This is a genomic window from Kaistella chaponensis (genome assembly GCF_900156725.1).
GTDB classification, from domain to species: domain Bacteria; phylum Bacteroidota; class Bacteroidia; order Flavobacteriales; family Weeksellaceae; genus Kaistella; species Kaistella chaponensis.
The window spans coordinates 403,701-446,432 of the sequence record NZ_FTOI01000001.1 but is presented as its reverse complement, the minus strand read 5'-3'; the positions used below and the strand labels follow the sequence as shown (position 1 = coordinate 446,432).

At 31.1% G+C, this 42,732-nt stretch carries 32 protein-coding genes, 1 tRNA gene and 1 pseudogene (1 of these 34 cut by a window edge); 6 read left to right on the top strand and 28 right to left on the bottom strand.

Annotated features, from left to right (window positions below):
* The first annotated feature begins 267 nt into the window (after positions 1–267).
* From BW932_RS02035 to BW932_RS02025, 3 genes are all read left to right on the top strand, one after another.
* Positions 268–1,284, top strand: a complete 1,017-nt coding sequence (locus tag BW932_RS02035; protein ID WP_076384880.1) for an asparaginase — start codon at positions 268–270, stop codon at positions 1,282–1,284.
* A 162-nt stretch (positions 1,285–1,446) separates the two neighbouring features.
* Positions 1,447–1,533, top strand: a tRNA-Ser gene (locus tag BW932_RS02030).
* 224 nt (positions 1,534–1,757) lie between these two features.
* A complete protein-coding gene (locus BW932_RS02025) occupies positions 1,758–6,158 on the top strand; it encodes an ATP-binding protein (RefSeq protein ID WP_143745483.1) in 4,401 nt (1,466 codons plus the stop codon).
* Positions 6,159–6,729: 571 nt separating this feature from the next.
* Here the strand turns inward: BW932_RS02025 and BW932_RS02020 are convergent.
* From BW932_RS02020 to BW932_RS01970, 11 genes are all read right to left on the bottom strand, one after another.
* Entirely contained in the window at positions 6,730–7,602 is an 873-nt protein-coding gene (locus BW932_RS02020) for an HNH endonuclease (protein WP_076384837.1), read from the bottom strand.
* Positions 7,603–7,654: 52 nt separating this feature from the next.
* Complete coding sequence (locus BW932_RS02015) at positions 7,655–8,206, bottom strand: hypothetical protein (RefSeq protein ID WP_076384835.1); 552 nt, start codon at positions 8,204–8,206, stop codon at positions 7,655–7,657.
* A 33-nt stretch (positions 8,207–8,239) separates the two neighbouring features.
* A complete protein-coding gene (locus BW932_RS02010) occupies positions 8,240–9,925 on the bottom strand; it encodes a hypothetical protein (protein WP_076384833.1) in 1,686 nt (561 codons plus the stop codon).
* An 863-nt stretch (positions 9,926–10,788) separates the two neighbouring features.
* Entirely contained in the window at positions 10,789–11,988 is a 1,200-nt protein-coding gene (locus BW932_RS02005; protein ID WP_076384831.1) for a GIY-YIG nuclease family protein, read from the bottom strand.
* A complete protein-coding gene (locus BW932_RS02000; RefSeq protein WP_084566415.1) occupies positions 11,981–14,416 on the bottom strand; it encodes a DEAD/DEAH box helicase in 2,436 nt (811 codons plus the stop codon). Before BW932_RS02000 ends, BW932_RS02005 begins: the two co-directional genes overlap by 8 nt.
* Before the next feature lie 29 nt (positions 14,417–14,445).
* On the bottom strand, positions 14,446–15,546 hold the full coding sequence (locus BW932_RS01995) for a HigA family addiction module antitoxin (protein ID WP_076384829.1): 1,101 nt from the start codon (positions 15,544–15,546) through the stop codon (positions 14,446–14,448).
* 20 nt (positions 15,547–15,566) lie between these two features.
* Entirely contained in the window at positions 15,567–15,884 is a 318-nt protein-coding gene (locus tag BW932_RS01990; RefSeq protein ID WP_076384827.1) for a type II toxin-antitoxin system RelE/ParE family toxin, read from the bottom strand.
* A 71-nt stretch (positions 15,885–15,955) separates the two neighbouring features.
* Positions 15,956–19,216 carry a sacsin N-terminal ATP-binding-like domain-containing protein gene (locus BW932_RS01985; protein ID WP_143745482.1) on the bottom strand — a complete coding sequence of 1,087 codons (3,261 nt, stop codon included), beginning with the start codon at positions 19,214–19,216 and terminating at the stop codon, positions 15,956–15,958.
* Positions 19,217–19,219: 3 nt separating this feature from the next.
* The gene (locus BW932_RS01980; RefSeq protein WP_076384823.1) at positions 19,220–21,955 is read right to left on the bottom strand and encodes a class I SAM-dependent DNA methyltransferase; all 2,736 of its coding nucleotides are present in this window, start codon (positions 21,953–21,955) and stop codon (positions 19,220–19,222) included.
* A gap of 239 nt (positions 21,956–22,194) precedes the next feature.
* The gene (locus BW932_RS01975) at positions 22,195–22,416 is read right to left on the bottom strand and encodes a hypothetical protein (protein ID WP_076384821.1); all 222 of its coding nucleotides are present in this window, start codon (positions 22,414–22,416) and stop codon (positions 22,195–22,197) included.
* 7 nt (positions 22,417–22,423) lie between these two features.
* Entirely contained in the window at positions 22,424–22,873 is a 450-nt protein-coding gene (locus BW932_RS01970) for a PH domain-containing protein (RefSeq protein ID WP_076384819.1), read from the bottom strand.
* A gap of 153 nt (positions 22,874–23,026) precedes the next feature.
* Between BW932_RS01970 and BW932_RS01965 the strand changes: the two genes are divergently transcribed.
* Positions 23,027–23,290, top strand: coding sequence for a helix-turn-helix domain-containing protein (locus BW932_RS01965; protein ID WP_076384817.1), 264 nt, complete (start codon positions 23,027–23,029; stop codon positions 23,288–23,290).
* A gap of 4 nt (positions 23,291–23,294) precedes the next feature.
* On the opposite strand, the gene BW932_RS01960 is transcribed toward BW932_RS01965, so the two are convergent.
* The 17 genes and pseudogenes from BW932_RS01960 to BW932_RS01885 form a co-directional block, all read right to left on the bottom strand.
* The gene (locus BW932_RS01960; protein WP_076384815.1) at positions 23,295–24,050 is read right to left on the bottom strand and encodes a hypothetical protein; all 756 of its coding nucleotides are present in this window, start codon (positions 24,048–24,050) and stop codon (positions 23,295–23,297) included.
* 12 nt (positions 24,051–24,062) lie between these two features.
* A complete protein-coding gene (locus tag BW932_RS01955) occupies positions 24,063–25,184 on the bottom strand; it encodes a relaxase/mobilization nuclease domain-containing protein (RefSeq protein WP_076384813.1) in 1,122 nt (373 codons plus the stop codon).
* Positions 25,181–25,600, bottom strand: coding sequence for a hypothetical protein (locus BW932_RS01950; protein WP_076384811.1), 420 nt, complete (start codon positions 25,598–25,600; stop codon positions 25,181–25,183). The genes BW932_RS01955 and BW932_RS01950 overlap by 4 nt, the downstream gene beginning before the upstream one ends.
* Positions 25,601–25,741: 141 nt before the next feature.
* Complete coding sequence (locus BW932_RS14345) at positions 25,742–26,239, bottom strand: toprim domain-containing protein (protein WP_245820622.1); 498 nt, start codon at positions 26,237–26,239, stop codon at positions 25,742–25,744.
* A gap of 105 nt (positions 26,240–26,344) precedes the next feature.
* A pseudogene (locus BW932_RS14490) lies at positions 26,345–26,620 on the bottom strand (CHC2 zinc finger domain-containing protein); the annotation flags it as partial.
* A gap of 367 nt (positions 26,621–26,987) precedes the next feature.
* Complete coding sequence (locus BW932_RS01940) at positions 26,988–27,977, bottom strand: hypothetical protein (RefSeq protein WP_159436413.1); 990 nt, start codon at positions 27,975–27,977, stop codon at positions 26,988–26,990.
* Between the two features lie 4 nt (positions 27,978–27,981).
* Positions 27,982–28,347 (bottom strand): DUF3853 family protein, encoded by a 366-nt coding sequence (locus tag BW932_RS01935; RefSeq protein ID WP_245820620.1) that lies wholly within the window; start codon positions 28,345–28,347, stop codon positions 27,982–27,984.
* Between the two features lie 143 nt (positions 28,348–28,490).
* Positions 28,491–29,387 carry a hypothetical protein gene (locus BW932_RS01930; protein ID WP_076384805.1) on the bottom strand — a complete coding sequence of 299 codons (897 nt, stop codon included), beginning with the start codon at positions 29,385–29,387 and terminating at the stop codon, positions 28,491–28,493.
* Entirely contained in the window at positions 29,384–30,658 is a 1,275-nt protein-coding gene (locus BW932_RS01925; protein ID WP_076384803.1) for a site-specific integrase, read from the bottom strand. Before BW932_RS01925 ends, BW932_RS01930 begins: the two co-directional genes overlap by 4 nt.
* A 385-nt stretch (positions 30,659–31,043) precedes the next feature.
* On the bottom strand, positions 31,044–32,078 hold the full coding sequence (locus BW932_RS01920; protein WP_076384801.1) for an NAD(P)/FAD-dependent oxidoreductase: 1,035 nt from the start codon (positions 32,076–32,078) through the stop codon (positions 31,044–31,046).
* A gap of 67 nt (positions 32,079–32,145) precedes the next feature.
* Complete coding sequence (gene porN, locus BW932_RS01915; RefSeq protein ID WP_076384874.1) at positions 32,146–33,027, bottom strand: type IX secretion system ring subunit PorN/GldN; 882 nt, start codon at positions 33,025–33,027, stop codon at positions 32,146–32,148.
* Between the two features lie 252 nt (positions 33,028–33,279).
* Positions 33,280–34,845 carry a type IX secretion system motor protein PorM/GldM gene (porM, locus tag BW932_RS01910; RefSeq protein WP_076384799.1) on the bottom strand — a complete coding sequence of 522 codons (1,566 nt, stop codon included), beginning with the start codon at positions 34,843–34,845 and terminating at the stop codon, positions 33,280–33,282.
* Between the two features lie 51 nt (positions 34,846–34,896).
* Positions 34,897–35,583 carry a type IX secretion system motor protein PorL/GldL gene (gene porL / locus BW932_RS01905; RefSeq protein WP_076384797.1) on the bottom strand — a complete coding sequence of 229 codons (687 nt, stop codon included), beginning with the start codon at positions 35,581–35,583 and terminating at the stop codon, positions 34,897–34,899.
* A 47-nt stretch (positions 35,584–35,630) separates the two neighbouring features.
* Positions 35,631–37,046 (bottom strand): T9SS ring complex lipoprotein PorK/GldK, encoded by a 1,416-nt coding sequence (porK, locus tag BW932_RS01900; RefSeq protein ID WP_076384795.1) that lies wholly within the window; start codon positions 37,044–37,046, stop codon positions 35,631–35,633.
* 111 nt (positions 37,047–37,157) lie between these two features.
* Positions 37,158–39,008, bottom strand: coding sequence for a glutamine--fructose-6-phosphate transaminase (isomerizing) (gene glmS, locus BW932_RS01895; RefSeq protein WP_076384793.1), 1,851 nt, complete (start codon positions 39,006–39,008; stop codon positions 37,158–37,160).
* 25 nt (positions 39,009–39,033) lie between these two features.
* On the bottom strand, positions 39,034–40,629 hold the full coding sequence (locus BW932_RS01890; protein ID WP_076384792.1) for a DUF4270 family protein: 1,596 nt from the start codon (positions 40,627–40,629) through the stop codon (positions 39,034–39,036).
* Positions 40,630–40,643: 14 nt separating this feature from the next.
* Positions 40,644–41,414 (bottom strand): glycogen/starch synthase, encoded by a 771-nt coding sequence (locus BW932_RS01885; RefSeq protein ID WP_076384790.1) that lies wholly within the window; start codon positions 41,412–41,414, stop codon positions 40,644–40,646.
* A 192-nt stretch (positions 41,415–41,606) separates the two neighbouring features.
* Between BW932_RS01885 and panC the strand changes: the two genes are divergently transcribed.
* On the top strand, positions 41,607–42,455 hold the full coding sequence (panC, locus tag BW932_RS01880) for a pantoate--beta-alanine ligase (RefSeq protein WP_076384788.1): 849 nt from the start codon (positions 41,607–41,609) through the stop codon (positions 42,453–42,455).
* A gap of 138 nt (positions 42,456–42,593) precedes the next feature.
* A protein-coding gene (locus BW932_RS01875) for an MBOAT family O-acyltransferase (protein ID WP_076384786.1) crosses the window boundary here: on the top strand, positions 42,594–42,732 show its start. The gene runs 1,316 nt beyond the window's last position; the window shows 139 of its 1,455 coding nt (coding positions 1–139); it begins with the start codon at positions 42,594–42,596; its stop codon lies beyond the right edge, outside the window.

The following is a 42,732-nucleotide window of genomic DNA, read 5'->3' as shown; positions in this document are numbered from 1 at the left end:
TTTTAATGAAAGGAAGAGCATTTAATTCTGAATCAAGCCTTGAGTTTTACTCTGAGCGGAACATAGTTTAATTAAATGCTTTTCTCTTTCTAAATCTAATAATTTTATCGATTACAAATCTAAAGGAACGGAGCTCTTTTTGCCTAAAGACGAGATTTTCTTTTTATGAAAAATTTTTCGAAGGCAAAAAAGCGGGAGTGGAAGGCGGTCCCGATAACTATCGGGATTGGCGCCCAAAATCATCTAAAATTATGTATTTTTGGATTTATGAAAAGAAAAGTGCTTCTGATTTATACCGGCGGAACGATCGGAATGGAAAAAGATTATGAAACGGGGAGTTTGCGGGCTTTCGATTTTGGAAATATCTTTCAGAAAATTCCGGAAATGAAGTTGATCGAGTGTGAAATCTCGGTTTATCCGTTTAAAAAACCGCTTGACTCTTCGGATATGGGTCCGACAGAATGGAAAATGATTGCGAAACATATCGGTAAAAATTACGATCATTATGATGGCTTTTTGATCCTTCACGGTACTGATACCATGTCTTATTCGGCTTCAGCATTGAGTTTTATGTTGAAAAATCTAAAAAAACCTGTAATTTTAACAGGTTCACAGTTGCCGATTGGCGATTTGCGAACCGATGCGAAAGAAAATTTATTGACGAGTCTTTACTACGCAAGTTTGTACGAAAATAACGAAGCGGTTATTCAGGAAGTGGCGGTTTATTTTGAATATAAACTGCTTCGTGGCAACCGAACTTTGAAATATTCGGCGGAGTTTTTTGATGCGTACCAAACGCCAAACTACCCTATTCTGGGACAGTCTGGAGTTCATTTGAATGTAATGAAAGATAATTTATGGCGCAGTAAAACGAATGGAAAATTTGAAGTTGATACGCATGTTTCGCAGGATGTTTTGTTTTGGCGGATTTTCCCGGGAATGCATTTGAATCATTTTACAGAGATTCCGAAGGTGAAAGTTTTGGTGCTACAAGTTTTTGGGTCGGGTACTATTTTTAACACCGAAAAAACGCTGCAAACTTTGCAGGCGCTTCGTGATCAGGGAACAGAAATCGTGGTGATTTCGCAATGTGTTTCTGGCGGAATAAGTTTTGGAAAATACAGCAATTCGAATATTTTCACAAAAATAGGAGCGATCAGTGGCAATGACATCACTGCAGAAAGTGCGATTACCAAAGCGATGCATCTTTTAAACAACCCGAAATACGAAGGTGGTTTTGCGGAAAACTTTGTAAAAAATATATGCGGTGAAGTTTCCGAATAATTTTTATTTGAGATCAAAAATGATCGATAAAAACAAGTCGAATCGACGTGCAAAATAAATTATTTGCATCCTATTTTTTCCACCATTGCCTTTATTTTCGAAATTATGTGATTTCCACTTTTAGAATTCAATTAAATACGCTATTTTTGCACTCTTCAATTCAGAGAGGTGTCCGAGTGGTTGAAGGAGCTAGCCTGGAAAGCTAGTGTACGGGCAACTGTACCGAGGGTTCGAATCCCTTCCTCTCTACTTTTAGTGTTGAAAATCAGTTAGTTACAATATCAACACCCATTTATACACCCAATTTTATTGGGTGTTTTTTATTATTACGACTTTCTATTTCTAGTATAACAATTTAATAATTGTGAAAATAGTTTTCTATAAATATCAAATTTGCAAACATCCAAAACTAATACTTATTAAAATTTCATAACTAAATCGGATAGTGAAACAATTTCATAAATTTGACTCAAATGATTTATAACGGCATGAATAAAGATTGGTTAATACTAGTTCAAAAATTTGACGAAGCAAGCGCAAGAACTAAATTTGAAAAAATTTGTGAGCGGTTATTTAAAACGCTATATCCAAAAAAATCTGTTAGAAGTGTAGCGATTAATTCTGGTGATGGAGGAATTGATATCTTTATAGGAGAAATAGGTGCTGAACCTATTGATGTCATTCAATGTAAATTTTTCGTTTCAGGTATAACTGAATCTCAAAAAAGTCAGATTAGAGAATCTTTTAAAAGTGTCATTAATTCTGCTGAGTATGAAACGAAAAGTTGGACTTTATGCATAATAAATGATTTAGATTTAAAGCAGAATATATGGTGGACTTCTTGGAAAAAAAATATTGAAAAAACTCATGGACTACCTAATGATTTTATTAATTTAAAAGATGGAAATACATTATTAGATCTAATAAAACAACAAAATCTATACAATATTTCTTTTGAATTAGAGGATAGCATTAAAATAGATGAGATTCATGATAAAATTGTAAAAGGAAATATAGTTCCAGAGATACAAATTGATTTTAGGAATATTCTGCAAAACACCTCCTATGCATTACTGCAAGTTAAAAACTATATAGAAGATAGAACTAATGCACATATTACTAGAAATGAAGTGCAAAATATATACGATTGGTTGAGTGCTGATGTTCCCCTTAACCAAAAAAATGTACTTGTTCTTAAAGGAGAAAAAGGTCTTGGTAAATCTGCTATACTCAAAGATTTATATGATAAACTCATTAAAGAAAAACATAATGTACTTGGATTAAAAGCAGATAAATTCTACTGCAAATCCATAACTGAACTTGAGAACAAAATATTTGACAATCAACTGACTTTTGATTCCTTAATAAAAAATACATTAGAAAAGGGAGAAGGGCTAATTGTACTAATCGATCAGATAGACGCGTTATCTCTTACGCTATCTTCCAGCAGAGAGTATATTGAGACTTACAATAAACTTATTTTTAAATTACAAGTCTACCAAAACATTAGAATAATTATATCTTCCAGATCTTACGATCTAAAATATGATGCGGAATTAAGCATTTATAATTCCGATCAATACAAAAAAATAGAAGTTAATCTTTTTTCTATCGAAGATGTAAAAAGTATTCTTAATTCATTTAAAATTAATTGTCCTTCACAAAAAGTGCTGGAATTAATTAGAACGCCAAATCACCTAGATATTTATTGTAGAATCTTTGATAAAAATTCTAAAAGTGAAGTAGATTCCATTTCGACTTTAAAAGATTTGTATGATAATTTATGGAAAAAATATGTTTCACCTCACAAGGATTTAAAACTCAAAGAACTTATATATAAAATTGCTCAACGTATGTACCAAGAGCAACGAATTTCTGTAGGTAATATTTACGAAGACGATTATTACAAAGAAAGTAGATATTTAAAGTCTAATAGCTTATTAGTCGAATATAATAAAGAGATACAATTTTTTCATCAAACATTTTATGAATACTCATTTGCAAAACAATTTGTAGACAATAAAGGAAGTCTCGAAGATTTTATCACAGAAAATGAACAAAGTTTATATGTTAGGTCGGTTATAAAAATGGTTATAGAATATTTAAGAGAATCTGATATCAAAAAATATATAGAAACTATAAGTAATATAATGACATCCTCAAGTTACCGGTTTCATTTAAAATCATTACTCATTAATACTTTGGCATCTGTCAGGAACCCTTGCGAGTTGGAGAAAAAACTTGTTATTGAGATCATTTTTAAAAATGTTGATTATGAAGATGTTTTTATAACGTCGATACATTCCATAAGTTGGGTCGAATTTCTAATTTCAGAAGGATTACCAATAGTTTATTTTTCAATTAAAAGATGTGATTTTCAAACCGAAGTGGACTACATATTTACAAAGAGAAAGTTTTCCAATTATAATTGGTCATTGTTTATAAACACCATCAATGATCATCCAGTAATGATCTTAGATTATCTGGAATCAATAGAATTTGAGAATAAAGAATCTTTTATCTCAAATATGATTTTTTATATTAACGATTGGAGTGATATGGGTCTATTGCCTTTTTTTGAAAAATATATTCCTTTTAAAAAAGATGAAGAGGAAAAAGCAGACAATCATTATTATTACGAAATTGTACAGAAAATATTTCTTCACAATAGGAAATACGCTTATGAAAAGTTAGAAATTACTATAATTAATTTCTATGAAAAATTTTCGTTTGATTATAGATTCGGATATGAACTAAGTGAAATCATTGAAAAGTATTTTAAAACAGCATCTTTAGAAACTTTTACTTGTTTGTTTTCCATATATCAAAATATTGTTGAAAAAACCAAAATTCCGTATTTTTTATATGAAAATACGGAATCTTCTTTATACAAAAGTTCAAAAATTAATGATTCAAATAAAAACATTATACATTCTGGGGAATATGGATTAGAATATTTTTTACAAGAATTTATTTCTAAAAGTGATTCTACTTTTTATGTCGCTTTTCATTTAAATTACAAAAATTCTGATGATGTCTTTCTTTTTAAAATAATTGTGAATAAATTAAATTCCAATATCTTATTTTACAAAAATGAAATTTTTGAGTTAATTGAAATTCTAATTCGTAAAAATATTTTCAAAGGAAGTGATGATGACCTGCAGCTGCAAATCAGAAATATGATTGGTAATGTGTACAATTTTTTCGATAATATCCAAAGAGATTATATTGACAGCATACTTATAAATCTTACAACTACATATAATTACTGGATTAGCACTGATGAAAATGGAATAAAAAAATTATATCAAAAAGGCTTTAACAAAAAGAAGTATTTGTTTATCAAAGCCATTCCATTTGATACGCTAAAGAGTAGAGGAAAACTTTATAAAACATATCAAGAACTCGAAAGAAAATTTGGTGATTTAAATCCGAAAATAGCTTTAGATATTTCTGGGTCAACTTGGAGTTCAGGCTGTCCTCCTTTAGCAGAATCAGCATATAAAAATATGACTCTGAAACAATGGGAAAAAAGCATGATCAAATATAATGAAAATCAGAAATCAGAAATATGGGGATCTGGCAATATCGAAGAACATTCTATGGCTTTTAAAAAATGCGTTTTAGAGAATTGCTCAAAATTCTACGATTTCATCGAAAGTCTATTTTGTAACGAAAAAATTTCTGAGCGATATATTTTAAAAGGAATTGGGGGCTTAATTGATGGCAGTTATAATCCTGCAAAAGTTAAAAAGCTTTACATCAAATTTCTTAGTCTTCCTATTACTGATAATAGATATAAAAGCACTTTAAATCATTATGCTGGTTATTTTATTAAAAATAGAAATATTGATGACGAAATAGTTCAATATTTAAGTAATATAGCTTTAAACTTTCCACAAAAGGAAAAAGAATATAATCCAACACTCCCAATGCATGATGCTGTAAATTCTATTAGAGGATCAGCTATCCATGAATTGATGCATTGTTATTACGATAAAAATTTTGTAGAGATAATCTTCTCTACAATTGAAAAAGTGATCGAAAACCCTCTATGTAACGAATCTGTAAAAATAATGATTTTGAGTAATTTGGCATATCTTAACTCGGTAGATATTGAAAGATCATTTAAAATTTTTAAAAAACTCACAATTCTAACTAGTGTAGAAATACTTAAATCGTCTATTAATACCTCTCAATATTTCAATAATAAATTTCATGATGAAATGGAATACTATTTTCAAAAAGTAATTGAAACACCTGAGATGCATAAGCAAAGTTATGTTATGATAGCCAGTTGGTTATTAGGATTAGACAAGCAAAAAGATTTATATAATAGATTTATTAATACAGGAAAAGAAGCTAAATTATGTGCTATTGATGTTGCTGAGGAGTTTTTAATTACTAAAGATAAAAGTGGTATAAATTTTAAGGCACTAAGCATACTTTCAGAGTTTCTATCCGAAACAGATAAAGAATTTGCAGGGGAATACTCATATGTGATTTTGAGAAAATTTAGTCTTGAAAATTTTACAGACTTACTTCCATTTCTAAATAAGTATTCAAAAACAATATTGTGTAGAAAAGATCCTAGATACTTTATACAATATCTATCAAAATGTTCTAAAATTTATCCTGAAGAATGTTTAAAATTACTACAGAATATAGATTTCAGAGATAGTCCTGATGTTCAGGATAGTGGCTATTACGACAAAGAACCTATTCAGTTGATTCTTGGAATATATAGCAAATTAGTTTCAGAAATTAATAAAAATGAAAAACTCATCAATAAATCTCTAAATATTTTTGATGATATGTTAAAGCATAGACATTTAAGAAGTAATGCAAATCAAGCAATTGAAAGTTTAACATAATTGTGTCTTTTTATTAATATTACTGATTAGTAAAACATCTCGCATTTCGATTTATTTAAATATACTAAAACTTTTAACTGCCAGTTTTCACAGAATTGTTTCTCAAATTATTTATTATAATCTGTATTATTAATTTTCATGTAACCTATTATCGCGGGTAGATTAGATTCTGGCAAAATCGCGATGCAACAATATTTTCTTCTGATCTCTAAAATCTTTATTTTCTGACCCAGTTTTATTAAGCTTATAGTTTTAGAATTCACATTCGGTTTTAAAAATAAATTTGACGATACATTACAATGTAATTTTCCCTTTTTTAGGCACAGTCAAAAGTAGAGTTTTTTGTTAGAATTTTATTGTTATCGTTGTTGAAATATGGGAAACTCATTTGCGTTATTTTGATTGAGTTTTCCATATTTCAGCAAAAATCCCGTGGTGTGAGGTATTGCAAAACGCTGTGAGGCAATTCATTATTATACATCCAGATTTCCGAATAATTTCTCATTTGTCTAATGTTCTCAAAGAGGTAAACATTTAGAAAACTGTTCGGAACGTTCTGATAAACCTCTAACTATTTTAAATTTTTAGACTTTTTAAATTGAAGATATTTAGGGATTGATGTATTGACGGGAATAATATTTTTTGACTTTTCTAAATTACATCTCTCACACAATAATTGAAAATTGGAAAGATCGTTTGTTCCCCCTTGGAATAATGGAAGTATGTGATCAAAATGGTAACTAGCAACAAGTTCCATTACTAAGTTTCGATTACACTCAGTACACTCTCCTCGATCTCTTGCGATAATTGCTTTTTTTGCCCAACTTTGAAGATATTTTCTCTTAATCCATTGTTTTGGCTCTTCATTCTCTTCTTCTGCACCATCAAAACCTATAACTATTAAAAGCTTAGAAATAAATTCACAAAGTACTCTATCATGAAATACGCGTTCAGCAAAGTCTTGAGCATATATTAGTTTTTTAGCTTGAATGCTATCTTCATATTCCTCAGAAAGACTTAATATTAATTTTTTAAGTACTAAATCTCTTTCCTGCAGTTGTTCATAGTATATATTTTCATCATCATCATTATATAATATATTAAAACTATTAATTTGTTCAATAGTTCTTAATATTAAGGGTTCGTTTTGACCAACTCCCGAATCGATTAAAAGATCTATGTAATCTTCTAAGTACCATAAAATGTACTCGCCCTCTAGTTCAATAAGTCCTTCTTCATAATGTATTAGATATTCCTCATAAATCCACATCCCTAAATGCAATAATAATCCGTTCTGTAAGGTTTCAAAAAGCATATTTTTGGGTTCAACTCTTTGTCGAACATGTTGTTTTAGTTTATCAAATAACTCCAAACCAGTCCAGTTAGGATCATGGAATTTTTGAATACCAAAGGAGAATAGTTTTAAGGAAATTGCAGAATTCATTTGAGATTAATTATTTATAATTTTCATACTTCATAAATTTTCAACACAAGATTTAATTATTTCTCCAATATTTTAAATCCAGATTCACTTTTGCTGTTTTTTCTTTCTTAGCTATTTTATGTGCTGCTCCTTGATAGAGATCACTAATATCTTGAGTCAAAGTTTTTATGGATTTCCATTTAGGTAAAATCATATCAGTTTCATTATAAATACCTAATGCGACATCTCTGTCCAGAGGTACCTCCAAAAAGTTGAATTTTTTATTAAATTCTAATAAATCTTTAGGAAAGTTATATTGATCGGAAAAGAACTTATTGTATACAATCTCCCGAAAAAATAAATTTAATCCTTTTCTTGCAGCTCCCCAAGATTTTCCATTTTCTGGAAAATTAGAAATTAATCTTTTAGTATGCACATTAAGAAAGAGTTTATAAGAGCTTTCGGTTTCCAATGCGTTTACAAACTCATTAATATCTATTTGGTATAAATAATCTCTTGCGATTTTTATAATACCAGATGCACCCTGATTTCTAAGCGCTGAAGCACCTACCGAAATAATGGAAATCCTTTTGTGAATTTGAAGAAGAAATTCAGATTGTTTCATAAAGTAAAAACTATTTATTAAAAATGAGTAAATCTAATCTACTATTACTTCTTTAAACTTTTGCACAAAATCTTCTGTTGAAACTCTAAAAGGTATTTGTCTAGTGGAAATTGAACTGAGTTGCTCAATCAAATTTTTATTTGATCGATAAAGTGCCTCTTGTTCTGTAGAAGCATAGATCTTTTTATGAGTTTCCATTCTTTTTAAATGATCAATCAAAATTTCTTTAAAATGCCTATCTTTTTGTTTTAAATAAGGTGCCCAAAAAATTAAAGTATCGATATCAATGACAGTTAATCCTTTGATATAATTTTTATCGTAATTGGTGCCCAGCTTTTCTTTCGCCATTGATCTATACCAATCATTTAGTCTATAATTGACTCCGGGACTCTGAAATATTCTATCCTGAATTAGTAGTATAGGATATATTGTGAATTTTTTATCTGAATTAACAGCTTCATCAAACCGGAATTTTTTATCCTGTATTTCCTGAATTGAGTTAATAATCTGACCAATTCCAACACTTTTTTTACCGTCTTTAACAAATTTAGATTCTAGTAAACTGTTAATATCATCTATGTTTCCAGATGATTTTAATGATTTAGAGACTAAAACATCTTTGTTCTCAAAAAGAAATATATTTTTTTCATAACGAAGATAGTAATCAGGTTCTCCGTCTAACTCTTTTTCAGTATCTGGTTTTTTAACAAAATACTTTTTGTGAAAAATATCGTCTAACAAATTCTTCATTAGAAAATCTTCTGAAAAATTCTTATTAAAAAAACCGAAAAAATTTCCATACTTCCTTTTTAGTGGCTCTTTACTTTCATAAATCTCCTTCAGTTTAAATTTGGTGCTTCTATAAAATTTATCTACAGCGAAGAAATAGTTCACCGTCGAAAATAGCTTTTCATCTAAGAAATATATCGGATTATTTTTAAGAACTGTGAAGTCTTCATCAATTTTAATATTTTCAGAGGTCATAGACTTTAAGAATTTCAATGCAGTATCATCATCCACTTCAAAGGTATAATTCTCAGTAGTTTTTGATTCTAATAGTTTACCAAATAAGAATTTCATTTGCTTAGTGAATTCCTCTTCGCTTTCAGTGTTGAAGCTTTTTAAGAATTCTATTTTAAGCTCCACAAAATCATCTTTGCTATTTAGAAATTTAAAAAGTTCATCTACCTTATAGATTGTTGCATAAATCAATTTTAAAAATTCTACACCATCATTGCTAAACAACGCCAAATCGGACTCAGGAAATTTGAACGTTAAAGTCAAATCAACAAGATTTTCAAAATTATCAGAATTTAAATTGTCAAATTTTTGGTTATTATTGAGCTCTGTATTTATTACTAAAAATGCTTTAAAAAGATTCAGTTCATCTTCATCTATAGAAATTGGCTCTTCTAAGAAATCTTTTTGATTTGATAAAATATGTTCTGCCAATTTTAAACTTGCGTACTTAGAAATAAGAATAGGTTTTTCCTTAACGTTATTCTTTTTAGAATATCTTATAACTTTTTCAAAAATATCATCCTGCAAGACAGGATTAGTAAAAAAATTATCAAAATTAGTGGTTGGATTTGTGTTACAAAATCCAATGGTTCTTAATAAAGTTTCTTTTGAAACTTTGTTAATGTAATAAACTACATCTTCTTTTTTTTCATTAGGAAAAACATCCTCAAATTGAAGTCGTTGAGCTACGGTTATCATTAAGTTTTATATTTGGTTATTTAAGAATCTAAAATACTAATTTATTAACTTCGTTTTATGTTCATTTAGATTAATTTTCGAATTTCGGCTACATTTAATTATTTTAGATAAAAATAAAATATTTAGTTGTAAAAAATTTCTTACAAAGAACAATTTTCCATTATTAAAGTATTAAGAAGACCAATTAACCAAAAAATTTAAACATGGGTTCCTATTCACATATGAGCATAGCAGATTACCCCCATATTCTCTACTAAAAAAGATTCCTATGAGATCATTAATTTACTTTTTCTTCCAGAAAACTTTATCATTGAGCCGAGAAGGTACTCCATAAGAAATGACTTGGTTTAGGCAGACAACTATTTAAATGGCGATAATTTTATATTCTATGGTCGTATTTTTAGAGACGCTTTAATTGATGGATAATTGGGTATATTGGGGCAATCGTTGAAAAGCCAGATTTATTCCATTTTAAGTGTCGCTCCTGAAAATGCAACAGGTATAAATGATTTGTCTGAGGTAATAAATAATGGTTGAGCCAGTGGAAATGAAGCCCGGGAAGCAAATTTTGAAAGAATTCTTGTCTTAACAGAAAGTAGTAAAGATGGGGATTTTATCAGTGTCTCCATTAAGAAACTGGATCGGCATTTATTTACATTTTTAAATTTTATTAATTTCGATGAGTATAAAGTCGAGAATAGTGATTCAACTTTAGTTTAATCAGTAACGTCCTTTGAAACTGTAAATATTAAACATCTTTTGATAGTACTTTTCGATAATGAACCATAGGTCTTATGGAAATGAAAAAATTAATTTAACCTCAAATAAACTAAAATAAAAAAATATTTCTTTTCTTCCTTTTCTTATTTCAAAATCAATTTTTCCCTCTCGTCATCATAATTATAATTCAGAATACCACCAGAAATAATAAGATCAATTACTTCATTTATAATCGGTAAAGGAACTACAAACCATTCTCTTGGATTACTGCGTTGATTTTTATCATTAAATACATCAATATTCAAGCAAGATTTTCCAAAAAACCTATGTATTAAACTTTCAAAGTTCTGCGTATTGAGATTGTAGCATTTATAACTCGCAACTATTTCTACATCTGCAAAAAGATATGTGGCTTCTTTTTTTGCATTCACTATTCTTTTTTGAACACTGGATGTTGAAAATCCTATCTTATACAAATCTCTCAATGCAGCAATTTCTGGATTTTTAGATTTAGATTTTAGAATGTAAATCCATCCGCTTTTTACATCTTCTTCCGAAACTAAGCCTGCATTTTTGAACAATTCATCTTCGCTATATTCATTCGTGTCAGTAATTAACTTACCATTCTTTAAAATCGCTTTTCCTAAAGAACGAAAGAGCATATTTGATTTTGTTCCATTTTCGAAAATAGTTAGAGTTCTACCTTCCAATCTCACACGATCTCCGGACTTATTTTCTTTCAGTAATTTCTCCGCGTTTGAAACTTCCAGATAAGCAATAATTCCATCTATTAGGTAAAATTTTCCTTCAATAAGGTTTGTTTCAGCATTATTGAACTCTGCTAATTTTCTTTTTCCTTCTTTCAATTCTTTATGAACTTTTCGGAACATGATTTCGTATTTCTCAAACTCCTTTTCAGACATTGGCTTTCTTTGCGCCATAAAATCTGTGGGTGCGCGATCCTCTGCTTTCGGGGTATGATTAAAATTAAATATTGAATTGTCTGATTCAGTATCCAAAAGTCCCAAGGTATCATCGTTTAAAATATCATCAATAGAAATATCTTCGATTTGTACCTCGCCCAGAAGATTAAATTTATCAAAACCTTTTACTATCTTTTTATACTTTTCTTCAGCACGTAAATTTTTCAGTCTTGCATACAAGCCGTATTCTGACATAGAAGTATCGGAAGGTTCCCTACCTGTTTTTTCGAAAAAATCATTAATTTCCAAAAATGAATCTATTAGTCGGTCGTCATCAGACTTTACAATGGTTTTATTTTCTTTAAAATCAAGCAGACCAAAAGCATCATCATTAAATATGTCTTCTAAACTTTTAGGCATCTTGCTCTTTTTTTCTTTTCAATTCTCGTAAATAAATAATTGCCTCTGCCATTCTCACTTCTTTTGGATCATAAGATTGCAGACTTGGTTGCTCTCCGGTTTTCTTATAAAATTCATTTATTTTTGGCCAAAGACAGATGGCTTCCTGTTCAGTCATTTCTAATTTAATTGAAGTAATGGTATCTTGAATGGCTTTCAGTACTCTAGTCGTAACATTTTTAGACAGAATTTCAAATGCACGTTGGAAAGGATTTATGGTATCAATTAAATCGATATGAATATCATCAATATTCACAAAACTGCCTGCCATTTTTATAAATTTTTTGCCACCTTGCTCTTCCACTGTTCCTGCTTTAATTACAGAATCTACCACCACATATTGCCGAACTGATTCCACTTCTTCATCATTCAAATCTGGATAAATTTCACGGATAATCTTCGGTATTAGAACGGTATTAATAACTTCCGGATCTACATTCCCTGGCATTGCTTTCAACATGGTGTCGTTTTGCAATATCCGGGCTTTTAAATCATTGATGTCGCTTTCAATAATATCTTTTGCACGTTGCGAAGTAGGTAATTTAAAACCGTCAATTTTTATTGTTCCAATTGTTCCATCTTCTTCCTCGTCATCTTCATCTAAATCGTCCGCTTGTTTTGGTTTAAATTTGAAATTTGGTGCCAATACCTGTTCCATAAGTAATGAGGCCGTAATTGCCTTTAGCATATTATTAACAGCCACTTTCACATCATCGTGTTCTGCTTCTGGCGATGCAATGAGGTTAGTAAATTGCGCATGAGTTTTATTGGAACTGTCTCGTGTCGCTCTACCAATAATCTGAATGATTTCCGTTAATGAACCTCTGTAACCTATCGTTAATGCATGCTCGCAGAAAGGCCAGTCAAACCCTTCTTTTGCCATTCCTAACGCTATGATGATATCGATGTCTTCTGGTCGCGAAACGGCTCTTAAATAAGAAATTACTTTATCGCGTGAGCTTGGATCATCATTAACTAAATCTGCTATTTTTAATATTTTTCCGGAACGTTTACTTTTAATGTAAATGATTTTAGTTTCTTCATCTTGAAATTCAATTTCACCAAGGCTGTCAATAATATGATTTACTTCTTCATACTTTTGTTTAGAACTTTCCGCAGAGTTAACTGAAGGGATATGAATAATCGTTTTTTTACTTTCATCCAAAATTTCTTCCAACGCAGAAAGTCCGGTTTCGGGATTGGTTTTATAATATCTACCCATGTAGAAATGGTAACCTATTCCCAAAGATTTTAAATAATCATAACCGTTCAACTGCTGATAATAATTGTATGTTACTTTAGTAAATTTCGCTTCGTCCTCCGGCAATAAAACAGGAATACTGTCCCCACGAAAGTAGGAACCAGTCATTGCAACCAAATGAGTATTTGCTTTTTCTAATATCTTGCGGATTACTTCTCCCAGTTTATTATCTCCATCTGCCGAAACGTGGTGGAATTCATCAATTGCAAGTAAAGTATCATTTAGATCTGTGGGTTCTATCCTTTCAAATGCAAAACGCAAAGTGGCATGAGTACAAATTAAAATTCGCTCCTCGCTTTCCAAAAATTGAATAAAAGATTTTACTTTACTGGTATCACTTCCTGGTGTGCAAAGATTATATTTTAGGTTTGGTTCCCAATTAGCGTAAAAACCATACGACATTAAATCTGTCGGACTAAAAGAACTTCCAATTGATCTCTCCGGCACAGCGACTATCACTTTTTTAATGCCTTGTTTCACCAACTTATCTAAAGCAATAAACATTAATGCCCGTGATTTTCCGGAAGCAGGTGGTGCTTTTAAAAGAAGGTATTGAGCAGTTCTGCCTTCAAATGCTTTCTGTTGCATTTCACGCATTCCCATTTCATTTATCTTTTTACTTTGCCCAGTTCTTGCGTATTCTACTTCTACAAGATTGATGGGCTTTACGTATTCGGGATGTTTTATCACTTGCTTTTCAATCACTTTCTTTTCCCTTTTCTTGGTCGGAATTAAAATGGAAAAACCTACAGAATCATATTCTATCTTTCCTAAAATCAAATTAACGCAATCTTCGTATCTCGCATAAATTGAAAAATCTGCGGAAGAAGGATAATTTTTACCTTCGATTACCCAACCTTTACATTCAATCAGCATTCTTGGACTGTCTGCATTGTAACCGCCCTGAAATAAAATGTGCGTGATTGGTTTCATTGCAGCATAATTCTTCGCTTTATCTTTTAAAAATAATTTTGCAAGATAAAAATCGGTAACATCACGATATTCCACGTCTTTTTCGCCAGATCTCATCTCGTGCAAATATTCATTCTTGATGGTCAGATATAGAATATTCTCTTTTTTAAGAGCCAATTCATCTATTTTATTTTGAAGTTCGGTGCTGTAATTCATATTTGGAAGTAAGTCGTTAGAATTAAAATTTAATTGATTGCCTTTTCGATTCTTGTAAAGATTTTATAATTGTCTTTTTCGAAACACATCCTTCCGAAAATAATAGAAGGATGTATTTTAAATTCGTTTGCGATTTCATGCAAAAAATTGTCTTCGATGGGAAACTTGTTACTTCCAATTTTTTTCCATTGCTCTTTATTTATTAATTTATTTCTGGCAAAAGAATCTGCTTCGCTTTCAAAAACCGTTTTTTCTTTTTCATCAATATCTAAAAATTTGAGATCTTTATTTCCATTAAGATGTAAGAAAATATGACCTAACTCGTGAAACAAAGTAAATGCAAAATTATCTACACGATTGTACCTGCAAGACATTACAATTGCAGGATTATTAATACTCCAGAAAGAATAACCGTCAACCGGTGTTTTCGTAAATTTCTCTAAAACAGAAAATTTAATCCCATTTTTATTCAGAATTTTTGCAACATTTTCTATTAAATTTTTATTATCGTAGAAACATTTATTTAATTCTGCTATTAAAGATTGCTCATCAATATTTTCAAAATCTTTAACTTCCACTTGTGATGCTTTATACTCTGCCAATGCACTCCATGAAAATAGATTCTTTTCATCTACCGTTAATTTCTGCGATTTTCTATACAGTGAAAATTTTCTTTCAGCGAACTGATTGATTAATTCATCAACTGTATCAATTTTAAAAATTTCAAATATTTTAGAGATATTTTTTTCAATATCGTCTGTTAAATATCCTAATTTTTTAAAGAAAAGTACCGGAACAAAATCTTTTATAATGCTCCAAATTTCAATATTTTGAACTTTAAGAATATTCTTTTGTTTAATTCTCGCCGTGTCCAAATCATATTGCATTTGAAATTTCATCCAGAAATCTGCGGGAATCTCCAAAGCTTTCTCTAATAACAACGCGGTATCAGCAGTCACAGGTCGTTTACCTTTAATAATCTCATTTAAAAAAGAAACCTTTACATCAAGCAAATGGGCTAATTCTTTTTGATTAAGATCTTCTCGGCTATCTAATTCATCTGCAATTAGAATCCCGGGGTGGGTTGCTAGATGTGGTATTGGTTCGATTGGTGTTTGTATAGTTTTCATTTCCTTGCTTGTGTTAGTGATTATTTGTAATGATTGCTTAAATCTTCAATAGAACAAATAGTGACAACATCAGGTTCTTCACCTTCTGTTCTTGTATAGAATTCTATTCTGTATGTTTTATCAACTCTTACAGATTGCCTACCATCAGTATTAGTTAGAACTTCATAGTTCATACTATTCATTACAAACAAATCTTCAACTCGAGATACAACTCGAAGAATGTCGATTTTTTGTTGATACTTCCTAATGACTTGCGGTTGAAATCGATGTTTTTTGTTTTTAGTTTTACCCTCTGTATATAAATCCTGAAGATAACTTTCTGAAAATTCAATTTTCATTCTTAAAATTTGTGCGGTGAAATGTAGTGCAAAGATATGAAATAAAATTCACTTATTTAGTGAATTAATTTTTAAGCGTCTGTTTTGATTTTCAGTTTATTTCTTATCTCATTAAAAAGCGTTTCAATATTTTCAGCATCTCTTAATAAAGGCATACCTGCAATGAATTTAAATTTATTGTCTTTAAATTCTACTTTTAATCCATTTAATTCGTCGTCTAATAATTGACTTTTAAAACTATTAGCCAAAGCAAAACCATCCTTAATTCTCTCTCCTAAATCAAGAATTACTTTCGTGTCTCTAATCATGATTTGATATCCAACCTCATTTTCAAAATCTACTTGCCAATTCAGTGGTCGCTTCAAGTAACATAACGCATAAAAACCATTGTGTATAATTGAACCCTCTACTTGATTGTAGGAAAGTTTAACTTCGTTCGTGATTGCTTTTGGAGAAATTGATTTTAATTCTATATAAAATTTTACTCCATTTTTTGATAAAACAAAATCCGCAGGATTTTCTTTGCGTTCTATATTAAAACCAAAATTATTTTCATTGGCATATTTTTCAAAAACCTTTTCATAGGCATTTCCAATACTTTTCATAAAAGCAAATTCGCTTTTCTCCTCTTTTTTCTCTTCAGCAAATTTCTCTATTATTTTTAACTCTTTTTCTTCTAAATTTTCAATAATATTATGAATTCTCTCAAATGTATCAGGATTAACATCCATTATTTTTTTAATCTGCTCTGCCGATTTATTTTTCATCATTTCTCCAACAGCCAAGATAGTTTCTTTGTCAGATTTCATAATGGAATACATTGCATCTTTAACTTCTGGGCTATCAAATTGCTCCATAAAAATTAATGCTCTATTTTGTTGTAACCAATGAAAATGATGTCTAAATATTATTTGGTTTTCATCATTAAGCGATGCCCATTCTAATAAATCAAAAACTTTAGATTTTTCTTCATCCTTTAAATCCGACCATTGAGAATAATAAAGTCTTACTTTTTCGTCCAATCCTCCACAAATTTCACCTACACTTTTCACATTTATTACATTTATGCTAATTTGTGGATGAATCAAAACCATTTTTAATTCATTCTTAGGTAATAACTCTTCGTAGAAATTAATAATATCTGTAGAAATGCTTTCTGATACACCTTCAACTTTGTATAATTTTTCGAGAAACATAAAATCTCCGTGAAAATTGGGAAATACTTTATATTCGTTTAAAATTTCTCTATTGGTGTTGTTGTCATTCACTAAAACTAAAAAAGAATTTAGCCACAATATGGTATTTTCTACATCCAATTTTAAATTTGAACTCAAATCTGTAATTCTACCGAAACCGGATATTTTATTCAAGATTACCCGTAGTGCTACCTTTACAATAGGTTTAAAGTCAAAACTTTCTTCCTCTCTTGGTATGATGATTATCTCTTTTTCAAGATTGAAAAAATCACAATAAATTGAAAATACTTTGGATTGAAAATTATCATTTTCGCTATGCTGCAATTGTAATAATTTATGAATTAACTTTACTTGATAAATTTCTTCAGTGCCGTAATCCTTAATATTTATAATCTCTATAATTTCTTTTAAAATGTCTTTTGATGTTAACTTTTTATGAGTTAGACGAACATTTACATGCTTATGAATTAAATTTAGTGCTCTATAATTGGGATACTCAATTTCTCTTATATCTAAAAATACTTCTTGTATATTATCATTGATCGATAGATCATTTAAAAATCGAAATTGACCGGCATCATCAGGAATTATTTGTTTAGTTTGTATTACATCTGCATTTCCCGTATCATTCAAAAATTTAAAGTATAAATTAAAACTTTTTACTAATTCAACGATATTATAATTTTGAAATGATCGAAAATTTTTCTTTTTACAAATTTCATTTGTGAGATCTCCAACATTAATTAGTAATGAAGTTTCCCACTTTTCATAATTTTCATCTATTTTACCAAGCCAATTTCTAAAACTTTCCTTTGTTGGTATTCGCTCAACATTATAAAAACCTTGTACAACATCATAAAAATTAATTTTCTGTTCGACGGTACCTGTTTCAAAATTAGGAATAAGTATATGATTTAGAACAACTTCACTTTTTTTAATATTATTAAATTTCAAATTATTTAACAAAAAATCTCTGTAAGGCTTCTGTATATTATTCTCAAACCATATCCTTGTTTCCTCTTCACCTTCACCCTTCAAAATTTTCGGTATTCCACTTTCCGCAAGCAAATAATTATTATCTGTAGTCTTAACTTCAGAAACAAAATCTTTAATTAATTCTTGACATGCTATCAACAATTCTCTGTTCTGTCCAACTTTTGCATTTTTTATATCAGTTAATAGCAAACCGCTTCGCATTTCATCAGGATTAAAATTGCTGCTATGTATTACAAATGCGGAATTAAAATCCTCTGAACCAATTAATGGAAAATCTCTATATAATTTCGGAGTGTTTTTATCCCACGGTATTGGTGTTTTAAGATTGTCTATTCTCAATGCAATGCTGATCTCACCTTTATATTTAAGCCAAAAATAATCAGTAAGATCATTATTTTTAATTGCTTTTACAGAATTATCCTTCATTAGGATTCTGGAGAAAGAGTTTTTTTTGTCTGTAATTCTATTATGAATTTCAACAGACTTAATTTTATCAGAAAATATTAAAGTAAGCGGAAGCGTATTTACCAGATCTTCTATGCCTTTTTTTGCATGCACTAAACTTTCTTCATCAAGCGGAAATTCAAATACAGTTTCGTAAATATTTTCATGGGCAGCATAATTTTCAAGTTTCTCAAAATTATCTTTTAGATTTCTATTATGTTCCAAGAGAACTTCTATTTTCTTTTGTAACTCTAGACTAGATTCTGCTGAACGATCTATTTCAATTTGAAATCGATATAAATCTTCATTATCTAATTTTAATATTCCCTTAAGATTTAAAGCTTTAGATAATAAATGAGTCACTAAAAATCCGGTCCCAAACTTACCTACAGAATCATCTTCATTACCTTCAGATTTTGAAGATACTTGCATGATCAAATGGTTTAAATTTGTAAGAGAAAATGGTTGACCATTATGACATATTTGTATACTATTACTATTTAAAATTACCTTGATAGAAACTCCATTCCAATCATTTGGAACGTCACGTGCATTTTGCATTAATTCCCAAAGCCATCTTCTCGCAGAAAGTCCAGGTTTTTCGCGAACTTTGGTAATACCTTGTAAAATATCATCAGCAATGCGTTTCATTGCTGTATCTCTTATTGATTGATCAAATTCATCTGTAAAACTCATACTTTATTTCTTCTTTGTTTTGGCTTTAGTTTTCTTCTCCTTTGCCCAAAGCGTATCCTTCTTCGTCATTTCATCATACATTTTAAAGAGATATTCTAACCGTTCTGCATCACTCGTAAAAGGTTGGATTCTATAAATCCTTTCTATTGCCTGATCTAATTCCTGATGCGCTTTTAACAAATCTTTGGGCATTGTTTCTGGGTTGTAAAGCCACGCCATTGTTTTTTGGGGAAATTTTGCGCGCTCATCTAAAACTGCAAAAACATATTGGTTGATAATCTCTTTTTGTTTAATTGAAATTGGTGGAAACGGAAAAGTGTTGTAACTTAAAGATACAGAGTATTGAACATCATCTTTCATTCTTCCTGAAACTGCCTTTATCCAAACTATATGCATTTTTGAGGATAAAATTCCAAATAAATATGGCTCAAATTCTGTCAAAGTTCTAGCGGCATTTGAAATAACATAGTCTTTGTCAAAAAGACCTATTGGAAGATATTCTCTACGATCTGAACCGGTCTGCGGAATTAATATACTATCTTTTCCTTTGTGTCGATTTTCTCCGAATGCGAAAGATTTATTAGCCAAAATATTTGTAGCAGACCTTTTACTTTTCATTCTAAAATCCTTCACAGCATTAATTCTATCCGATATTATTGAATTTTTTACAGCTTCGTTAAATTGATCTTCATTAATCCAGAGGCAATATTTATCAATTCCTCGCATAAATTCTGCTGCTCCAATAAACTTCTTTATATAGCAAGATGAGTTAGAATTCATTGCGATAATTTCATCTTTTTCCTGTTGGTTTAAAAGCAGAGAGCCACCATCATTTGGCATACTGCCGTAAGTCATTTCTGGAAATTTAGAAAGAGGCGTTTTTCTCGGCTCAATTATTAAATTGCTATTTTCTGTGAGATAAGGACTAATTAAATTAACGCGTTTTTTAATATTGTGCGAAAAAATATATTTTAATGAAGAAGAAAGATTTCTTAATCCTATAATTACGACGGAAACTCCAGCATTTCCTTTCGCATTATTTGACCATTTGAAAGACGTATAAGCAAAATCAATTTCAACATTCTTATTTAAAATTATAGGCCAAAATAAAGACACTTGTTCACCCTGACAAATTGAATTAGTGGAAACAAAAGCAGATTTTATATTGTAATTTTCTAAATATTTGCATGCCTTAAATAACCAAATTGAAATATAATCTAAATTATTAAATGAAGCGATTCCTTTAAAATTAAATTCCATTTCACTCTTCTGTTTTTCATCCTGCAATCTTGCACCTAAATACGGGGGATTTCCAATAATGTAAATCTCATCATTCGCGTTTTTTGGACAGGCTTTTTCCCAATTCATTGTTGCCGCATTTCCTAAAGAGATTTGTCCGCTTTCTTTTAAAGGTAAAATAGGTTTCGTTTGTCCAAAACCTTCCAACTGTTCCTCAAAAACTTTGTTCATCTGGTGTTCTGCCAACCAAAGCGAAAGAATAGCCATTTCGTGCGCAAAATCTTTAATCTCAATTCCATAAAACTGAGAAAGTACAATTCTTGGGAAATGTATTTTTGCCTGTTTTCCGATCTTTCTTTTCCGTTCACCTTCCTCAATATCTAAATCTATGAGTTGTTGAATGATTTTAATTTCCAGTAAGCGCAATTCCTTGTAAGTAATAATCAGAAAATTTCCGCTACCGCAGGCAGGGTCAAAAAATTTAATAGCTGATAGACGTGCTAATAGTTTTTCCAGTTTTTTAGGTTGATCTCTGTTGTTTTCAAATTCTTCATACAATTCATCTAAAAATAGCGGTTTTATTAATTTCAAAATATTCGGAACTGAAGTATAGTGCATTCCTAAACTAGTACGTTCATCTGGATCTGCAACTGCCTGAATCATGGATCCAAAAATATCCGGATTTATTTCGTCCCAGTTTAGATTTCCACAATCAATTAAAATATCCCGGGATTTCTTTGAAAATTTTGGAATTTTAATTTGATCTTTAAAAAGTCCACCATTTACGTAAGGAAAAGATTTCACACTATTCGGAAAATCGGTCTTTCTGCTGTTCAGTTTTGCAAACAGATCTTTAAAGAAAACATCCAGATCTTTACCGTTTTCATCGGTGTTATTTCCAATCGCATCCGTAAATAATCCTTCTTTCTCAAAAATCCCGGTATCTTCCGCAAAAAAGCAAAATAGTAATCTTGATAATAAAATATTTAAACTGTGACTATCGCCTTTATACAGATCCGGATTATCCTGAATAATGATATCATAGAAACGCGCCAAAGCATAAGATGCTTCACGATCGACCTTATTATCATTGGTAGATTTGTAAATTTCTGCACCCGTAAGCGGAATGAAAAAGTCTTTAAAATTAGGTAGTTCAGCAATGGGGAAATCTTTACTAGCTTTGGTTTTTAAATCCTTCGCCACAATACTTTTGAAATCTGTAAGTAGAATAAAACGCGGCTTTTGCTTTAAAATTCTTTCATCTTTTGCCAAGATCTCACTTTCAATAAGCATTTGGTCGGTCTTACCGACTTTAAAAAAGATTTTTCCTTTATACAAAAATTCTCCCTTAATTTTAGATTGGTTATAATCGCCGCTTTTAAATCTGGATACTGACGCTTTGGGAAAACCAAAAGCCAATAAAAAATCGAAGATGAAATCTTCGGGATTTATATTTTGGGAAAGTTGCAGCAGATTTTGTTCTATTTCTTTTGTTGTCATTTAAAGCAGAATAAAGGTAAAAAGTAAAAATACAAAAAGGATTGATGAAATCAATCTAAAATGCAACGTTGAGATTAAATTTATTTTATTTAAACTGTAATAAATTTTGATAATAAAGAGATGTTACAGATAGAACTAGTTTATTGTCGTTAAAATAAAGTGGTAGATAAAACAAACCATCACACTTTTTGTGCGATGGTTGTCTTTTAAGGTTTACTTTTAATAAAGTATTTGTTTCATTATCGGATTATTATTAGGCAACTCTCTTCTAGAATTTTTCCATTATAAAAAACAGGATCAGATATTAATACATTTGCATCATCCTCAATAATAGAATATTGTTTCACTTTTTCTTCAGCATTTCTGCCGATTTTTTCATCAGTCCAAATTGCACCAGATTGTCCTTTCAGATCCATTTCAAGCATCAACTCTTCCCACTTTTTTTTGGTTTGATTTTCCATAGCAATTTTATTTTTTTAAAATTTTAGATCTTAAAGTAAAAGGATCTTTTATTTGATAGTTTTGGGAAAGTTCGCCTGTGGAAACGTACAATGTTCCATAGTTGAGATATTTCCCGATAAGACTTTGATTTAGCTGTATTCCTTCCAGTTTTTCTAACGCGATATCATTTAGCGTAATGCTTAAAATTCCTTGTTGTATGCAAAGATGAGTCGATGATAAAAAAATTTTCGTTTTTTGAATTTCTAAAACTCTTTTACAACCTTTAAATAGCAAAAACAGAAGACCATAGCCTACTAAACGTAATGCGCCAATCCCAAAAATAGCTGGTAAAATTCCCACTATTCCTACAACAACATAAAATATTGGCAACACATAAATTACCCAATGTTGCTCCGCTCTATACTCAATATTTGCAGAAGGTAGATCTGCTTTTCCATTATGTAATAAATTTCTCATATTAGGTAAATTAGAAATTAATTCTAAATCTTAATCACTACCCAAATATACAAAAAACCCACAGAAAAGACACTAATAAGATACATCATATTAAGGGTAACGAATAAGAGTGTTTTTTATGTCTTTTGTAATCTAACCAATAGAGATTACAAAATGCAAGATATTTTTGACAAAGAAGCAGTTCTAAAAAAGTTGGGAGCACGCATAAAATCTTTACGAATAGAAAAAGGATATAGCAGTTATGAGTATTTCGCTTACGAACACAATATTTCCAGAGCACAATTTGGAAGATATGAGCGTGGCGAAGATCTAAGATTTAGCACCCTTGTAAAGATAGTTGCAGCATTTGATATGACGTTTGAAAAGTTTTTTTCTGAAGGATTTGAAAGTTCTACGGAGGAGAATTCTGCTACGTAGAGAATTATTTTTTATTCGCATTGTAACCTTCTTTAAACTGAATGAATTTTTCTACCTCGTTAGATTGTTCATTCCTCTTCAACCAAGACTGTATGACGGTCGTATTTTCCTGTAATTCAGAGACATAATCAATAGAATAAATCTTTTGTTTAGAATTTACTATTTCCGCTAAAATATCACTTCTAACTTCCTCTTTTGTTCTTACTGAAGTTTTGTACCAGTTGTAAGACATATTAGTTACGAATGCAACGAGAAGTACTAGAAATAAAAAAGTCCCTGCAATCCAATATTGAATTTTTTCAACGAATTTCATCATCTTGGGAACTTTGAGTTCGTGGGTTTCCACAATACTTTTTGTAAATTCTCCAATTTGATCTAATTTCTCAATAGTACAATCAGATAATTCTATCCTTTGCGCTTTTAAATTATTAAAAAAACCGACACTATGATTTGCTAAAGATTCGATATGTAGTTTATTAAAATCATTAATACTATTTATAGTTTCCTTGTTTTCTATATTCAATTCCTTAGCATCTTTTAAAAAAGAATTAACTGCCTTATTCTGCTCGGAAATATACTGAGATAGAAAAAAAATCTCTGTGGCTTTATGATTTAATTGCAGCAATATCTGCATCGCATCTAAATCTTCAAATTCTTTCGGAACTTCTAAATTAGTAGAATTAAGTGGTAAAAAATTAAATCCTAATTTGGAGTTTAAATAATTTACAAATTGACTGTATTCATTATTTTCTGTGTGCATAATTATTTTATTTTATCGTGAGTAAATGCTTTTTTGATGTTTTTTTCTCTTCCATAACTCGTCATCAGATGTTGCAGAAGAATAATTATTTTTAAGAAGAATGTCAACCATATCGCCTACAAAACCATTTTCATTGAGGTTAAAATTTGGTTTCACTGGTTCTGTTTCATTTACAATATTTTGGTTTAGTGAGATTTTAGAATTATTTTCTAATTGTAAAACTATATCTCCGATAGTAATTCGGTCATTCTTATTTTTTGCTAATTCCGTAAGTGTAAAGCCAGGTTTTGTTCTTATTTGCGCTTTAGTTAAAACCAATTCCTGAATATCATCTGGTAGAAATGGTTTTCCTAATTCTTTAGCCATCTCCAATTCTGCTGGTGATAATTTTGGTTTCGATTTTATCGAATTGGGTAAAAGATCTTTTCCTTTATCTACGGCAAATTGCGTTGCTTTTTCCCTAATTTCTCTTTTTTCCGCATCTCTTTTGGTCATTATTCTCATACCATTCAAATTTTTATTTCCGTCAGGTTTATTGCTGAAACTCAATTGAAATGTGTATCCTTGTCGTTCAAAATGATTTCGCAAGTCTTGAAAGTTTTTTGATGTTTTTAATGCATCTTGTAAAATACTTTTGAATTGTATTTTTTTTTCAGCAGTCAATTCATCTAGTGTTTTCCAACCTTTACTTTTTGAATATTGTTCTGCCCATTCTCCAGACCGCATACCGATTCTTCCTTCAACCACTTTATTCTTACCTGAAAAGTCAATTCTTGAAGCATAAATATGCAAATGTTTTTCATCCGTATTTCCGTGGACATCCCACCGAAACTGGTTATTTAGAAATCCGAATTCTTTTGCATAGTTTTCAGCCATATCGTTCCAATCAGTAAATTTTAAATCTTTAGACTGTTCTGCAGTTGGCGACAAAACCACAACTAAAAATTTATTCTTTATCGAACTTAATTTTGAAATCATTTTCATTTCTTCCCAGTTTTCAATTGCAACATTTGAAGAAAGATTAAAGGTTTTCGAACATACTTTTCCATCATCATCAATGAATAATTTTGAGTCATCGTTTGGATATTGTACCCCTTTAAAACTTCCCTTTATCGCATTAGCAATTGCTATCATTTTTTTATTGATTTTAAAATTTCTTCACACGTATCTTTCAGTAAATTTTTAAATTCTTGTCGTTCGTTTTCTTCCCAAATTCTGGAATCAAAAAAATTACTGATTCTATTGAAATTTGAAATTGATTGAACTAAAAACTTATTTCTTTCTGGATTTGGAAGCGGTTCATTTTCTATTTTTCGCCTTAAAAATTCTTGCAGTGAAATTTGATTTTTTTCACAAATATCTTTTGCAAAATCATTTTGTTTATCATTCAAACTAATAGAATATTTATGTGCTTTTTTATTTAATTTCCTCGGTCTTCCACCAAGCTTCCCCATCGTAGAAAATTTATTTTTCCGCTCCTTTTTTCTGATTGATTCTTCAATTACTTTCAAGTAATCGTTTTGGTTTTTTGTTCTATTTTCTTGATCCATAACCTTATTATTTTTTGAAAAAAATCTAAAAAATTTTTTACTTTTTGACGATAGGAAAAAAGCAAGAACACTTTCAAATTCGCAAAAACACCGTTTTTGGGTATTTGGAAGTCCTTCTTGGTCTGTTTTTAAGCACAATTTTCATTTTATGCTTTTAGATGTCTTTTTGTACATTAGAAATTCATTGAGGTCTTTGAAGTCAGTGTATAAAAATCTGTAATCTTTTGCTCTTGGTTCTGCGTGTAAGATGATTTCAGAACAACGATTTCCAGCGTGGTCATTGTCAAAATACAATTCAATTTTATCGTAATTTTTTAGTCCACTCAATACATTACGAACCATTGTAACTGAATTTAAAATGATATAATCAAAGTCTAAAAAACTATGAGATTTCTGTAAATTTATAAATGAATAATAGTCTATAAATCCTTCGAATAATCGCAACTTTTTTGAGCCATTCTTTATGGTTGTAAAATCTTTTTTACCTAAACATATTTTTGCATACTTGTTTCTAACTTCAAAACCACCGCTGTTATTTTTAAAGCAAATTCCAAAATATTTTTTATCTTTAATTTGATAGTTAATTTCATTAATCAAATGTTTTTGCTCGAATATTTTCCTGCTTTTGATATAATTCAATAAGGCGGGATTTTCAATTTTTTTCACACTTATTATTTCAATTTCTGAAATGAAATTTTTGGAAAACCCATTGTTTTTTTGCTTTTGAAAAGAAGAAAAATTAGATTTTTTATTCGTGTAATTTATCACACCTTCAATATTTGTGTTTAGATATCTCATTAAAAAATCTACTACCGAACCTTTAGTTGAATCGCTGAACAAGTAATAAGTATTTTGCAAAATATTAACTTTAAATGATGCTGTTTTTTCAGTGAAAAAAGGATTGAGATACCAGATTTCGTTTTTCGTTTTTTTTGCCGGATTTAAACCACAGTTTTGCAGAATCTCTTCAAATGAAATTTGATTAATTTTTTCGCAATTAAATAAGTTTTGATTTTCCATTATTTTTTTTTTCAAAAGCAAAAGATATTTGAGATAATATCCTATTTTATAATATTTGTTGTGTATTCTAAATTACTGTACTTCTGTTATTTATAAATTGATATTTTGTATTTACTTTATCCACAACTCTTAGTTTATTATAAAAGATTAGAATAATTAATAACATTATATAATTAAGGAGATAATTTCAAATCTTTATAAACAGCTTCTATTACAACAAATTTTCTAGTTTTTTTCTATTAATACTTGAGATAATATCCAGTTTTCTTGAGATAATAATCCAATTCCTTGAGATAATTACCAGTTCCTTTGAGATAATAACCCATTCCTTTGAGATAATAGGCTGTTCCCTTGAGATAATAACCTCCTATTTTTCCAAAAATTTAAAAAGCGTTTTTATGTATTCATCTCCGAGAAGAGAAGGGTCTATTTTACGTCTTATTTTGAGCGTCAGCTCGTCGTATCCTTTCACTTCATATAACTTTCGTAATGTTCTTACATTAAAATCATTTAGCATCCTCCTCCTTTTTTGATATTTAAGTGTTCTATCAATCTGCAAGTCATTCAATGAGATAAACTTCTCATCCTGCCCGACACCCTTTTTTGTATAATATAAAACAACTGTATATTCACCGTTGCTATACGAATAATTAAAACTGATATCATTCTTTGAGTCTAAATCTGCTTTCACTGGATTTAAAAAATCTCTTTCAAACCACGACCTATAAGAATATCGCTCTTGAGGAATACACATTTCATTTAAAACTTGTTTGAAACTTTTCTTGATGATTTGGGACTTTGAAAATTTTAAGATCCACAATAAGAATTTTAACGTGTTGGGTGTAGATGCAACAAATGGTAGTTCTTTTCTAATTTCAAAATATTGGCTCACATTAAGTATATGCTTCATTACAGCTACATCAATCTTAAAAAAAATATTTCTGGAATTCCATCTTGGATCAATAATAAATGGAACTGCTTTGTAGCCATTGATACTTTCATCTCTTAATCTAAACCAATTGATATTAGACATATTTACCAATGCAGTTTGTATGGTTGAATTTTTTATTTTTTTGAACTCCTTTAATTCACTAAAAGAAATATTAAATTCAGTATATCCTTGGTTTGCCCATCCATCAAAATAATCATCAAAAGACAATTGCTTTGTCTCATCTTTTTTGATCTGCTTGCGTTTGGAAATGAAATTATTTTGTTCAAACTTTACAGCAGTTAAAATTAAAATCAAAATTCTTTGTTCTATTATTGTCGAATCTTGACACACAATAACTTCACGAAAATCATTTGAAAATAAAACTTTTTTTCGTCTATTTGATGTATATACTTGTTTGGGTTTCATCACCCTACTGTTTTTTGCGCCCAACATTATTTGCCTTTTGAATAAGTTTGAGAGCTAATTCCGAATCCACGATAATTTTTCTGCCATTTTGGATTATAGCATCGTCGATGACACCACTTTTTTTAAGTCTTTTTGCAGATGATTCACTACAATTAAGTAGCATTTGAATTCCAGAAATACCATAGACATACTTTTTTTCTGTCTGCTTCAAATCAGTAGGATTTTCATTTTTCATTACTATAGAATCTTCTATAAGGTCTAGTAAATCTCTACTGGTAAACTGCATTGATAATCTCTCTTTGAGAATATGGATATTTTCCATTTTTTTAATTTTAAATGATTTAACACTCGCCTTTTCGTAGGCGCTCATTTGTTAGAACATTTCAAAATTAGTTGATGGAATAAGTGGAATCCAAGTGGAAATTGGCACTTAATAGAACATTAAGTACCTAGTGTGGCATGACATAAAGTGGAATTGAAGTGGTTAAGAAAAAAAAATTAATTAACGAAAGATCAGATTTGAAATTTTTTGAAAGAATTATCTATAATTATAGACATTTTTTTAGCTTCTTCACTAGCATTTTTGCTCACGATTTCTCGATATTTTGATTTGTACTTTTTAACAGGTATTGATAACTCCCCTAAAATGAAAACTAACCAATTATAATCTTCAATAATTTGATAGAATTTATGAATCAAATAATAAAAATTATTTAAGTGATCATTCTTAATCGTAATGTTAACCACCGTATTTTGAATATTAATAAATTTGTAAAACTCAAGTTCACTAATGTTTTCAAATATTACATTTATATAGTTTATGTGAATATGTCCAATTAATTCCATTGAAAAATAATTAATTGTTTGGACTTTCAAGTAATCCTTCTCAAATACCTTATAATTCTTAAAATTCGAGTTCAAATCTGCTAATAACTTCAAACTATAGTGATATATGAACTGATGATAATTAAAATTTAAAAACCCCATTGACTTATAAAAATCGGACCGTAAATAACTCTCTCTGTGTTGTGGTTCGATAAATTTAATCAGCTCAATATTTAATTCAAAATCAGATAAATTGGACTTATATATACCTCTATATTCGTTTAGAAGCAATTTATTTCTATCAAGATCATTAAAGAAAATTTCATTTTCTTCATATATAAGAATCGTATCTTTAAGAATCTTTATTAAGTCTTCTGTATATTCTTTTCGCTTGTTCTCTTCTGAATTATCGGTATATTTTTCATTAAAATTATATTCAACAATAGTATCGCATTTAGCCTTATATATGTCTTGGGAATCAAAATTGAACTTACTGCCATTTGAATTTATTTCCTCTATCCACATTTTATTAGTGATTGTGAATGCATTCTCAAAAAGTTTCAGATAAGCATTTATTGTATTCATATTTCGTCAAATTTTTTCATTGCACTAGCTTTCGTAGAATCTGCAACATCTATATAGGGTTTCATAGATTTATAGTCAGCGTGCCCTGTCCATTTCATCACTACATTTACTGGAATACCTAATGATAAGGCGGTACAAATAAATGTTCTTCTTCCTGCGTGCGTTCCAAGCAAATCACATTTTGGAACTACTTCGTCAATTCGATTATTTCCTTTGTAGTGTGTTAGTCTAATTGGCTCATTAATTTCTGCAAGTTTTGCTAATTCTTTAATATAGTCGTTCATCTTTTGATTAGAAATAATAGGAAGAACCCTATCATGTTCAAATGGTATATCCTTATACTTATTTAATATTTTCTTACTATTCTTATTTAATTCAATTTTCAGACTATCACCGGTCTTTACTGTAGTAATCTCAAAGTAATCTTTTTTGATATCTGAACGTTTTAAATTTAAAGCGTCACTGTATCTAATTCCACTGTAGCAAAGGAAAATGAAAACATCCCTAACTCTTTCCAAATACTGCTTACCATCTGGAATCGTGTAAAGTTCCAATGTTTTTAATTCACTTTGAGTTAAGAAAATTATTTTTTTCTGAGTGGCTTTAAATTTTGGATGAAATGCTTCATAAGAAAGCTTTTCATTATACCCTTTTGCTTTTGCCCACTTTAAAAACCACTTTAAAAAACTAACTTGTTTTTCAATGGTTGAATTTCTCATTTTCAATTTATCACGAAGAAACTCAACATATAAAGTCAGCCCCTTTTCATCTAAAAATGAAAATGACAGCTTACTATTAAACTCAAACAAGTGTTTTCTAACGGAAGAAAATTTCTCGTATGTTCTAATTGTCCAGTTTTTAACTCTACCGTTTTCAGTTGTAAATTCATCGAAATAATCAAAAAAGCCCTTTGCTTTTATAACAACTTTTCCATTATTAAATGCAGAATTAAAATTGAATTTGACTTCTTCCACGCTTGGAATCAGATCCTGAAGTTCGAATTTCTTAAATATATTTTGAATTTCATTTTCATAGTCTGATAACTTTGTATTGATGTCAGACGCAGATTGTTTTAATTTGTTGAAAGTATTAGGCTTGACTCTTAACTTAGAACTATCCCACTTATTTCTATCTACTCGAATCCCTGTAAATATATCTATCCTACTTCCAGAAAAAGTGATGCGCATACGAATTGGTATATTATCCGCAATAATTTTGCCTTCAATTTTTCTGTTTTCAAGATCAAAAACAACGTTTCTTTTTATAATCATGTTTGAAATTTTACACCCAATTCTACACCCAATATTGGCATATCTTTAAGCACTTTTATGATACTCAAAGATATTATAATTTTTTAAAACACTGATTATTAAACTAATAAAACTTTAATGAACTTATGAGAACCTAAAGGTTATAATCCCATCCTCTCTACAAAATAAAAATCAGGAACTTAATTTCCTGATTTTTTTTTGTTGTATTCAAAAGATTCTTCAATAGTGATTTCGTTCCCTAGGAAAACTTGAATTGGCAAATATCCTATTCTATTCGGCATTTATAAAGAAATAAAACTCTATCAAATTCTATTGCACGCTAATTTACCATTCGATTAAACTTCAAGTGGATTGTGACAGAATCTCAAAGCTTCCGTATGAATGACTACTTTTTTGTAAACCGTTTTAAATCTACTTCGGGCATCAATTCTTTTCCATTTTCAATATGGTCGTAAAGTTCTCGGGAAAAATAACATCCATTCAAAATTCCACGTGCGCCTAAACCGTTGTAAACAAAATAATTCTGATGATCCGGATGATTTCCTAAAATCGGACGTCGGTCTTTCACAGTGGGACGGAAACCGAAATTGATCTCCTCAATTTCAAAGTCATGGGGATAAAACTCCTGTAACCCAAGAATGAGTTCTTCCCGCTTAAATTCATCAATTTGATCTTCTCTTTCATTAGGATCATACGTTCCACCATAATAATGAAGTTGATCATCTAAAGGAAAAAAAAAATGCTTTTTTTTCAGCGTAGATAGATGGTTTAACTTCACAGATAGTTTTACTTTTAAATGATGTCCCTTGTTCGGAATAACTTGAATATCATTAAAAAATGGATTGGAACGCACTCCCATTCCTTCGCAGAAAACAAGGTTTTTAAACGTAAAATCTTTGTACGAATTACCAGAAATCTGTGAATAATCGAATTCTTCTTGAATGAGGTGATTGTTTTCTTTAAAATAGCTGAAAAAATCATTAAAAAAAGCACTTACATTTAATCGGGCAGATTTTTTCACTGAACCAGTTCCAAAATCATTTGCAATGGTTTCCAGCTTTTGAAATTCAGAACTTAAAAATGGTTGTAATTCATCCGTTTCGGTTTTACTCAACCATAATTTTTTTTCATTTTCGTCGTGAAAAATACGTTGAATATTTTCATCAATCAAATAATTTTGTTTGGTATACTTCTCAATTTCAGACATTGTTTGAGTAAGAAAATCAATCTGCTCCTCAGCAAGCCAAAAGGTCGTAAATTTTTTTAGGACGACAGGATTTACAACTCCCGCCGATACTTGAGATGCTCCTTTTTGCTCCCCTGAAAATAGAACAAAGGATTTTTGATGAGCAATCAACTGATGTGCAAAAAAAATTCCTGCATAACCACCGCCAACTATTACGTAATCTACATTTTTCATTTTCTACTATTTAAACCAAAAAAACCTGAGTAAAAATACTCAGGTTTGTGATATTTTCAAGTGAAATTTAGTAATTCCACATGTCATTTTCCATTTGAAGAATCTGCGCTTTGATCGCTTCACTTTCTTCCAATTGACCATCTGCATCTTTTGGAATATAGTCTTTGATCACGCCGTTTCCTAAACCATTGTCTGATTTATAAATGATGGTAGAAAATCGTCTAGCGTTTAATAAATCATCAAAAGTAATATCTGAGGAAAGATTTTTATTATTAAAAGCTACCGAATTTGCCAATATTTCTCTTGCATCAGGATAATATACCCAGAACAAATCGATCAACTCATCTTTTGAAGCTAAAGGTTGTCCATCTGGTCCAAATTGTCCCATTGTGGAAGGATCAGGTCCCATCGCAGCGATTCCTAGGAGTCTGTACTTCATTTGACCGTCTCTGCGATCAATATACCACATTCCTTTAATCTTCAAAACTTTTACCGTTTCAGTTTTGGTTTCGTAAACGTTGATGAATTCTTTCTTTTGTTCCTCTGTCAACACACCGTTATTGGCATTCATTGCATCGGTTCCAGCATTACTCATCACTTCATTTTTGATTCTCGCCTGAATTGCTTCTGGACTTAATCTAACTGTAAAAAGTTCGTCATCATATACCTCTTTAATACCACCGCTATTTATGGCATCAAATAAAACCTGATACAATGATTTGTTTTGAGAAACTACTCCATCTTCATTATGATAGAACGGTTGATTGATCTTATCATTCAAATCAATAATTTCCCAGACTACCATGCTTTTTAAGATGTCTTTATCTTCGATAAAACCATATTTAAGTGGGGTTTTCTTGGTAGAAACCATAGAATCACCTTGCTTGATCATACCGAGATCCCTAAATTTTCTGAAAGATTCTGGCGATTTCGCATTTAAAATGGACATCGAATTAATAGGTTCCTCTGGAACGGCAGGAACAGCTGGAGTAGCATACGCATTCACTAACGAATCAACGTTACTCACATTTTGTCCGGCGTCGGCTTTAGCAGCTACGGTTTTTGTCGTTTTTGCCTTCTTTTTCTTAACCGTTTTTCTTTTCTTTTGGGCATTTAACCCTAGAAAACTTAAAGCTAATAGAAGAAATAGTATCTTTCTCATCTTTCTGGAAAATTAAATATATATGATTTTTAAACGTAATTATTGTACGTTTATTACAACAGGTGGAATTTGTTTTAATGCTTGATTACCCAATCCGGTTGCAGTTGCATTAATGTTAAACACATAAGCTACATCACCATTTCGTAAATTTTTGGTTAAATTACCAACTGAACTTAATGAATTTCCGTTAACTAACATTCCCGCTTTTCCAGGTACTTTGAACATAAAACTGTTTACTACGAAGCTCACTGGGAAATCGAAATCTGGCATTACCACCGAAACTTTTTGGTTTGGAATCGAACTTGAAGGCATCGATACCACATAACTTCCTTGGATTTGACCAACAGGTGGCGGAACATTTTTGATTCGGAAATCGAACGCTTGAGAAATGGTACCTCCTTTTGGATCTTTCCCGGAAATCGTTAATTTCACAGTTGAACCAGCTCCTGGAGTTACGGTCCATTTTCCTCCACTTCCACTTACGGAAGCTCCTGCAGCTGATAATGAAATACCTGACATATCAGCTCCTAAAATAGAACCTGAAATTGGATTTGGTAAACCTCTGTATAAAACATTCATTTTATCGGCAGTTACAATGGCTCCTTTTTGAGCTTTCAATTCTTGAGCTCCTGCAATAACTTTATAGGTGTGGCTATAATTCAAAGGAATTTCTTTTCCGTTGACATCTTTAAAGGAAATAGTTCCACTAAAACTTTTATCACCTAAAGATCCTGTATCTAAACCTCTAGAACCTTGTCCGTTTGTTACGGTTAAACCAGGCATTGATAATCCCGGAACGTTGCTAGAATAGTTACCGATAGAAACTTTACCCGTTGCAGCTTCTCCTTGAAGAACAATTGTAGGTGCAGAAACGATAGCTTGATAGGCATCAAATTTAATATCTGCATCAACTTTTTCTTGAAGCATCGTCATCAAAACATCAGATTGTAAATTTCTTGCTTCTGATTGTATAACTTCTAAGTTAGAAAGTGCCGCAATTAATGGTTGACCGTAGAATTTATATTGTAACCAATTTTTCCCGTTTCTGGTAACGCCTTTTTCAAATTCTGTAACAAGAGTTTTGTTTGCTCTATCAATTACAGGCTTCATTTCAGGTGAAGAACCAAAACTTTGGGTAATGTATGATTTCAATGCTGCTACTTTTGCTTTCAAATCTGTAGCATTTTTTGAAGGAGCTGTTTCACTTCCTTTAAAAAATAAATTTGAAGCTGGTTCTGTGTTGTTCAATGCTGTGAAATTTTCATCAACATTTACTTTATCATCATAGCCAGATTCTTTTTTCAAAGTGCTTTTCAATCCATCTATAAAGCTTACTAAATCATTAGTTTTAGCTTCTAAACTTTGATAGTCTGCAAGTGGTTTTGCATAAGTATCTGGAGTGTTAGCAGCTTTAGCTTCTAAGGTTTTCTTAAAAATTTTATCATTCTTTTGTTCTACTAATCCTCTTGTATCAGTAAGAGTTTGATTGGTATCGTTATATGATCTGATGATTTCTTGATCGATTTGCATTGCAAGCATTGCAATGAAAACCAGATACATCAAGTTAATCATCTTCTGACGAGGCGTCTGTTTTCCTTGTGCCATTTTTAGTAAATTTTGTTAATAGTTAAATTTTTAATATAAATGGTTAGTAAACTATGCTTTCATGGCGCTAAGCATTCCGCCGTAAACTCTATTAAGACTATTTAGGTTAGAGGTTAATCCTGTTAATTCTTCGTTAAATTTCTCTGAATGTGCAGCAGATTTTTGCATATCTTCTACATATTTTTTGCTGTATTCAGTTTGTGTTTTACCATGCTCTAATTGCAAAGCATACAAAGCGTTCATACTTTCTAAGTGACTTGCAGCTAAAGTTAACTGATCGTTGTATTTTTGGGTAGATCCTGTAACATCAACAGTTTGGTTGATTTGATCAACTGAACTAGAAAATTTATCAATTCCTGTTCTCAATCTATCAAAAAGACTAACATCTAATTTAGCATCAGCTAACATTTTATCTAATTTGTCTGATAAAGAAGTTTCTAATTCTTTAACTTCTGCAGATTGAAATCCTAATGTAGAATGTTTTGGATTTGGTGCTGCATGAGAATCTAATAATTCTGGGTAAACATTTTCCCAAGCGTAAGATTCTTCTGATTTTGGTGCATCAAATGCAAAAATTACAAAGATAATGGCTTCTGTAATCAAACCGATTGCTAAAGTTACGTTCCCGGTAAGTGGACCGATACTGAAGTGGGTTAATTTGAATAAGGCTCCGATAATTACGATTGCAGCTCCAATTGAATAGATAAAGTTGTAAACTCCTTCTTTAGTTTTAAACATGTGTTATGAATTTTTTTAGTTAATAATTATTTGTTTTTAAATGCTTTCTAATTTGTTCTTTTTTTGAATTTGGCAGTTCCTTCAGGAATATCTTGTACTGTTCTGAAACCGATATAACTTCTGGCAGAGTCCTTTCTTTCGTAATCTCTAGCTCCATTCATCAATAAATACCCTACATCTTTCCAAGAACCACCTCTAACGGTTTTTTTCACTTCTCTGTATGCTTGGTTTGATAGATATGGATTTAATGTGGAAGCAAATTCGTAGGTTGAATTATTGTAAGGAGATTCTGTCCATTCCGCTACATTTCCAGCCATATCAAACAATCCAAAACCATTTTTTCCAAACTTTTTTACTGGTGCTGTATAGGTATAAGTACCTTTCTTTTCGTCTTCGATATAATTTCCTCTTTTTGGTTTGAAATTGGCTAAGTAACAACCTCGATCATCCATCAAATATGGTCCACCCCATGGATAAGTAGCATTTTCTTTTCCACCACGTGCTGCATATTCCCATTCTGCTTCTGTTGGAAGTCTGAACGCCATTGCTTTTTGTTTTTTCTTTTTCAGAGATTCGTTATAGTCAGACTTTAATTTAGATTTAAAATTACAATAGGCTCTTGCTTGATCCCAAGTTACACCAACAACTGGGTAGCTTTTATAGGCGCTGTGCCAAAAGTAACCATCGTAAAGGGGCTCGTTATAAGCGTAATTGAAATCTTTAATCCAAACAGTAGTATCAGGATAAACAGCGATACTTTCTTTTTTCAAATATTTGGCACCTCTCGATTTATCTTTAAGGGCTGATTCTATATCTTCCCAATTGTAAGCATATTTTAATTTTCTAGCATCAATAATTCTTTCATTATTAATTCTTTCTGCAGGTGGAATATAAATTGATTCTAAAACTTCGGCATATTGAGCATCCGGATAGTCAGATGTTTTCCAACGCAATGGTACGCCCCAGTCTAATTTTTTTGATTCATTATATCCATCTCTACCACCTTGAGATTCCATAAATTCCTGATAAGGAGTTTTGGTATCACCTGCTTTTTTAGATAAATATGCGAAATCACCAATAGAACCACCATCTCCAGCTGAGCCACCATCACCAGCAGCTTCTGCTAATAAGGAACGCACAATAGAATCACGCACATAATTGATAAAAACGCGATATTCTCCATTGGTAATTTCTGATTCATCCATAAAGAAGGAAGAAACAGTTACTGTTTTCAGACTGGCTTTTTCGGGAGTGTTTGTGAAATCCTGATCAGCAAGTCCCATAACATAAGATCCAGCGGGAATTGCAACCATACCATAAGGACGTTCTGATACAAAAGATTTTGATTTGCTTCTTGACACTAATTCTCCTTTAACACCTGGCTTTCCAGCGCTAGATTTACCGCCTTTGGAGCAGGAGATGATAAGGGATGCGGATAGTAATATAAGAAATATTCTTTTCATTCTATTTTTTGAAATTAAGCGGTAAATATATAATTTTTTGGAAAAACAATTATGATTTTTTTTCCAAAACGAAAAAATGTTTGAATTATTTTATAAATATTAACATTATTTTTATTCTACAGTAACAGATTTTGCAAGATTTCTCGGTTGATCGACATTTGCACCTCTGTAAACCGCAATGTAATAAGCTAATAGCTGCAATGGTATTGAAGCAATAATTGGAGAAAAACATTCGGAAGTTTCTGGGAATTCAATCACAAAATCAGCTACCGAAGCAACTTGCGTATCTCCTTTGTTTACCAACGCCACAACTCTTCCTTTACGGGCTTTAATTTCCTGCACATTGCTCACGATTTTATCATAGTGACCTTGTTTTGGTGCGATGATTACAATTGGCATATTTTCATCGATCAAAGCGATTGGACCATGCTTCATTTCTGCGGCAGGATATCCTTCTGCGTGAATGTAAGAGATCTCTTTTAATTTAAGAGCTCCTTCTAACGCTGCTGGGAAATTATAACCTCTTCCTAAATAAAGGAAATTTTGAGCTCCAATAAAATGTTTTGCAATTTCTTTTACATTTTCGTGAGTACTTTCTAAGACCTCTTCTACTTTTTTCGGAAGTGCATCAAGCTCAGTAATCAATTTCATGAATTCCTGATTGCTCAAGTGACCGTTATGCTTTCCTAATTTCAATGCAATTAATGAAAGAACAGTCAGCTGGGAAGTAAATGCTTTGGTAGAAGCTACACCGATTTCTGGACCTGCATGGGTATAAGAACCAGCGTCGGTTACACGAGAAATTGATGAATCTACCACATTACAAATACCATAAACAAATGCGCCTTTTTCTTTGGCCATTTTTATTGCAGCCATGGTATCGGCAGTTTCTCCGGACTGGGATATTGCAATCACAATATCTTTATCGGTAATAATCGGGTTTCTGTATCTGAATTCTGAAGCATATTCAACCTCAACAGGAATTCTTGCAAATTCTTCGATTAAATATTCGCCAATTAAACCAGCGTGCCACGAAGTTCCACAAGCGATAATCGTAATTTTCTGCGCTTGATTTAATCTTTCGAGGTGATCCCATATTCCGGCCATTTTGATGATGCCTTCTTCTACAAGTAATCTTCCTCTCAAAGTATCATGAATAGATTTTGGTTGCTCGAAAATTTCTTTCAACATGAAATGTTCGTACCCTCCTTTTTCTATTTGTTCCAAACTCAATTTTAGCTGTTGAACTTCTGGAATAATCTTTACATTGTCTTTAATATTCCGAATATCAACACCATTTTCTAAAGAAATGGTCGCCATGTGACCTTCTTCCAAATAAACAGCTTCTTTCGTAAATTCTACAAACGGAGATGCATCTGAAGCGATAAAATATTCTTTGTTTCCTAAACCAATTGCCAAAGGAGAACCTAATCTCGCAACAACTAAAACTCCAGGAAAATCACTATGCATCACGGTAATTGCATAAGCTCCATATACTTCATTCAAAGCATATCTCACTGCGGTAGGAAAATCAATATCAGCATTGATATCCATAAGATACTGAATAAGATTGACCAAAACTTCGGTGTCTGTTTCTGAATGAAAAACAAAACCTTTTTCGGTAAGCATAATTTTTATGGTATCGTAATTTTCGATAATTCCATTATGTACGATAGCAATCTTACCATTATTTGAAAGATGAGGGTGAGAGTTTCTATCGCTAGGAACCCCATGAGTAGCCCATCTTGTATGACCCATGCCAACATGCGACTTGCCTACAAGATTTTTTGATATTCCTACTAAGTCTTCGACTTTACCCTTGGTTTTCGCAACGTCAAAAGTCGATCCTTGTTCCAAAACAATACCTGCACTGTCGTAACCTCTGTACTCTAATCTTCGAAGTCCGTTTATAACTACTTCATATGCATCCTGAAATCCTGTATATCCTACAATACCACACATATATTTTATTCTTTATTATTAACTATTATTTTTTACCGTAAGTCAAAATCAACTTAGGACTCTGAACGTTATTGGCTTCTGTTCCTATAAACACCGCTCTATTCGGTGAAAAAGATCTCGAATTAAAATTTTGTTGACCTAATGATTTATACTGAATACCCAAAAAATTACCATTTGCATCTGTAGTATAAGTTCCCACATTAAGTACCAAGTCATTATTTTTAGCTTCAGTTTCTATGATATTCTTGAAGGTTTGTGTAATTCCTATATCATAATAGGTAGGGTTCTTATCTAAATCATACGCTTTCACCAAATTATAGTTTCCAGAATATGCCAAAGCACTCATGTCGATGAGAAAATCTTTCAGATACTGATCTTCCCCATTAAGACTTAAGTCACGCTGTCTTACAACAAAAGTCTCTGGTTTTTTATAACTATTGTTCCAGTTAACTGCATCGGTGTAAATTCTGATTTTCGCTGAGATAATTCCGATCTTATCGTTTTTGTACATTGCTTTTATTGCATCTACGGTTGCAAGAGGAACTCGAAGACCTATTCCCGGTCCTCCCATTCCCTGTGCATACAGTCTTGAATCCCCGGTCAATTGATTTGCAGAAATTACAGAAGCAGAAGGAGTACCCGTTCTGTCAAAAGAAATCTGGCTAAAATGCGTGTTCGCTGAACCTAAATCCATTGCAAAGACCGCTTGTTCACGAGTTGTTGTAGTTCCGTCAACTTTATTTTTCTTATAATAAAGATTGATTACTACAGAATTGGGATTGAAATTGAAAAAATAACCATCATTTTCATCTACAGAGATTCTCAAACCTTTAAAATATCTAATGAATGATGCTGCATCAGTAAGTTCTGGAGCGGTACCTTTTGTGATAATTTTATTTTGAAAAAAGGTAGAATCTAGTGGAATTCTTATTGATGCTTCACGTTCTAGAAGTACAGAGTTATCTGCTTTTTTGGTAATTGAAATCGAATTAATATCTCCTTTGAAAACCTTAGAGCCTATTACATTTCCTGTACCTACGATTTTATTGGATTTAATTTGATCCGTATTGGTACCGAGAAAATCAGTGACTTCCCGAACCTTAATATTGAAAGTTGTTTTTGAACCTCCAAGTTTAGCTTTCCCATATTTGCTTACAGGATAAGTTTTTACCACTTTTTTTGCAGGAACTGCGCCGATTGGGTAAACATAGCTCTCATCAGTTGTTGTAGTTACAGAATCTGTTGCGTACAATGGTTTTATGACCATCACTGCAGAATCTATAATAGGATTTACACCAAAATCTGGTGCATAGGAACTTAAACGAACTTGCGTAACATAAGCTGCTTTCTGCAACCCAAACTGTGATTCGCTGAATGCTCCAAGCGCAGCACTATTTAGACGAACTGCATCAGTTCGAATCGTATCTCCATTTAATTGTCCGGCTATTCCATTGTAATTATTGTATGCAATAACAGGATATGAAGTTTCTGTTCCTTGTGCACCGTTCTGAAAAAATTGTGAACCAAGTTGATCTGACTCAGGCTCACAATTCCACAAAATTAAACTCCCAATTACCAATGTTGTGGTAATTTTGAATAATTTTTGAATATTATTTATCATTAAAAAAAAATTGATTAGTATAAGTTATTGATGGAACTAGCATCGATGTATTCAGATTTTGTAGTTTCAGTTTTGTCAAAAGCATTTTTGAGTTGATCTTGCAAGAACTCATCACCTTTTAAAACGATATCTACCAAATCCATACTATCGATCACGAATTGTTGAAAACTCGGTTTTTCAAAGGCTGGAAGTGAAGTAATATTGTCGAATTTCATTTTTTCTCCTATCGCTGAAGAAAGCACTAAATCTTCCTCATTATAGACCGAAAGTACAATTTTTGAATCTTTAAAATAAGAATCATTTTTGTAAAAAGTCTTTAAATAAATGGGAATAAAAGAGGCCATCCAACCATTGATATGAATTACATCAGGAACCCAATTGAGTTTTTTGATGGTTTCTATAACTCCTCTTGCGAAGAATATAGCCCGCTCATCATTATCCTCAAATGGTTTTCCATCATCATCAATGTAGAATTGTTTTCTTTTGAAATACTCATCATTATCGATGAAATAAACCTGAAGTCTTTCTCCTGGAAGTGAAGCCACTTTGATAATCAAGGGCTGATCGAGATCATTAATAATAATATTCATCCCCGAAAGGCGAATTACTTCATGAAGCTGAAACTTGCGTTCACTTATTTGCCCAAATCGCGGCATAAAAACCCTCACATCATTCCCTCCTTGATGCATTTTGAGTGCCATTTTACTCACCGTTGTCGCTATGTTACTGTCTTCCTGATAAGGATATAGTTCTGTGGTGACGTATAATATCTTTTGGTTCGGCATAAATTCTATCGTTCTTCGTATGATTAAGCAGAATATTCTACAGCGCAAAATTACGAAATTTAAAACGAATATTTTTTAATTAACAAATTTTAATAATTATAATTTCAATAGTCTAATTTTTCTGCAAATTAAAATTCCATTTATACGCTTTTTTAGCAGAAATTCTTATTTTTACATAGATAATAAAACACCATGAAAATTTTTAAATCGAAGAAGACCTTTCACGATTATATTGAAAGGCAGCGTGAAATGGGAAAAAAAATTGGCTTTGCTCCCACGATGGGCGCGCTTCATCAAGGTCATATTTCCTTGTACGAAGCGGCAAGCAAAGAAAACGACTTGGTCATTTCCTCTATTTTTGTAAATCCTACCCAATTTAATAATGCTGCAGATTTAGAAAAGTATCCCCGAAATGTTGAAAAAGATTTGAAAATTTTAGAAAATTCAAACTTTGTTGACGCGGTTTACCTTCCCGAAGTTTCTGATTTATATCCAAATGGATTGCAAAGCAAATCTTATGATTTTGATGGTTTAGAAAATGAAATGGAAGGAAAATTCCGTCCGGGACATTTCAATGGCGTAGGAACTGTGGTGGAAGAGTTGCTGAGACAGGCACAACCGGATCATGCATATTTCGGAGAAAAAGATTTTCAACAACTTGCAATTATCAAAAAATTAGTAGAAAAACTAAAGCTGCCTGTAAAAATTCATGGAGTTGCAATTTATAGAGAAGCTAATGGATTGGCTATGAGTTCCCGCAATGAAAGACTGAGCTCTGAACAGCGCGAGGCTTCTAAAGTGATCCACGAAACTTTGCTAAAAGTAAATGAATGGTTCAGAATCATCACCATCTCCGAAATCAATCAACGGGTAAAAGAAATTTTTGAAGATCAAAGGGGAATGGTTTTAGAATATTTTGAAATCGCCGATGAACAAACTTTGAAAGAAACCGATTTTTTTTATGCGGGTCATCAATATCGCGCGTTCATCGTAGTTTTTGTCAATGATGTTCGGCTGATTGATAACGTACATTTGGACTAAATTTAAAAATACAAATTTATTTCACCCGAATAAAAACACTTTTTAACTCAAAATTATTCTTCATCCATTTATTATTTCTGAATTCAAACGATCAGGAAAACCTTCAATTAAATTTACTTTGAAATATTAGAATATCAAATGCTTTTTAACTCCATTAATTTTGCTATTTTTTTATCCATCGTATTTTTTATTTACTGGTTTTTAGCGAACAGAAACCTTAAACTGCAAAATGTACTGCTGCTTATTTCAAGCTACTTTTTTTATGCATGTTGGGATT

Excerpts from the sequence above, each read along its gene's own strand:
- BW932_RS02035 (WP_076384880.1), top strand. The coding sequence starts at position 268 with ATGAAAAGAAAAGTGCTTCTGATTTATACCGGCGGAACGATCGGAATG.
- BW932_RS02025 (WP_143745483.1), top strand. The coding sequence starts at position 1,758 with ATGATTTATAACGGCATGAATAAAGATTGGTTAATACTAGTTCAAAAA.
- BW932_RS02020 (WP_076384837.1), bottom strand. The coding sequence starts at position 7,602 with ATGAATTCTGCAATTTCCTTAAAACTATTCTCCTTTGGTATTCAAAAA.
- BW932_RS02015 (WP_076384835.1), bottom strand. The coding sequence starts at position 8,206 with ATGAAACAATCTGAATTTCTTCTTCAAATTCACAAAAGGATTTCCATT.
- BW932_RS02010 (WP_076384833.1), bottom strand. The coding sequence starts at position 9,925 with ATGATAACCGTAGCTCAACGACTTCAATTTGAGGATGTTTTTCCTAAT.
- BW932_RS02005 (WP_076384831.1), bottom strand. The coding sequence starts at position 11,988 with ATGCCTAAAAGTTTAGAAGACATATTTAATGATGATGCTTTTGGTCTG.
- BW932_RS02000 (WP_084566415.1), bottom strand. The coding sequence starts at position 14,416 with ATGAATTACAGCACCGAACTTCAAAATAAAATAGATGAATTGGCTCTT.
- BW932_RS01995 (WP_076384829.1), bottom strand. The coding sequence starts at position 15,546 with ATGAAAACTATACAAACACCAATCGAACCAATACCACATCTAGCAACC.
- BW932_RS01990 (WP_076384827.1), bottom strand. The coding sequence starts at position 15,884 with ATGAAAATTGAATTTTCAGAAAGTTATCTTCAGGATTTATATACAGAG.
- BW932_RS01985 (WP_143745482.1), bottom strand. The coding sequence starts at position 19,216 with ATGAGTTTTACAGATGAATTTGATCAATCAATAAGAGATACAGCAATG.
- BW932_RS01980 (WP_076384823.1), bottom strand. The coding sequence starts at position 21,955 with ATGACAACAAAAGAAATAGAACAAAATCTGCTGCAACTTTCCCAAAAT.
- BW932_RS01975 (WP_076384821.1), bottom strand. The coding sequence starts at position 22,416 with ATGGAAAATCAAACCAAAAAAAAGTGGGAAGAGTTGATGCTTGAAATG.
- BW932_RS01970 (WP_076384819.1), bottom strand. The coding sequence starts at position 22,873 with ATGAGAAATTTATTACATAATGGAAAAGCAGATCTACCTTCTGCAAAT.
- BW932_RS01965 (WP_076384817.1), top strand. The coding sequence starts at position 23,027 with ATGCAAGATATTTTTGACAAAGAAGCAGTTCTAAAAAAGTTGGGAGCA.
- BW932_RS01960 (WP_076384815.1), bottom strand. The coding sequence starts at position 24,050 with ATGCACACAGAAAATAATGAATACAGTCAATTTGTAAATTATTTAAAC.
- BW932_RS01955 (WP_076384813.1), bottom strand. The coding sequence starts at position 25,184 with ATGATAGCAATTGCTAATGCGATAAAGGGAAGTTTTAAAGGGGTACAA.
- BW932_RS01950 (WP_076384811.1), bottom strand. The coding sequence starts at position 25,600 with ATGGATCAAGAAAATAGAACAAAAAACCAAAACGATTACTTGAAAGTA.
- BW932_RS01940 (WP_159436413.1), bottom strand. The coding sequence starts at position 27,977 with ATGAAACCCAAACAAGTATATACATCAAATAGACGAAAAAAAGTTTTA.
- BW932_RS01935 (WP_245820620.1), bottom strand. The coding sequence starts at position 28,347 with ATGAGCGCCTACGAAAAGGCGAGTGTTAAATCATTTAAAATTAAAAAA.
- BW932_RS01930 (WP_076384805.1), bottom strand. The coding sequence starts at position 29,387 with ATGAATACAATAAATGCTTATCTGAAACTTTTTGAGAATGCATTCACA.
- BW932_RS01925 (WP_076384803.1), bottom strand. The coding sequence starts at position 30,658 with ATGATTATAAAAAGAAACGTTGTTTTTGATCTTGAAAACAGAAAAATT.
- BW932_RS01920 (WP_076384801.1), bottom strand. The coding sequence starts at position 32,078 with ATGAAAAATGTAGATTACGTAATAGTTGGCGGTGGTTATGCAGGAATT.
- porN (WP_076384874.1), bottom strand. The coding sequence starts at position 33,027 with ATGTCCATTTTAAATGCGAAATCGCCAGAATCTTTCAGAAAATTTAGG.
- porM (WP_076384799.1), bottom strand. The coding sequence starts at position 34,845 with ATGGCACAAGGAAAACAGACGCCTCGTCAGAAGATGATTAACTTGATG.
- porL (WP_076384797.1), bottom strand. The coding sequence starts at position 35,583 with ATGTTTAAAACTAAAGAAGGAGTTTACAACTTTATCTATTCAATTGGA.
- porK (WP_076384795.1), bottom strand. The coding sequence starts at position 37,046 with ATGAAAAGAATATTTCTTATATTACTATCCGCATCCCTTATCATCTCC.
- glmS (WP_076384793.1), bottom strand. The coding sequence starts at position 39,008 with ATGTGTGGTATTGTAGGATATACAGGATTTCAGGATGCATATGAAGTA.
- BW932_RS01890 (WP_076384792.1), bottom strand. The coding sequence starts at position 40,629 with ATGATAAATAATATTCAAAAATTATTCAAAATTACCACAACATTGGTA.
- BW932_RS01885 (WP_076384790.1), bottom strand. The coding sequence starts at position 41,414 with ATGCCGAACCAAAAGATATTATACGTCACCACAGAACTATATCCTTAT.
- panC (WP_076384788.1), top strand. The coding sequence starts at position 41,607 with ATGAAAATTTTTAAATCGAAGAAGACCTTTCACGATTATATTGAAAGG.